We start from the raw sequence: 57,671 nt of genomic DNA, 5'->3' as shown, positions 1-57,671 counted from the left end.
TGGGGACAAATTACATGCAGATGCAGCGCTTTAAAGATGCGGAGAAGTACTTTGAAGAATCGATCGAAATTTCCAAAAAGATTGACGATTCATTTTTAGAGGCGATGCTTCACCACAATATCAGCATTCTATATTCCAATTCCGGCCGGTCTCAGGAATGCATTCTCGCCGTCCAGCATGCTTTAAGCAACGCCGAATGGTGCGAGTCAAGCTACTATATCAACTCGCTTTACATGCTGATCAGAGAGTTTTTCAAAATCGGCGAAACAGAAGCGGCCCTGTTCTATTATAAAAAAGGACAGGAGGAATTAGAGAAAAACGGGAATAAGCATTATGAAAAGAAAATAAATATTATGTATGAGCTGTATTGCCATGAAAACGTAAAAAGCATCAAAGACGACATCCATGCCTTGGACGAGATGAATGATTTAGACGGTGTTTGCGACCTTTCTCTGCTCATCTCAAGCTATTTCGAGAAAAAAGGAGATGACAAGAAAGCGCTGGAATTTGTTAAAATATTTATGAAAGCCGAAAACAAAATGAGATCATTAGGGAGTGAGGTATTATCATGAAAAAATTGATTCTTTGCTTATCGTTAACTGCTATGGTCTTAGGCGGAGCTGCTTTATCCCAAAGCCACAATCAGGCGTCAGGCGGCGTTCAAACAGCGGAGCTGCCGGTAGGGGGTTAATGTTCGCTGAAGTCCTTTTACAGGGCTTCTTTTTTAAAGCCATGAAATGGGGTGCGATTACAGTGAATCTGCAAGAGCATGAAATATAAAAACCTTCCATATTCGCGAGAGGCCCTCCAATCGTTTAAAACATATTTAAACAAAAAATTGGAGGGGAATATCATGAATGACAAAACATTTCTTTCATTTTTAAAACATGCAGACGAGCCTTTCAGCGGCTGGGATTTTTCTTTCATTGAAGATACAGGAAGAATGAAAAGCGACCTGCTTTCATGGTCATACGGAAGTATGGCTCTGTCTCTTATTCAAGATTCCAAATCCATGCTCGATATGGGGACAGGCGGCGGAGAGTTTTTATCGAAATTGGGGCCGTTTCCTTCGTCAGCATACGCTACTGAATGTTATTTGCCTAATGTGCCGGTCGCCAAGGAACGTTTGACGCCTTTAGGGGTTCAGGTCGTGCAAATTGATGATGATGAAGATCTTCCATTTGAATCCGGCCATTTTGACCTGGTCATCAATAAACACGAGTCATATTCAGCACAAGAGGTGAGGAGAATCCTTTCAAAAGGAGGACTGTTTCTCACTCAGCAAGTCGGCGGGCATGATTGCAAAGAAATCAATGAAAAACTCGGTGCGCCGCTAAATGAAGAATTTAAGGACTGGAACTTGAAAAAAGCGTTAAAAGAAATAGAAAAGCATGATTTTAAGATTTTAAAAAGCAGGGAAGAGTGTCCGACTCAAAGGTTTTATGATATTGGGGCTCTGGTCTATTACTTGAAAGCCATTCCCTGGCAGGTGCCCGGTTTTGAAGTGAATCAATACAAGGATGAATTGTACGAGATTCATAAAATGATTGAAGAAAAGGGTTATTTTGACGTCACACAGTACCGGTTTATCATTTTAGCGGAATCAGTTTAGAGTTTGATCAAAGATTGTGCCTAAGAAGGATGTCTCATATTATATGGTGACATCCTTTTTCATTTTCCTATATTTTTGTAAAACCAGTTATTTATCCATATGTTAATTTAGGATATAATTGTTACTACTTAATGTTATTACCAGTATCATGTTTTTTTCATACATCAGGAGGAAAAGCGATGGCACCCCAAACTGTAACCAAGTATTTTCGCGATAGTGTCGCTGCGAAACTAAAAATTAATTTTAAAAACAGTCGTTTTATGATTTCAGATTTGAATAGCCTTATACAAGGAAAGATAGACAGTAAGTACTACGCGGTACTTTCAGACCACAAAAATGTCTCCGGAAAACTCGAAGTTATCGTTGTGGCAAAGACGATCAAGACGAAATTCGACGCGCAGCAAAGGGTTGAGACAAATATTGAAGATATGACCGGAATTCTTTATATCCCGGCAGTTTTGACTGCCAATGGTATGTTGTTGCCATCAGAAGACAAATATCCATGGATTCCGAGAGAGCATCTTCATCCAATCATTGACGAAGAGCTTGCGATCGGCTATGTCAATGACTTTGATGAATATATGAGCAACAATTATCAGAGGTTGGAAAGCAACCTCACTTGGAAAAGCTATTTTGAGTTTGCAAAAGATATGTATGAGACCGTTACAGAAACCGAAATAACTTCAAATACAATTAAAGAAATAGAATTAGAGAAAAACGTTTATATCATTAAGGATGATTCCATCAATGCAACCAGAAATATATTAAAGTTATATGATCACCTCTTATCCAGCCAGCCGAATCATCTGCAGCTTTATCAAAATTTTATCAACCAAAAATTCACTTCTTTATCGCCGCTTATCCCAAACGGGATGTTAGAAATGCAGAAGCATGTCGGACAAATGGGCGGGGAATATCCTTTGTCGCCTTCGCAAAGGGAGTGTCTGAACCATTTTAATAATATGGAAGAGGGAGAAATTCTTGCGGTCAACGGTCCGCCGGGTACGGGGAAAACGACGTTATTGCAGTCGCTCGTTGCCAATCTTTATGTCGAACGAGCATTAAAAAAGGATGAGCCTCCTGTTATTGTCGCTTCATCAACAAACAATCAGGCAGTAACCAATATTATTGAATCATTCGGAAAGATTAAACCAAAATGGGAAAACAGTCATTTAGAGCAGCGATGGATCGAAGGAGTCGACAGCTTTGCTGTTTATTTTCCGTCTGGCAGTAAGGAGAAAGAGGCAAAAGAAAAAGGGTTTCAATATACGAACTCTCGGGGAGAAAACTTTTTTGATGAAGTTGAAAGTAACGAGAACATTGAGCGATCCACCGAAAAGATGCTCAAAGAATGCAGTCGATATTTTGCAACAAGCCATACTGATATTAAGCAATGTGAGCAAACGATTTCAAATCGGCTAACAGCGATTGAAGAAATTAGACAAAAGGTTTTATCCCTATTCTTTGAATATGATCAAATGGCTCCAAAGGGTGTTTCTTTAGATACATATATGACTCAACTGGCCAAGGAAAAAAGCGAGTGGGAAGGCACGTTTCAATCGATACAACAAAGAATAAAAGAGTGGCAGACGCACTTTTCAAACTTGCCGTTCTTTGTTCGCTTATTCAAGTTTCTGCCGTTCTTCAAGAGCAAATTAGTCAGTCATGTCAGATATTTTATTCAGCCGGATGAAGAATTTATTGATGAGTCAATGAATCTTGATAAAATTCTCTTTCTGTATAGCGAAAAAGCAAAAGAGACGAGAGAAAAAATAAAGCAGGTCGATGCGACATATCAACAAGTCAGCAAATTGAACACAAAATATAAGCAATTAATGGAGGAACTTATATCACTGAACATTGTTGAGAAATATCCTGGTTCATTTTCTTCTTTAGATAAGGCGAATGAATTTTTAGATACAACCATAAAATACGCCTCTTTTTGGCTAGCAGTTCATTACTATGAGTGCAGATGGCTTTTAGAGAAAAGACTGTCGGAAAAACAAAGAGGCACAAATTTCGATAATGTGTTAAATCAGTTTTATACAAACTTAAGCATGTTGACCCCTTGTTTTGTGATGACTTTTTATCAGCTTCCGCGGATGCTGCTGGCCTATAATAATGGGAAAGAGCATTTTCTCTACAATTATATTGATTTACTAATCGTAGATGAAGCTGGACAGGTGACTCCTGAGATTGCGGCATGTTCATTTTCGCTTGCGAAACGGGCAGTTGTTGTCGGAGATGTCTATCAGATTGAACCTGTGTGGAATATCAATGAAACATTGGATATGTCATTGGCGCTTTCAAATAATGTCATCACTTCGATCGAACAGTTTGAAAAGCTTCGCGAACTCGGCTTGAATACGTCAGAGTCTAGTGTGATGAGGGTAGCGTGCAAAAGCTGCAAATATGAAAAATATCAGCAACGCGGTTTGTTTTTGAGCGAACATAGACGCTGTTACAATGAAATTATCGAGTACTGCAACAGTCTGGTGTACAGAGGGAAACTTGAGCCAATGAGAGGTAAAGCGGCAAACGATAAGAAAAACCCGCTTGTTCAATTATCGATTCCACCTCTTGGTCATATACAGGTTGACTCATACCAGTCAAGCAAAAAAGCGGGCAGCCGATATAATGAAATAGAGGCAAGGGCGATCGCCGCGTGGATTAATGAGCATTTCTACAACATCCGAAATGCTTATCATGAAGATGATCCAAAAAGTCTCATTGGCATCATCACCCCTTTTAAAATGCAAGTCGGTATCATCAAGCGTGCGCTATCACCCGATGTTAAACCGTTTATCGACGTAGGAACCGTCCATACCTTTCAAGGCGGCGAAAGAAAGGTCATCATCATGTCGACGGTGTACGGGAAAAATGACGGCTGCTTTTTCATAGACGCCAATAAAAGCCTTCTAAACGTCGCGGTTTCAAGGGCAAAGGACAGCTTCCTTGTCATGGGTGATATGAATTGTTTATCAGACAGCGCGAATAAACCGAGCGGATTGTTGAAGAGGATGCTTTTAGAAAATGACGTTGTTCATTCTTAATGAAGGTAAGGAGCGCAGCCATGAATCTCTTTCAACTACACCATCAAGATATGAAAGAAATCCGGGAAATACCGTTTGAGAAAGAAAAAGACATACAGCACCTATGTGAAAAAAATTTAAAGCAATTATTAGGCCTCAAATTCATTGCCTCTGAGTTTCGAGTCGCCGGATTTCGGATTGATACGCTAGCATTTGATGACCAGACGCAATCTTTTGTTATTATTGAATATAAAAACAAGAAACATTCAAGTGTAATAGATCAAGGCTATGCTTATCTGTCCATCATGCTTAATAATAAAGCTGACTTTATTCTTGAACATAATGAAAATCAAGAGAAGCTTTTAAAAAGGAACAGTGTCGATTGGTCACAATCAAGGGTCATCTTTATTTCGCCTGAGTTTACTACACACCAAAAGGAATCCATTAATTTTAGAGATTTGCCGATGGAATTGTGGGAAATCAAAAGGTATGAAAATGACCTGATACAAATGAATCCTATTAGACCAAATGGGGTATCGGGGTCGATAAACACAATTTCGAATCAAAGTGAAGCAATTGAACAAGTGAACAGGGAAATCAAAGTTTTCACAGAAGAAGATCATCTAGTCTGCAAACCTGATGAGGTAATTGGTCTATATCAGCAGTTAAAAGAAGAGATTTTAAATGTAGGTGACAACATATCTGTCAAAGCAACAAAGCTGTATATCGCATTTACTGTTCATAAGCGTAACATGGTAGACGTTCTTCTCTTAAAAAAGGGCTTAAAAATTTGGATAAATGCCAAAATAGGCGAGCTAGATGATCCCATGGATTTATTTAGGGATGTCGCAAACACCGGCCACTGGGGGAACGGTGATTATGAAATTCAAATCAATGATGAAAAACATATCGAATATATCGTTGATTTGGTTAAACAAGTTTATGAGAAAAATAAAGTTTAAGAGCCTTTTCCATATAAAAAGGCTCTTTTCTAATGTGAAACCAATCTTTGCCTGACAACTGATCGATTAAAAGATGAAACGAGATTCCAGCATCCATTGGGAAATTTTCGTTTTCGCAAGCGACGCCCATTCCATTGAAAAAGGATGCCCCGAGTCCGGACATCCTTTCTAGTTTTTTGGGAGATAAGCAGAAATAAATTATTCGAGTTTGCAAATGGTATTTTTCGTTTTCCTGTATGTATAGAGTACGCCGCCTATCGTTATGATTCCCCCGGCCAGTGATAGAAAAGCGGGAACTTCGCCTATCCATACCCATGATATGAAAAGTGTTGCAGCTGGCGTTAAATAAAGCGAAACCGCAGCTTCTGAAGATCCTCTGTGTGAGGTGATATAAGCAAGCGCAAAATATGGGACAACTGTAGGGAGCAATCCTAAATAAACGACACTTGAAGTAGATTGAATGGAAGCATGACAAAGCTCTTCGAATAGCCCGGGTAAAAAGAACAGCATTGGGATGGTTCCTCCCCAAATCGCGTAAGAAACAAAAGGGATAAAACCGTATTTTTGAATGTAGCGCTCTTGAAAAACGAAATAGATGCTCTCACATATCGCGGCCAGTAAAATGAACAACATCCCAGCCGCCGTGTTTTCAAAGTTTCCGGCGCCGAGTGAAATAAGCATGACGCCTAAAAAGCTGATCCCTGATCCGATCCATTTCGCTGCACCAAATCGTTCTGCGAAAAACAGCCTCGCTAACAATGCTGAAAAAATAGGCGTTGTCGTGACCAGGAGACTTGCTACTCCGGCGCTGACCGTTTCCTCGCCTAAATTGAGCAATGTGTGGTAAGCGGAAAAACCTAAAATACCGAGCAGCAAAATGATAGGGATGTCCTTTGCTTCCGGCAGGCGCATCCGAACGGCAGCTGCCAGCAATATTAAAGCCGAAGAACCTGACAGCAGACGAAGCAGTGTGAGATGCTGAGGCGTATAGTCTTCCAGCCCCACTCGAATCCCCGGAAAAGCCGAAGCCCAAAAGCCGATCATCAGGCAGTATGACAACATGATGTACGTCCTCTTATCTTGCATAAATTTCTCAATCTCCTTTTTCAAAAAAACCAACCGGTTTAAATGTGTGTATCCATCTTAATAGACGTTTGGTAAAATGGCTTCAACCAGTTTTGAGAATATAAAGCCAACCACTTATCGATAAAAGGAGATCCATTTATGCCCCGCGTCCCAAAATACAAACAAATCATTCAATTTATAAAAGAGAAGATTGCAAATGGAGAATGGCCGATCGGCACCAAAATTCCGAGTCAGCGTTCATTGGCCAAACATTTCGGTGTGAATAGAAGCACGGTGATTACAGCCTTGGAAGAATTAATAGCAGATGGATTAATAGAAGGCAGAATGGGGAAAGGCACGATCGTTATAAACAATACATGGACATTGTTGGCCAAACATTCGACCCCTGATTGGGATAAATACGTAGCAGCCGGATTCCAGCAGCCCAGCCGGAAAACGGTTCAGGAGATTAATCAATCTGAATCGAATTCAACATTGATACAGCTCAGCAAAGGCGAGCTTTCAAATGAATTGTTTCCGCTGGACATTATGAAGGGGATGATGGAGAAGGTTGCTCATAACATGGATGCCTTTGGATATGAGGAGCCGAAAGGCTATCTTCCTTTAAGAGAGGCGTTGAGCAGCTATTTACAAACGGTCGGCATCCACGCTTCCCCGTCTTCCATCTTAATTGTTTCCGGCGCGCTGCAAGTATTGCAGTTAATCGCAATGGGGCTTTTGCAAAGCGGATCAACCGTTTTTCTTGATCAGCCGTCTTACCTTTATTCGCTGCATGTCTTTCAATCTGCGGGAATGAGGATGGCCGGATTGCAAATGGATGAAGAAGGCCTCATGCCAGAAAGCATCAAGATGACGCCAAACATGCGGACGAGAGCGATTTTGTACACCAATCCTTGTTTTCAAAATCCGACCGGAGTGTTAATGTCCAAAAAGCGGAGGGAAGAGATTCTGGCTTTCAGCGAACAACAGCACCTGCCTATCATTGAAGATGATATATACCGCGAATTATGGATTGATGCCCCGCCACCTGCTCCAATGAAAGCGATGGACAAAAACGGCCGCGTCTTATATATTGGCAGTTTTTCGAAAACGTTGAGCCCGGGATTAAGAATCGGCTGGATCGTCGGCCCGGAGCCGGTCATTGAACGTTTATCAGATATTAAAATGCAGACGGACTACGGCTCGAGTTCACTGTCCCAGAGAGTGGCAGCCGAATGGCTGACATCTGGGTATTATCAGAAACATTTGGAAAACGTCAGAGAACAGCTGAAAATAAGAAGAAACTTTGTGTTGCATGTGTTAGAAACAGAGTTGGAAGGACTCGCGGAATGGAGCGTTCCAGCAGGCGGCTTCTTTATTTGGCTGAAGATTATGCCGCCGGTATCGATGAAAACTCTTTATGCCAAAGCACTTTCAAAAGGAATTCTCTTTAATTCTGGGGCCATATACGGGCAGGAAAGGGGCAATTACATGAGACTGTCATATGCATTTGCTTCCTGTGAAGACCTGAAGAAAGGGATTACGCAATTAAGCGGACTGATTAAAATGCTGTCTGGTTGATGTGAATGTATTGAATGAAAAAATCATTCCAAAATAAATAAATTTTACCTTATTTTTGTTAAACTTAAAAAGGATTTTAAATACATCATAACAGGAGAAACCTCATGCGGAACCCAATTTCAGTTTATTTTTCTTTAGCTCTTGCCATGGCGATCGTCGGGAGTTCGGTTGTTGTCGGCAAGCTGATGGTGAAGACGATTCCGGTGTTTTTGTCGTCGGGCATTCGTTTTTTTATCGCGGCTGCCGTTTTAATGATCTTGCTTTTTTGGATTGAGAAAGGCTTTCCCGCTCTTTCGAAAAAGGATGTTTTTGTTCTTTTGCTGCAGTCTTTTACGGGTGTTTTTCTGTTCAGCGTCTGCATGCTTTACGGGGTTAAGCTGACGACGGGGATGGAGAGCGGCATTATTACGAGCACGACGCCGATGGCTGTCGGTGTTTTGGCTTTCTTCTTATTAAAAGAAAAAATAGAAAAGAGACTGGCCGCCGGCATCGTGCTGGCCGTTATCGGCGTGCTGGCGATCAACCTGTTCGGGGCCGGCGGCCAAGCGGGGAGCTCTTATGCATTGATGGGGAACCTGTTAATCGCGGCCGCGGTGATCGGCGAAGCGATGTTTACGCTGCTGGCAAAATTGTTGTCGCCTCATATTTCCGCATTGGCGATTTCGGCGTTTGTTTCGTTGTTCGGTTTTTTGTTTTTTCTGCCGTTTGCGGTCATTGAGGCTGTCTCGTTTGATTTTAGCGGGCCCGGGCTTCTTGATTGGTCATATGTCCTTTATTATGCGCTGATCGTGACGGTGCTTGCTTTTTACTTGTGGTACAACGGGCGTGACAAAAGTGCCGGCGGGCGTTTCCGGAATTTTCACTTCGGTTCTCCCCGTATCGGCCGTTGTGCTGTCAGGCGTCATTTTGAAGGAGCAATTCACATTCGTTCATTTGATCGGAATCGTGTTTGTGATTGCCGGAATCTTTGTCACAGTTGTGAAGAAGGAGCAGAAGAAAGGCAGCGGAAAACTCGCGTCTTAGGGCGGATTTCCAAAAAAATGTCGTAAATTCGATGCATCAATTTGATGAAATCGCCCGGCCCTGCGTTATAATAGATTTTGTGAATAAAAGATTCAATGTTGAAAGAGAGTGGTTACATCATGGGCCGTAAATGGAACAATATAAAAGAGAAGAAAGCGTCCAAGGATGCGAATACGAGTCGAATCTACGCCAAGTTCGGCCGCGAAATCTATGTGGCGGCAAAGCAGGGAGATCCCGATCCCGAACTGAACCAGAACCTGAAATTCGTGCTAGAGCGCGCCAAAACATACAATGTCCCGAAAGCGATTATTGAGCGGGCGATCGAAAAAGCGAAGGGCGGTTCTGAAGAAAATTACGACGAGCTCCGCTATGAAGGTTTCGGTCCGAACGGAGCGATGGTGATCGTTGATGCGTTGACAAACAACGTCAACCGCACGGCTGCTGATGTGCGCTCCACATTTGGCAAAAACGGCGGAAACATGGGTGTGAGCGGATCTGTCGCTTACATGTTTGATCCGACGGCCGTCATCGGCTTTGAAGGCAAAACGGCTGATGAAACGCTCGAATTATTGATGGAAGCGGATATCGATGTCCGTGATATTTTAGAAGAAGACGATGCAGTGATCGTCTATGCTGAGCCCGATCAGTTCCACGCCGTACAGGAGGCACTGCAAAACGCCGGCATCACTGAGTTCACGGTGGCCGAGCTGACGATGCTCGCGCAAAATGACGTCGCTCTTCCAGAGGATGCGCGCGCACAGTTTGAAAAGCTGATTGACGCGCTGGAAGATTTGGAAGACGTTCAGCAAGTTTACCATAATGTCGATTTAGGGGCGTAAAAAGAAGGCCCGGAAAAAATCGGGAAAGAATAGATAGATGAACAGGACGACAACCTGTTTTGTCTATCTTTTTTTATTGTAAAGTTAACTTGACATCTATTTTTTTGTTAAGTATACTTTACGTATTGTAAACTTTACATTCCCAATGGAGGAAAGATGAAAACGTTAATAAAGGAAAAGCGCACTTCGCTGAACATGACACAAGAAGAACTGGCTAAAAGGCTCAATGTGTCGAGGCAAACGGTGATTTCCCTTGAAAAGGGGAAGTATAAACCTTCACTCGTTCTGGCGCATAAACTGGCTCAAATTTTTGAATGTCTGATTGAAGATTTATTTATTTTTGAGGGGGATGAAAATATTGACTGAAACGATGACAAACACACTGATCGCTTTAGCAGGTTTAGGAATAGGCGTGCTCGGGATCGTCATTGTTTACAGCGTAAACAGACGAATTGGAAAAAAAGAGAGGCTGTTCGATGAACGTCAACAGAAGATTAGTGATCAGGCTAAGGCGCTCTCCTGGAACATTACAATGGCCGCCATTTTAATGGCCTGGGCATTGGTGATCATTTTCCAAGGGATATCCTTTTCATTTTTCCTAATAACAGGTTTATATATCCTGCAATGCTTATCAATGCTGATCACAACCGTTTACCTTGCGCAGAAAAACTAAGATGATGCTGTTCCCCTTGTATCCGGATTTTACCGATTTATCGGTAAAATCTTTTTTTATATCCAAAAGACCCATAAGATTGAATTTTCTTGAAAGACTGCCGATACATAAGATGTAGTCTAACTTTTCCCAAAACTGTTTGATAGGAGATGGACTGAATGATTCAAATAACTGACCTCAACCGTCAATACATAGGAGGGGAATGGAGAGACGGCCAAAGTGAAAGCGTGTTGGCCGACCTGAATCCTTTTACCCATAAAACGATTACCTCTTTTCGGAAAGCGACGCGAGAGGATGTCGATGCGGCGTACAAAGCTGCGCTTGAGGCGAAAAAGAAATGGGATGGCGTCAATCCCTATGAAAAAAGGGCAATTTTAGAAAAAGCCGCGGCTTATATTGAAGACAATAAAGAAGCGATTGTGTTCCTCATTATGGAGGAGCTTGGCGGAACACGGCTGAAAGCGGCTTTTGAAATCGATCTTGTCGTCAATTTGATCAAAGAAGCGGCAGGCTTCCCGCTCAAAATGGAAGGAAAAATTCTCCCTTCACCGGTTGATGGGAAAGAAAATCGGATATACCGGATTCCGGCGGGAGTGGTCGGTGTCATCAGTCCGTTCAACTTTCCGTTCTTTTTATCTGTAAAATCGGTTGCGCCCGCGCTTGGCGCCGGGAACGGCGTTGTTTTAAAGCCACATGAAAAAACACCGATTTGCGGCGGCACGCTGATTGCGAAGATTTTTGAAGAAGCCGGTCTGCCGGGGGGACTTCTGAATGTCGTCGTCACAGATATCGGGGAAATCGGCGACAGCTTCGTTGAGCACCCGATTCCGAGAATCATCTCGTTTACCGGGTCAACGAAGGTCGGCAGCTATATCGGGCAGCTGGCAATCAAACATTTCAAAAAACCGCTGCTTGAACTCGGCGGAAACAGCGCATTGATCGTTCTCGAGGATGCGGATTTGGAATACGCCGTCAATGCCGCGGCTTTCAGCCGCTTCACACATCAGGGGCAAATTTGCATGTCAGCCAACCGGATTCTTGTTCAAAAAGTAGTGTATTCGAAATTTTTAAAGCTGTTTAGTCAAAAAATCTCCGGGTTAAAAACGGGTGATCCGCTGGATCCTGAAACTGTTATCGGCCCTGTCATTAATGAACGCCAAGCTGAACATTTAAGAAAATCGATTGAAAAAGGCATCGAAGAAGGCGCCACACCGTTTCTAAAAGGCGATATTAAAGGCAATCTCGTCGAGCCGACGATTCTTGCGGATGTCACGCCTGACATGTCTGTCGCCAAGGAAGAGCTGTTCGGCCCGGTTGTATGCGTCATGCCGTTTGAGACCGAAGCAGAAGCGGTTGAGATCGCGAATGACACTTCGTTCGGACTGAGCGGAGCCGTACACACGGGAAATGTGGAGCGCGGCGTTGCCATCGCAAAGCAAATCGAGACGGGTATGATCCATGTCAATGACACGACGATCAACGATGAGCCGCATGTCGCTTTCGGCGGTGAAAAGCAATCGGGGATCGGAAGGTTGAACGGAGAGTGGAGCCTTGACGAATTTACGACATTAAAATGGATTTCCGTCCAGCACCAAAAAAGGATTTTTCCATATTAAGAGGAGGATTTGATACATGAATGAAGCAGTAAAAACGGACATCCACCCGCTGCTGGATGCTTTTGTGAAAGTGGCGCCGTTTCTGAATCAGCTGATCCAGGACGATGTGACAGTGGGGATTTATGATACTGAAAAGCTGATCGTCAACATCCCGGGAAAGACATTTTCCCTTGATGTCAAAGCGGGTGATCCTTTGCAGGAAGGCGATATTATTACAGACGCCATCCGCCAAAACAAAAAGAAAGTAAGCATGGTGCCTAAGGAGCTGTTCGGCTTCCCTCTTGCGGCAAGAGCGATCCCGCTCCACGACGAGAACGGAAGGGTTATCGGCGGAGTCGGGCTCGGCACGAGTCTTGAAAAATCAGATCAGCTTCACCGCGTCGCGGAAAGCCTGTCGGTCATCGTCGAGCAGACGGCCTCAGCCATTCAGGATATCGCCGAATCTGTCAGCGGATTTTCCGGACAAATGTCCGACATTTCCAAGCAGGCGAAAGAAGTCAGCGAAAGCGCCGGAGAAATCGAGAAAATTTCAGTCACCGTAAAAGGCATTTCAGATCAAAGCAACCTGCTCGGACTGAATGCGGCGATTGAAGCGGCGAGAGCCGGTGAATCAGGAAAAGGGTTCTCCGTTGTCGCCGACGAAATCCGCAAGCTTGCGACACACTCAAAAGAAAACGTCGGTCAGATTGACCAAATCACGAAGAAAATCCACGCGTTATTGAAAGACCTTGAGCATTCGATCGAAGTCATCAATGAACATACGAGCGACCAGGCCGCCGGCGTTGAACAAATTTCCGCCACCATGCAGGAAATCAGCAGCAACGCGCAAAATCTCGCCAAGATGGCGGAACATCATTTTGAAGACTAGAACATTCACAGGCCCGCCGGCAAAATCGGCGGGCTTTTCTCATATTTTCAATTATTAAAATTTTATTTTAAATTTTTTAGAGGAATTTTCCCCGGGCGAAGCGAAAGTGATGGATGGGAAATCGCTTTCAAAGGGGGAAGGGGTAAATGAGAGTATATACACCGACTAAACTGACCGGATTGTTATTGGGGCCGATCAGTTTTTTGCTGATTCTCGGCTTGATACCGGAAGCTGAGCTGGCTTACGCGCCGCGGATCATTCTTGCGGTTACAGCTTGGACGGCCGTCTGGTGGATTACAGAAGCCGTACCGATTCCGGCGGCATCGCTGTTGCCAATCATTTTGCTGCCGACATTAGGCGGTTTAGATATGGAAACGACGGCCAAAGCATACGGCGATCCGATTGTGTTTATGTATATGGGGGGATTTATCATTGCGATTGCCATCGAAAAATGGAACCTCCATAAACGGATGGCCTTGCATATTTTGAAGCGGATCGGAGCTGAAAGCCATCGGATCGTGCTCGGCGTGATGGCGGCGACGGCGTTTTTATCGATGTGGATTTCGAATGCAGCCACCGCTTTGATGATGCTTCCCGTAGCGCTTGCAGTTATTAAAGAAGTGCAGGAAAAAGAAATTTTAAAAGGCGAATCGCTGCAGAAGTTCAGCAAAAGCATTTTGCTGGCTGTCGCGTATGCGGCTTCGATCGGCGGACTTGCCACATTGGTCGGTTCCGTGCCGAATGCGGTCTTTGCCGCGATGTCGAAACAGATGCTCAATCATGAAATTATGTTTTTTGAGTGGTTTTTATTCGGGTTCCCGGTTTCCGTTCTGTTTCTTGCCATTTTATATGTTTATTTAACGAAAATTAAATTTAAAGTGAGCGCCTTTCAAGGGAAAAAACCTGATTTTATCGATCATGATTTAAAGGCGCTTGGCGCAATGACGAGGGAAGAAAAATCGGTTTTTACCGTTTTTTTGTTAACCGCATGTTTGTGGATGTTCAAATTCATCCTGCCATTTCAAATTTCAGATACGTCGATCGCGATTTTCGGAGCGGTTCTGCTGTTTTTAATGCCGAGTACAAAGGATGAACGGATCTTGGAATGGAAGGATATGCAGTCGTTGCCATGGGGGCTGCTTCTGTTGTTTGGAGGCGGCTTGTCGCTTGCGGCCGGTTTTTCGGCGACCAATCTGACGGCGTGGATCGGCGGCAAGCTCAAGCTGTTGGAAGGCCACCCTTACTTATTCGTGCTGATTATTTTGACGGCTGCGATTTTATTTATGACCGAAATCATGTCTAATACAGCTGTCGCCAATATGGTGATCCCGATGACGATCGGTCTTGGCGCCGCGCTTCAAGTCGAGCCGTACGGACTGATGGCGGCAGCTGCGCTTGCTTCATCGTGCGCCTTTATGCTTCCGATCTCCACCCCGCCGAATGCAGCCGTCTTCAGCTCCAATCTGTTGACGATCAAGGATATGGTCAGGGCGGGCTTTTGGCTCAATATCGCAGGTGTCGTTTTGATTGTAATCAGCGTTTATTTCTGGCTTCCGGCTGTCTTTCTATAATGTCTGCGAAAAAGCTCTCACTAGTTTTCTTGCATCATCTGCATTAAAATAAGGTTATGACATTACGTTAGGATTGGTAGACAGATGAGCATTTTTAAAGCGGAAGGTTTATATAAAACTTACGGAGATAAAACATTATTTGACCATATATCGTTCCATATCGAAGAAAACGAACGGATCGGCTTGATCGGACCGAACGGAACGGGAAAAAGCAGTTTGCTGAAAGTGATCGCCGGCCATGAATCGACCGAAGAAGGAGACATCACCAAGCCCGGCAGCCTCCATATCGAGTACTTGGATCAAGATCCTGATCTGGACGGCTCTGAAACTGTACTTGAGCACATTTATTCGGGAGATTCCGTGATGATGCGGACGATGAGGGCGTATGAGCAGGCGCTTCAGGAGCTGAATGCGTCGCCTGATGATCCGAAGAAGCAGGAAAACCTGCTGGCGGCACAGGGAAAAATGGACGAACATGGCGCCTGGGACGCGAATACGGCGGCAAAAACGATTTTGACGAAGCTTGGCGTCGCGGATGTGGCAAAAGAAGTGAGTTCCCTTTCCGGGGGGCAAAAAAAGCGGGTTGCGATCGCGAAAACATTGATTCAGCCTGCTGACCTCCTCATTTTGGATGAGCCGACAAACCACCTTGACAATGAAACGATCGAATGGCTTGAAGGCTATTTGAGCGGGTATCCGGGCTCTGTCGTCCTCGTCACCCATGACCGCTATTTTTTAAACCGGGTGACCAACAGGATCTATGAGCTGGATCGCGGGCACCTATACACATACAAAGGGAACTACGAAGTGTTTTTGGAAAAGCGGGCCGAAAGAGAAACGCTCGCCGAACAAAGCGAAACGAAACGGCAAAACCTTCTCAGAAGGGAGCTTGCTTGGCTGAGAAGGGGAGCCAAAGCCCGTTCGACAAAACAAAAAGCAAGAATTCAGCGAGTGGAGGAACTGAAAGAACAGGACGCGCCTGAAACCGGCTCTGCCCTTGATTTCGCCATCGGCTCCCACCGTCTCGGCAAGCAGGTAATTGAAGCGGAAGGTGTTGACATCAGCCGCGGCAGCAATCAGCTTGTCCGTTCATTCGATGAACTGATTGTGCCGGGGGACCGGATCGGCATCATCGGACCGAACGGGATCGGCAAAACAACGCTTTTAAACGCGCTTGCCGGGCGCGTCAAGCCTGACGGAGGGCAGATTACGATCGGTCAGACTGTAAGAATCGGCTACTATACACAGGATCACAGCGAAATGAACGATGCGCTGCAGGTCGTCGAATACATCAAGGAGACGGCTGAGGTCGTCAAAACGGCCGACGGACAAGTGGTTACAGCTGAGCAGATGCTGGAAAGGTTCCTCTTTCCGCGGAGCATGCAGCGCAACTTGATTCGCAAGCTGTCAGGCGGAGAAAAGAGGCGCCTTTATCTCTTGAAAGTGCTGATGGAGGAGCCGAACGTCCTGTTCCTCGATGAGCCGACAAACGATCTTGATACCGAGACGCTCGGAGTGCTGGAAGACTATTTGGAGCAGTTTCCCGGCGTTGTCGTGACCGTTTCCCATGACCGCTATTTCCTAGACCGTGTCGTCGACAGGCTGCTTGTATTTGAAGGAGGCGGAAACGTTTCGCGTTTTCAAGGTTCCTACAGCGAATATATGGAGAAGCAAAAGGAGTCCAGTCGTCAAAAGCCGTCGCCAGAAACCGCCGAACCTGTCAAACCTGAGAAAAAGAAAAGGAAGAAGCTGTCTTATAAAGATCAGCTGGAATGGGACGGCATCGAAGATAGAATCGCCGGTCTGGAAGAAAAGCATAAACGGCTTGAGGAAGAAATCGCCGCAGCCGGCAGCGACTTCGCCAAAATCCAGACATTGATGGAAGAGCAGGCGCAAACAGCCGCAGAGCTCGAAGCGGCAATGGAGCGCTGGACCGAGCTGTCGCTGTTGATCGAAGAGCTTGAACAATCGTAAGTGAGACTGCCGGGAAATCCCGGCGGTTTTGATGTGGAAAAAAGGAGCGCGAACAAATATGCCTTTTGAAGAATTGCTCAGCTGTCTGCTGATGGCCGCATGATGTGTTCTCTTGTTTGTAAAAGCAATGGGTTACCGCAAAGAAAACAGAAGAGGCTTAATGGCGTCCTTTATGATATTCAGCATCGTCTGCTTGATCACGCTCATCATTAAAATTCCTGTTCATTGATAAAAGCTCGGCCATTCTTTCGGCCGAGCTTTTTAACATTTGGAAAACGACAGCCGCGCCACGGCATCGTGCAAGTGAATCGATTCTTCGTTCCGGCATTCGATCTCAAAGGCGGAGATCCAGTCCATTTCGTATAAGTCAGCAGCTGTTAAGCGGATGACGTCTTCTACAAATCTTGGATTTTCATAAGCTTGTTCAGTCACTCTTTTTTCGTCGGGCCTTTTTAAGACGGGATGGAGCTTTGCGCTTGCGTTCGTTTCCGCTGCGGCAAGAAGCTCGCTTTTAAAATCTTCCGGCATCTCCGCCTGTGCATCGATATGCGCGGTGATCTTGATTATGCCGCGCTGGTTATGGGCGCTGTATTCGCTGATTTCTTTTGAACACGGGCAGAGCGTCGTCACATGGGCGGTGATGCCGGCGGTTTGCGAAAAGCCTTTGTTTTCATGATAAGAGACTGTCATATGGATATCGGCGTGCATCAGTCCGGACAATTTGGTTTCCGGGCTGAGGCGTTCGAAATACCATGGAAAACTGACGGAGACGGATGCGCTTTGCTGTTCCATATTGTCGGCTAAATCCTTTGCAAAATCTTTCAGTGTATGGAAGTCAACCGTCCAGTTTGCTTCGTAATAGCGCTGCAGCTGTTCTGTCAGGCGGCTCATATTGATTCCTTTGCGGTCGCGTGCAAGGCTCGTCGTAAAGGAAAAAGTGCCGATCGTCGTTTGTGTAAACGGCTTGAGCGAGGATGCAATCAAAATCGGATGCGAAACGTTTGAGACACCGACATGGTCAATGTCAAAAAAATAGTCGTTCGGTGTATTTTGAATATCCTTCATCTGTTCTTTATCGGTCGGTTTTATTCCTTTCACGGCTTCGACAGATCCGAAGCGGCGGTGGCGTTCGGGTTTTGCGGGCAAATGCAGTTTGCGTTCCATTGATGAGACCCCTTTCTGTAGTAAATCGAAATAGTTCCTATTTATTTTGAGGCAATGCTGTGATAAAATCAAGTGGTCATGTCTAAAGCATGTAATTTAAATCGAAATGATTTCGTTTAGGGAGTGGTTGTTTTGCAGCATAGCGAAATCGTCATTGTTGGTGCGGGACCCGCAGGTATTGGGATGGGGATCGTTCTGAAAAAACTCGGTTTTCAATCGTTTACGATTTTGGAAAAAGACCGTACAGGAGCTTCATTCCGAAGCTGGCCTGAAGAAATGAAACTGATAACACCGTCCTTTACCGGGCAGGGATTCGGAGCATTGGATTTAAATGCTGTTGCTCCGGGAACATCCCCTGCTTTTACTTTTCACCGCGAGCACTTGAGCGGGCGGGAGTATGGAGATTATTTGGCGCTTTTGGCCGATCATTTTCAGCTTCCAATTCAAGAAGGCACATCGGTTCGCAGCGTTCATAAAGACGACGGCGGTTTTTCAGTTGAAACTAATAAAGGCATGATGAAGGCCAAAGACGTCATTTGGGGAGCCGGTGAATTCCAATTCCCGAAATATTCGTTTCATGGTGCAGAGATTGGCATCCACAACAGCAAGGTCGTCAGGTGGAGCCAATTTGAAAAAGCCCATTATTACGTGGTAGGCGGCTATGAAAGCGCAATGGATGCGGCGGTTACACTGGCGTCCTATGGCAGCGATGTGACGGTTGTGATGCCGAATTCGCTCCGCGAAAACGCTGAAGCCGATCCAAGCCGGTCGCTTTCACCTTACACATGGGAGCGTTTAGAAGATGCGTATGAAAAAGGGAAGGTTCATTTTTTGGAAAAAGCCGTTGTTGAAAAACTGGCGAAAAACGGACCAGCATACGATTTATATTTGTCAGACGGGAGAAAAATCCGCTCGGAAACACGGCCGATTATCGCGACAGGCTTTCATTCCGGCGCAAAACAAATCGAGCATTTGTTTGAATGGGGAAAGAACGGCAAGCCGCTTTTAACGAATGAAGACATGTCGACCGTGACGGACGGTCTTTATTTAATCGGGCCGAGCGTTCAGCACCAAAACGCCGTCTTCTGTTTCATTTATAAATTCAGGCAGCGATTCGCCGTCATCGCTGAGCATTTGTTGAAAAAACGAAAGTTTTCGATCGATGAACAGGTGTTGACAGAATACAGGGAAAATCAAATGTTTCTCACGGATTTGAGCTGCTGTGAGGTGCAGTGTGAATGCTGAAAGAGCCAACGCGGCGGCAGCGCATGCTCTTCATCGGACTCGAATCGGTCGGAAAAACAACGCTTTTTTCGGCGATCACTGATCAGAAAGCAGGCGAAGCAGCCAATGTGAAAGGATCGACGATCTTTGCGGCTGAACGGGAGATCACAAGCCTTCCGGGCTGGCAAGCCATTGATACACCGGGCATTCGGGAGAATGACAGCGTGTCGAAAAGAGCGCTAACAAAAGAGATCGAAAAGGCCGATGAGGTGGTTGCCGTCTTGCGCGGCACCCATTTTTCTGAAGAGCTGAACGCGGTCTTGGAGCTGATTCCGCCGGATGCCCGGCGCGTCTGCTTTATCGTTACGTTTCAGGATAAAATGACGGACGCTATGCGCCGGACGCTTTCTGAGCAAGTGGCCAAGCACAGTCTCCCGGTCCTGCTGGTTGATACGAGAACCGTGACAGACGATAAAAAAGAGCGGATCATCGCTTTTTTAAGCAAAGAGGCTGAATTTCATCCGCTCAAACGGAGGCGGATGAAACAGATTGAACTTGAAAGTGTGGCTGTTCAGCAGTTTTTGTTTCATCGTCCCGTAGCGGGGCCTGTTGTGAGCACTGCACTTTTATGTTTGTTATTTATGGCGCCGATCGTATTGGCTTATCATACATCAGAGTGGATGCAGCAATACGCGGACAAATGGGTGGTTGAACCGCTCCAAAATGCGGTCGGAGGCTTGCCGTCATGGCTGAGCGCGGCATTGGCCGGGAATTATGGCCTGTTATCCCTCGGCATTTACTCGTTTGTTTGGGCGTTTCCTGTCGTTTTGTTTATGTCTGTAGCGAATGCGGCAGCAGATGATTCGGGTTTAAAGGACCGGATCGTCGATTCATTGGACCCGCTGATGCGGAAGATCGGTCTGAACGGCCGTGATTTAGTTCCGCTTTTGACCGGATTTGGCTGCAATGTCGTTGCCGTTCAGCAGACGCGGTCGTGCAGCATGTGTACGAGAAAGCGTTGTGTATCATTTATTTCTTTCGGATCAGCGTGCAGCTACCAAATCGGCGCGACGCTGTCGATTTTCCATGCTGCGGGAAGGGAGTGGCTGTTTATTCCTTACCTCGCTGTTCTTGTTGCAGCAGCGGCCGCTCATAACCGGATATGGTATCGCATCGATCAGAAATGGGCCGCTTACTTTGAGCACCGGCAAACGTTTTTGCAGATGCCGTCCTGGAAAGGAATCGTCTTTCGAGTAAAAGAAGTGCTTCAGCAATTTATCTTTCAGGCGATGCCGATCTTTCTCATCATTTGCCTGGCGGCGACAGTATTGAATGAACTCGGTGTCATCCGTCTTGTGACATTGCTTGTCTCGCCTGTTTTAAGCCTGTTCGGTGCTCCGGAAGATGCGGCGCCGGGCCTTGTTTTTTCTCTGATCAGGAAAGACGGCATTCTCTTGTTCAATGAAGGGAATGGAGCGCTTCTTGATGTGCTGCCGGGGGCAACGCTCTTTCTGCTCATTTACTTGGCATCAACCTTTACTCCATGCATGGTGACGGTTTGGACAATTGCCAAGGAACTGGGGATGAAAACGGCGGCAGCCATTATGGGAAAACAGATGGCCACTTCAGTCGTTTCGGTTTTGATCATCATGATCATCTGGAAGCTGACGCTTTGCATTTTTAAATAAATTGTGGTGAAATAAAATATAAATCGTAATAATTACGATTTGATAAGAGGAAGGAGAATGAAAAAATGAGTAAAAAGATTCCTGTAACAGTATTAAGCGGATACCTGGGGGCGGGTAAAACGACGCTGCTGAATCACATATTGCAAAACCGCCAAGGGCTGAAAGTCGCCGTTATCGTTAATGACATGAGCGAAGTCAACATTGACGCCGGGCTTGTCAAGCAAGGCGGCGGCCTGTCGAGGACGGATGAAAAGCTGGTTGAAATGTCAAACGGCTGCATTTGCTGCACACTCAGAGAGGATTTGCTTGTTGAAGTCGAAAAACTGGCGAAGCAAGGAAATATTGATTATATCGTGATCGAATCGACTGGTATCAGCGAACCGATCCCGGTCGCTCAGACGTTCTCTTATATCGACGAAGAATTGGGTATTGATTTGACCCGCTTCTGCCGCTTGGACACAATGGTCACGGTTGTCGACGCCAATCGTTTTTGGCACGATTTTCAGTCGGGGGACAGCCTGCTGGACCGGAAAGAGGCTGTCGGTGAAGAGGATGAACGCGACATCGCCGATCTGCTCATCGATCAAATCGAGTTTTGCGATGTGCTGATTTTGAATAAATGCGACCTTGTCTCCGAGGAAGATTTAGAAAAGCTTGAGAAAGTGCTGAAAACGTTGCAGCCTAAAGCAAACATCATCAGAGCGGTCAAAGGAGAGGTCGATCCGAAGGTCATCTTAAACACCGGTCTCTTCAATTTTGACGAAGCAAGCGGTTCAGCAGGATGGATCAGGGAATTAAACCAAGGACACCACCAGCATACGCCAGAGACTGAGGAATACGGAATATCTTCGTTTGTATACGAAGCGCGCCGTCCTTTTCATACAGAGCGGTTTTATAATTGGATTCATTCGCTGCCGGAAAACGTCGTCAGGGCGAAAGGAATCGCCTGGTGTGCGACGCGCAACAGCCTTGCCCTTTTGATGTCGCAGGCGGGTCCTTCCGTGTCGCTGGAACCGATCTCTTATTGGGTGGCTGCGCTGTCCAAGCCGGAACAGGAACAAATCCTCAGTCAGAACCCTGAGCTATTAAAAGAATGGAATGAAGAATTCGGAGACCGTCACACAAAGCTCGTCTTTATCGGACTGGATCTGTCGCCGTCTGAAATTACCGCCGAAGCGGATCGATGCCTTTTGACAGATTCGGAGATGGCGGACGACTGGTCGCTTTTATCTGACCCGTTCGATTGGCAGATTGAAAGAGCTAGATAAGCAAATTTATAAGACAAAAGAGAGAAATCTCTTTTGTCTTTTTTTATTTTTAACAAACCGGTGTTTTGTACACCGTGTTGACATATCAGGAAAGGAATACTAATATTTTATTGTAATGTTAACTTAAATTATTTTTGGGTTAACATATGAGTTCGGTGTTTGAAGGGGGGATGAAAGCATGAAGGGGGAAGCGTATTACAGTGTGAGAATGAGAGCCTCCGAGAACGGTCCCCATGAAGAGGGGGGAAAACACATATCCGGAGGAGAGCGGCTTGCGCCTTTCATCGGTTTAAAGGATGCCGTCAGCGATTTATTGGAAAAAGCATTGTCTCATTCGCGGGGCAAGCCGGACTTTATGCAAATTCGGTTCGATCTTGTAAACGAACCGATAAAGCTTGTTCAACCTTTGCGCATTAAAACGAATGAAACGGAATCAGCGGAAGAAGGACAAGCGCTTGCCCGTGAGCTGATCAGCCGCGCCGGCGTACCGGAAAACGCAGTTGACAAAGCGTTTCAAGGCATTGCCGAATACTCGGATGTAAGGGGCGCCGTTTTGTTTGACATTCATTCAGGCCGGCGGATTGACGAAAGAAAGCAAAAAGGAGTGCGCGTCTCACGGCTCGATTGGCCGGAAGCCGATTTTCAAAGATGGGCCGCTTCGTGCGGAATGCCGCCAAATCCGCGGTTAAAAGAGGCGCTTGCCATCGCTTCAAAGGTATGTGAGCACCCGACCGTCGTCGCCGAATTATGCTGGTCAGATGACCCTGATTACATAACGGGCTATGTCGCCGCTAAAAAGCTGGGTTACCAGCGGATTACAAAGATGAAAGAGCATGGAGACGAAAGCGGGTGCCGGATTTTTTTTGTTGATGGATTAGCAGATGTAAAGAGCTGTATAGACGATTTGGAAAAACAGCCTGTATTCATTCGGTCGGGAGGTAAATCATGAATCAATCATTCGTTGAAAAAAGCAAACAATTTCTTTGGCTGCCTTTTACCCAAATGAAAGACTATGACGAAAACCCGCTGATCATCGAAAGCGGGGAAGGCATCAAGCTGAAAGATATCGACGGCAGGGAGTACTACGACGGATTTTCTTCAGTATGGCTCAATGTCCATGGCCATCGCAAGAAGGAACTGGATGAGGCCATCAAAAAACAGCTTGGCAAAATCGCTCATTCAACATTGCTGGGGATGACAAATGTTCCGGCGACAGAGCTTGCCGAGGTGTTAATCAAGATCACGCCGGAAAATCTGACGCGTGCTTTTTATTCGGACAGCGGCGCTGCAGCAATGGAAATCGCGCTGAAGATGGCCTTTCAATATTGGAAAAACATCGGCAAGCCGGAGAAACAAAAATTCATTTCGATGAAAAACGGCTATCACGGCGATACGATCGGCGCTGTCAGCGTCGGTGCGATCGAGCTCTTCCACCATGTATACGGGCCGCTTATGTTTGAAAGCTTTAAGGTGAACGTTCCTTACGTATACCGCTCGAAAAGCGGCAACCCGGACGAGTGCCGCGATGAATGTCTCGCAGAACTTGAACAACTCCTGAGCGAGCGGCACGATGAGATCGCCGCGCTGTCGGTCGAATCGATGGTCCAAGGGGCATCAGGGATGATCGTGATGCCTGAAGGATATTTGGCAGGCGTTCGGGAGCTTTGTACGAAATATGACGTTTTAATGATTGTCGATGAAGTGGCAACAGGATTTGGCCGAACCGGGAAAATGTTTGCCTGTGAGCATGAACGTGTTCAGCCTGACTTGATGGCGGCTGGAAAGGCCATTACCGGAGGCTATTTGCCGATCGCCGTCACTTTTGCGACAGAGGAAATTTATCAGGCATTTTATGATGACTATGACAAACTCAAAACGTTTTTCCACGGCCATTCGTATACGGGGAACCAGCTGGGATGTGCCGTTGCTTTGGAAAATTTGCGCCTGTTCGAATCGGAAAAAATCGTCGCTCAAGTTGCCGAAAAGTCGAAAATACTGGAATCGCTCTTTCATGATCTGGCAGCGCTCCCTCATGTCGGCGACATCCGTCAGCTCGGTTTTATGAGCGGGATCGAGCTCGTTCAGTCGAAGGAAACGAGGCAGCCTTATCCGCCTGAAGAGCGAATCGGATACCGGGTGTCTTTGAAAATGAGAGAGCTTGGCATGCTGACGAGGCCGCTCGGGGATGTTGTCGCATTTCTTCCTCCGCTTGCCAGCACCGCCGATGACCTGCGCGCCATGGTGTCCATTATGAAAGAAGCGATTCAAGAGGTTACAGGCCGTGCACATTGACGTATGGCTCAGCAGCCGGCTCGCAAAGATGAAGGCAGCCGGGCTTTACCGCTCGCTTAAACTGCCTCAAGCTGAACGTACAAATTGGGCGTCAAACGATTATTTGGGCCTCGCGAACGACAAACGGCTGATTCACGCCGCAGAAACGGCGCTCCGCAGCTTTGGAGCCGGAAGCACAGGAGCAAGGCTGACGTCCGGCAATACCGCATGGCATGAAAAACTTGAGCGGAAAATCGCCGGTTTTAAGCAGACAGAAGCGGCTCTCTTGTTTTCAAGCGGATATTTGGCAAATGTCGGCGTGCTTTCATCTTTGCCTGAGATAGGAGACGTCATATTAAGCGATCAATTGAACCACGCCAGCATCATCGACGGCTGCCGTCTTTCAAAAGCTGATACGGTTGTTTACCGTCACACGGATATGAATGATCTTGAAGAAAAGCTCCGCGCCGCACAGAGGCGTACACGCCGCTTTATTGTGACAGACGGCGTGTTCAGCATGGACGGCACGATTGCGCCGCTTGACGAAATCATGCTGCTCGCCAAGCGGTACCGGGCCTTTGTCATCGTTGATGATGCCCACGCAACAGGGGTTTTGGGAGAGGCCGGCAGGGGAACGAGCGAGTTTTTCGGCGTCTCTCCCGATGTAGTCATCGGCACGTTAAGTAAAGCTGTAGGCGCAGAAGGCGGCTTTGTGGCGGGCTCTAAAACATTGATCGATTTTTTGCTGAATCATGCGAGAACGTTTATCTTTCAAACGGCTGTCCCGCCCGCAAGCTGTGCGGCGGCATGCAGGGCTTTTGACATCATCGAAGACAGCCGGGCTAAACGCCGGCTATTGCAATCATCGGTGAACATGATTAAACGGGGTCTGGAGGATATCGGGCTTACGGTCAACGGAGAAGGTACACCGATTATCCCTGTTATGATCGGAGAGCCTCAAAAAGCCGTTCTGATTGCAAACGGCCTGAAGGAAAAGGGAATTGATGCCCCGGCCATCCGCCCGCCGACTGTTGCAGAAGGAGAGAGCCGGATCAGGCTGACCGTCACCGCAGATCGCAGGTTGAGAGATATTGAAGATCTATTAGAGGGGTTTAAATTAATGGGAAGAGAGTTGAACTTGGTGAAATGAAGGGTTTTTTTGTAACGGGAACAGATACGGGAGTCGGGAAGACGTTTGTCGCTTGCGGTCTTGCCGCTTTGTTGAAAGAGCAGCATGTTGATGTCGGCGTGTTTAAGCCGTTTTTGAGCGGCGAGCTCACTAGCGTTCCGCAGAGTGATACAGCTCTTTTGAAGAACATGTCTGAAACGTCTCTTACTAATGAAGAGGTTACGCCTTTTGTATTTAAAGAGCCGCTTGCACCTTACACAGCTGCGAAGCTCGAAGGGAGGACCGTCGGGCTGGAAGATGCCGTGAACCATTGGAAAAAGATAAAGGATCGGCACGATTGCTTCATCGTTGAAGGGGCAGGCGGGATTGCGGTCCCGCTCGGAGAGGATTATTTCGTCAGCGACTTGATCAAAGCGCTCGATTTGCCCGCTGTCATTGTGGCGCGTCCCAATCTCGGAACGATCAACCATACGTATTTAACCGTCCAATACGCAAAACAAATGGGGATACGCGTGATCGGCATCGTGATCAACGGCATCAGCAGCCGGCCCGGACTTGACGAACAGACGAATCCGGACATGATTGAAAGGTTTTGCGGTGTGCCGCTCCTTGGCGTTACACCGAAGCTTGAAGACGCTTCACCAACACAAATTCAACACATGATCAAGGATCATGTCGATGTTTCCTTGATTATGAATCAAATGCAAATGGGGGCAGAAAAATGAATCAGTGGATGGAACTTGCAGAACGTGTGCTGGATGGCGGGGAAGTAACAGAAAAAGAGGCGCTTTCCATCTTGGAATGTCCGGATGACGAAGTTCTCCTGCTTATGCATGCCGCTTTTCAAATCAGAAAACGTTACTACGGAAAAAAAGTAAAGCTCAATATGATTATGAATGCAAAATCCGGCCTTTGTCCGGAAAACTGCGGCTACTGCTCGCAGTCTTCGATATCAAAAGCGCCGATCGACAGCTACCGGATGGTCGACAAAACGACCTTGCTTGAAGGTGCAAAGCGTGCACACGATTTAAATATCGGAACATACTGCATCGTGGCGAGCGGCAGAGGCCCGTCCAACAGAGAAGTCGATCAAGTGGTCGGCGCCGTTAAAGAAATTAAAGAAACGTACGGTTTAAAAGTCTGCGCATGCCTTGGACTGCTAAAGCCCGAGCAGGCCGAGCGGCTGAAGGAAGCCGGAGTGGACCGGTACAATCACAACATCAATACATCAAAAAGCAACCATTCAAACATTACAACGTCCCATACGTATGATGACAGGGTGAACACCGTGGAAACAGCCAAAAAATCCGGGATGTCCCCATGCTCGGGCGTCATCGTCGGGATGAAAGAGACGAAGCAGGATGTCGTCGATATGGCGAAAAGCTTAAAGGCGCTTGATGCCGACTCGATTCCGGTTAATTTTTTGCATGCGATCGACGGGACTCCGCTGGAAGGGGTCAATGAATTGAATCCGCTTTATTGTTTAAAGGTTTTGGCGTTGTTCCGCTTTATCAACCCGACAAAGGAAATCCGCATTTCAGGGGGGCGCGAAGTCAACCTCCGCTCCTTGCAGCCGTTGGGGCTGTATGCCGCCAATTCGATCTTTGTCGGAGACTATTTAACAACGGCAGGACAGAATGAAACAGAGGACCATAAGATGCTCCATGATTTAGGATTTGAAGTCGAATCGGTGGAAGAAATGAAAGCCAGTTTACAGCGGTAACACGGGGGAGATATAACATGACGACAGAGCTGCACGAGGCAGGGCCGAGCCTGAAATCGGATTCGGATTTTTGGAGAGATCCATATCTGTTTTACGATAAACTGCGGTCCGTTCATTCTGTATATAAAGGAACCGTTTTAAAGCATCCGGGCTGGTATGTCACCGGATATGAAGAAGCGGCAGCGATTTTAAAGGACGCGGCATTTAAAAACCGCGTTCCGCTCCCTGAAGCTTCTACTAAATATGAACAACTTCAGCGATTGCAGCGAAATATGATGCTGTTTCAAAATGAGTCCGGCCATAAGCGGATGCGGACGATTGTCGGCAAAGAATTCATGCCGCAGCAGGCGGCAACTTTCCGCTCTGTTATAGAAGAAACCGTCCATGAATTGCTCGATCAGCTTGAAAACAAGAAGACGGCGGACATGGTATCGGAATTCGCTTTTCCTTTGGCAAGCCTTATCATTGCCGGCATGCTCGGCGTCCCGGCAGAGGAAAGGTACCAATTCAGGCAATGGACGGCGGATCTCATTCAAACAATCGATTTGACCCGTACACGAAAGGAGCTGGCAAAAGGCGGTGATACCGTTGTCAAGCTGACGGCTTATTTTAAAGATTTAATTGAAAAGCGAAAAGCTCATCCTTCAGAAGACCTGATCAGCACATTCGCCGGTCATGATCAGCTTGCCGAAGAAGAAGTGCTTGCGACGTGCATCCTGCTTGTGATTGCCGGGCATGAGACGACGGTCAACCTTTTGACGAACGGGTTGTTTTTGCTCATGAACCATCCCGGCCAGCTCAGCGAGCTGAAAGAAAATCCGCTGCTGATTGAGTCGGCCGTCGAAGAATGTCTGCGCTATGAAAGCCCGACACAGCTGACAGCGCGCACCGCGTCAGAGGACTGTGAAATCAACGGGAAAGTCATCAAAAAAGGAGAGCACGTATACATCCTTTTAGGCGCCGCCAACCGCGATCCGAAGATATTTCAAAACCCGCATGTATTTGACATCATGAGAAAGCCGAATCCGCACCTTGCCTTTGGAGCCGGTGCACACGTATGTTTAGGATCGGCATTGGCGCGGCTCGAAGCGCAAATTGCCATTCCCGCCCTGCTGGAGCGGTTGCCTAAGTTAAAGCTTGCTTCAACAGACATTCCATTTCGCAGGCTAATCGGCTTTAGGTCGCTGGCCGAGCTGCCTGTTATCCTCAATTAAAGACGAAAAAAGGGGCTGGCTTACAGGTGCCGGCCCCTTTTAATCTTTCTTTTCATTTTGTGTGATATAGGTTTCCAGAAGCGCCTTTAATTCTTTGACTTCCGCCCGCAGCTCTTTGATTTCTTTTGTATCCTCTTTCAGTTCGCCTGTCTCATCTTCTATTTCCTGAGAAATTTTTTGCGCATTATTCACGATTTCCCCGACGATCAAGTTGATCATAATGAAAGTCGCAATGACGATAAATGAAACGAAATAGAGCCATGACCAGCCGCTCTCGGCAAAAATCGGCCTGAATATGCCGCTTGCCCACGATTCGAGCGTAAAGGTTTGAAACAGTGTCAGAAGGCTGAGCTGCAGATTGCCGAAGTATTCCGGCGCGATGGCGGAGAAGAACATCGTACCGATGACGGCGTACACGTAAAAAATGATGCTCATCAGGATAATGACGCTGCTGATGGTCGGAATCGCCATAAACAGCGCGTTGACGATCCGTCTTAATGAGGGGACCGAAGTGATCGTCCGCAGCACCCGCAGCACCCGGAAAATACGGAGAACGCTGACGAAATTCGTATTGTAAAGAATCAAACTGCCGACGACGATCACGAAGTCAAAAACGTTCCAGTTGTTTTTAAAAAAGTGCTGTTTTTGAACGAACAGTTTAAGAGAAAGTTCGATTACAAATATCGTTAAAAACAAGCAATCCACAATAAAAAATACTTTTTGATAAGGCTTAAAGAAAGCGTAAGTTTCCAAACCGATCGAGATGGCATTCAACACAATGACCGTCGTGATGAATGACTGAAACAGCCGGCAATTGATCAATGCCGAAACTTTGCTTTGAACTGAAAATCGATTTTGATGAGTGTTCACTCTGATTATTTGTCCTCCTGTTTTGATGTCATTTCTATGATACGTTACAGCAGCATGAGGATGTCAAGTCAGTTCTTTTATTTTTGTATCGAAAAACTTAACGTTTACGTAAAAGTTTAATAGTAGTATAATAGAAAAGAAGAAAAATCTCGGGGGGATATGGACGTGGAGTGGATGAAGATTGATCAAATGGCCAAGCGAAGCGGCCTGACGAAAAGAACGATCCGCTTTTACGAAGAAATCGGTCTGCTTTCTTCACCGAAGCGGACGGAAGGCGGTGTCCGTCTTTACTCTGAAGACGATCTTGAAGAACTTGAAAGAGTGATCAGTGCCAAGGAAGTGCTGGGATTCTCGCTGCAGGAGCTCCAGCAATTCATGGAAACGGACAAGCACCTGGAGATGAATAAAGAAGGATACCTATTGTCACTGGATAAACAGGAACGAAAAGAAAAGCTTGAAGACATTCAGAGAATGCTGAATGAACAGATGAGAATGATTGATGAAAAGATTGAAAAATTTCAATCTTTTAAGAAGCGCTTGGAGGGTATGCAGGCAAAAGCTGAGAATGCGCTTCAATCAATTGATTAAACAAGACAAACGCTATTTTCATAGCGTTTCAGCGTGTCGCCAAACCCTCGCATTCGTTGTCAGGCCTGCGCGTCGGTGCTCACGAATTCCAACATTCGCTGCGCTCCGATGCTCGGCCTTCCTAGACTGCAAGGGTTTTCAATCACGCTGAAAGGATGACAAAATCCCAAAACTAAAAGTCATTTTGGGATTTTGTCAACAATCTGAAACGCTATTTTCATAGCGTTTCTTTATTTGGAAAGAAAGGTTTGATAGATAATGAATGAACAACCACCTGAGAACTCAAGTATGTTTAAACAGCCAAAAGCGGTCTGGGCCGTAGCCTTTGCCTGCGTGATTTCGTTTATGGGGATCGGGCTCGTCGATCCGATTCTGCCGGCGATCGCACAGCAGCTGCATGCTTCCCCCAGCCAGGTTTCGCTTTTATTTACAAGCTATCTGCTTGTCACAGGTTTTGCCATGCTTTTATCAGGCGCCGTCTCGAGCCGGATTGGAGCAAAGCTGACGTTAATCAGCGGTTTGATCCTGATCATCGTCTTTGCAGGCCTGGGCGGGCTTTCGCATTCCATTTCTCAGCTCGTCGGCTTCCGCGGCGGCTGGGGACTCGGAAACGCCATGTTTATCTCCACTGCGCTTGCCGTTATTGTCAGCGTGGCTTCTGGCGGAAGTGCAAAAGCCATTATTTTGTATGAGGCGGCTTTGGGATTGGGCATTTCGGTTGGACCGCTTGCCGGCGGAGAGCTTGGCACAATATCGTGGAGAGCGCCGTTTTTCGGCGTATCGGTTTTAATGGCCGCTGCTCTTTTGGCCATCTTTTTTCTTTTGCCGCCTGTCCAAAAGCCGCAGAAGAAAATTTCCATCAGTGCGCCGCTCAAAGCGCTTCGTTATAAAGGGCTGTTGACGCTGTCAGGAGCCGCATTCTTATATAACTTCGGTTTCTTCACTCTGCTTGCATATTCGCCGTTTGTGCTTGACTTAAATGAACGGGGCCTCGGCTATGTCTTTTTCGGATGGGGGCTGTTTCTTGCGATCACTTCTGTTTTCATCGCTCCGGCCGTACAGCGGATCTTTGGAACCGTCCGTTCCCTGCTCCTTCTGTTTATGCTGTTTGCAGCTGATTTGCTCGCGATCGGGATTTGGACGGAGCACATGGCGCTCGTCATCGGGGCGATCATCATTGCCGGAGGTATTCTGGGCATGATCAATACGATTTTGACAACTGCGGTGATGGAAGCTGCGCCTGTCGAACGGTCTGTTGCTTCATCTGCCTACAGCTCCATCCGGTTCATCGGCGGGGCCATTGCGCCTTGGATCGCCGGTGTGTTAGCCGATCATTTTACTGCCCATACTCCCTATTTTGCAGGGTGCATCGCCGTGCTTGCCGGCATGGCCGTTTTGACTGGAGGCCGCCGTTATTTGGCAGGCATCAAAGCCGGTCATTAATGAAAAAAGCTTGTTTCCCTAAAAGGAAACAAGCTTCAGCGTGTCGAGAAACCCTCGCATTCGTTGTCAGGCCTGCGCGTCGGTGCTCACGAATTCCAACATTCGCTGCGCTCCGATGCTCGGCCTTCCTAGACTGCAAGGGTTTTCAATCACGCTGAAAGGATGACAAAATCCCAAAACTAAAAGTCGTTTTGGGATTTTGTCAACAATCTGAAAGCTTGTTTATAAAACTTTCGTTGTCCATGACTCGCAATTCCATGTTTCTGTCGCGATGTCCATATAGAATTCAGGTTCGTGAGAGATGAGCAGGACGGAGCCTTTGTATTCTTTCAAAGCTCGTTTTAATTCTTCTTTTGCTTCCACATCAAGGTGGTTTGTCGGTTCATCGAGTACAAGCAGGTTCGTTTCTGAATTGATAAGCTTGCATAGTCTGACTTTCGCTTTTTCCCCGCCGCTTAATACGGAAACCCTGCTTTCGATATGTTTTGTCGTCAATCCGCACTTCGCCAGGGCCGCGCGGATTTCGTACTGTGTAAAGGACGGAAAGTCGTTCCACACTTCTTCTATGCATGTGTTGTTGTTGGTCTCTTTGACTTCCTGCTCGAAATAGCCGATATGAAGGTGCTCGCCGCGTTCGACTTCTCCCGACAGCGGTGAAATTTCACCCAGGAGGCTTTTCAGCAATGTCGTTTTTCCGATGCCGTTGGCTCCGTACAGAGCGATTTTTTGGCCGCGCTCCATTCTCAAGTTCAGCGGGCGGGACAGCGGCTCATCATAGCCGATGACGAGCTCTTTCGTTTCAAAAATCAGCTTTCCGGATGTTCTAGCTTGTTTAAAGTGAAATTCAGGCTTCGGTTTTTCCGAAGGAAGCTCGATCATATCCATTTTATCGAGCTTTTTTTGCCGTGACATCGCCATATTTCTTGTGCTAACGCGTGCTTTGTTGCGGGCGACGAAGTCTTTCAGCTCTGAAATCTCCTGCTGCTGTTTTTTGTAGGCGGCTTCAAGCTGCTGTTTTTTCACTTCGTATACTTCGCGGAATTGGTTGTAGTCGCCGACATAGCGGGTCAGCTCCTGGTTTTCCACATGGTAGATCAGATTGATGACGCTGTTTAAAAACGGAATGTCGTGAGAAATCAAAATAAAGGCGTTCTCGTACTCCTGCAAATAGCGTTTCAGCCATTCGATATGCTGTTCGTCCAGATAGTTTGTCGGCTCATCGAGCAGCAGGATGTCGGGCTTTTCCAAGAGCAGTTTGGCAAGCAGCACCTTGGTCCGCTGACCGCCGCTCAAATCCGCGACATCCCTGTCAAGGCCGAGATCGTTGAGCCCGAGGCCGCGGGCGATTTCTTCAACTTTTGCGTCAATCGCGTAAAAATCGTTGTTGGTCAGGGCGTCCTGGATTGTTCCGACTTCTTCGAGAAGCTTTTCAAGCTCGTCGGGGTCGGCCTCGCCCATTTTTGTATAGATGGCATTCATTTCTTCTTCCATCGCAAACAAATAATGGAAAGCATTTCTCAACACGTCGCGGATCGTTTGTCCGCGCTCAAGTGATGTATGCTGGTCAAGATAGCCGACCCGAACCTTTTTGGACCATTCCACTTTTCCTTCGTCAGGCTCAAGTTTGCCTGTAATGATATTCATGAAGGTCGATTTTCCTTCGCCGTTTGCTCCGATGAGACCGACATGTTCGCCTTTCAGCAAGCGAAAGGATATATCATGAAAGATCGCCCGGTCGCCAAAACCGTGGCTCAGCTTTGTGACTGTAAGTAAACTCATGTTTTGCACCTCAAAATATAATCTGTATTCTATAAGATTATATCGAACTCAGAGGGAACAATAAAAGAAAAATTGCGCAGCCGCTTTTGTTTTGAGATACTAGGAGCAGAATCAACCTGATAAAAGGAGAAAAACATGACAGAAAGATGGCCATTTTTAAATAAAGCAAAACCGTTTATTCAAGAAAACTGGAAGGCATCGGGCTTTCAAGAGCCGACGAATGTCCAAAAAAATGCAGTCGAACTGATTTTGGACGGGCGTGACGTGATCGCCGAGTCGCCGACTGGAACGGGCAAAACGCTCGCTTACGTCCTGCCGATTCTGGAAAAGCTGGAGGCGGATCAAAAGAACGTGCAAGCTGTGATTCTGGCTCCGTCCCGCGAGCTTGTCATGCAGATTTTTGATGTGATCGTCGAATGGAAAAAAGGCTCGGATATCAGAGCCGCTACCCTGATCGGCGGCGCCAATGTCAAAAAGCAGCAGGAAAAGCTGAAAAAACACCCGCACATCATTGCGGGCACACCTGGACGCGTATTTGAGCTGATTAAAATGAAAAAGCTGAAAATGCATGAAGTGAAAACGATCGTCCTTGACGAAACCGATCACCTGCTTACACCGGAGCATCGCGGTACGATACAAGGCATCATCAAATCGACGCTCCGCGACAGGCAGCTCCTCTGTTTTTCAGCGACTTTAAAAGACGATGCCGAACGCGAGCTTCGTGAAATGACTAAGGATGCGGAAGTTCTCAGAATCAAGAGGTCGAAAGAAGAATCGGCAAAAGTCAAACATCAATTTCTCGTATGTGACCAGCGGGATAAGGTAAAAATCCTGCAGAAATTCTCGCGGCTTCCAGGCATGCAGGCACTCGTCTTTGTTAAAGACATCGGCAATTTAAACGTATATGCCGAAAAGCTCAAATTTCATCATGTAGATATCGGCGTCCTTCACAGCGAGGCAAAAAAAATCGAGCGCGCAAAAATATTGCAGGCATTTGAGGCAGGCGAGTTTACGCTGCTTCTCGCGACCGATATCGCAGCGCGCGGGATCGACATCGAAGATCTCCCTTATGTCATCCACGCCGATTTGCCAAACGTTGAAGGCTATATCCACCGGTCGGGAAGGACGGGAAGAGCGGGGAATGAAGGAACCGTGATCAGCCTTGTCAACCACATTGAAGAGGAAAGGCTGAAAAAGCTGGCGAAGAAGCTTGAAATCCCGCTTCAGCGGATCGTGTATGAAAGAGGACGGATTATTGAAAGGTAAAGAAAGAGGCCTGCCGCCAGCAGGCCTCCTTTTTATATGAATGCTCAGGCATTGTCGGAATCGGCGACTTTGATCAGCTGTTTGCCGAGATTTTTTCCTTCAAACAAGCCTAAAAATGCCTCAGGTATCCGCTCGAAACCTTCTGTTATCGTTTCCTCATATTGAAGCTGCCCGCTTTTTACCCATTCGGCGAGCTGTTTGATTCCTTCAGGAAAGCGGTCCCGGTAATCGTTAACGACAAACCCCTTCATCAAGGCGCTTGATTTAATCAAGGCCGTTTGTACGCGCGGCCCCATATCATCTTCTGTGCTTTTGACGTTATAAGAAGAAATCGCCCCGCAGACCGGAATTCGTGCAGACTTATTGATCATGGTGAAGACGGCATCTGAAATCGTGCCTCCGACGTTGTCAAAGTAAACATCGACACCGTCCGGACAAGCTTGTTCAAGCGCTGAAGCGATATTTTCCGTTGTTTTATAATTGATTGCTTCATCAAAACCGAGCTTTTCTTTTAAGTATGCCGTTTTTTCATCAGAGCCTGCAATACCGACGACTCTCGCCCCTTTGATTTTGGCGATTTGTCCGACGGCGGAGCCGACTGCTCCGGCGGCCCCGGAGACAACAACCGTTTCACCGGCTTTTGGCTGTCCGATGTCCAAAAGCCCGAAATAAGCCGTCAAACCGGTCATGCCGAGAATCCCAAGAAAAGCGGTAACAGGCGCGAGGGACGGATCGATTTTCTGCAGATCGTCTTCGCGAACCGCTGAATACTCCTGCCAGCCCAAGCGGCTCAAAACAATATCCCCTTTTTTGAGCTTGTCTCCTTTTGCAGATATCACTTCGCCGATCACGCCCCCGGTGATCACTTCATCAAGTGGAAAGGGCTCCACATAGGATTTCGTATCCTGCATTCTTCCCCTCATATAAGGGTCCACTGAGACATAGAGCGTTTTGACAAGCACTTCTCCGTTTTTTGCTTCCGGAATTTCCGTTTCTTTTATACGAAAATCGTCCATCACAGGTATGCCCTGTGGACGTCTTGCGAGTTCAATTTGTTTTTGCGGCATAATGATTCCTCCTTTTACTTATAACTTATCACGTAAAAAAGAGGTTTTGCAAAAGATCAGCGGATTGCACGAAAGGTTTTTTTCAGCACAGAATCGGGCAGAAAAAGATGAAAAACATCAGCATTTCTTTCATTTAAAAGATATTGATTGGCATTTTCTCTTGAAAATTGAAACATGTCTTTTGTGATAAAAGGAAGCAATGACAGAAGATAAGAAGAGAGGAGGTCTTCGGTGCTGCTTGCTGTTCTCCTTTCTTCCGGATCGCCGATATTCATGATGATTGAAAAGACGTAATCAATATTGATGCCGAATCGTCTGGCGGCAAATGATTCAAATCGATGAGTGTCAGCTTCTTGATGACCTTCTCTTGAAAAAATCTGCTTGACCAAATCGCTAATAATCCATGCGTTATATTGCTGTTCCGGTGAAAAATAATACACGCTTCAATCACCCCATCTAAAAGCCTTGTCTATTTGTTAATGTACCTGAAATGTCAATCCTTTCAAACGTTTTATCTGAAAATTTATAACAATTGTAACATTGAAATGAAAATGTCATGACAGAGCATTCATTCGTTTAGGTGCGTGAACAAAGGGTAAGTCTTAAATACAACATGAAAAAAGGGAGGAGATTCATATGAAACCAGTAGTAAGACAATATACTAATGATGAAAAACTGATGAAGGATGTTGAGGAACTCAGGGAAATCGGAGTTGCAAGAGAAGATATTTACGTTCTATCACATGATGACGACCGTACTGAAAGACTTGCGGACAACGCGGATGCCAATACGATCGGAGCCGAAGAGACAGGCATTAAAAATGCCGTCGGCAATATCTTCAACAAAAAAGGGGACGAACTCCGCAATAAAATTCATGAGATCGGCTTTTCAAAACAGGAAGCAGAACAATTCGAGAAGCAGCTTGATGAAGGAAACGTCCTCCTCTTCGTCACGGATCATGAAAAAGTGAAATCCTGGGTATAAATTGCAGACTGCCGACAAGATCGGCAGTTTTTTTAATAAAATAAAATTTGAATGATGGCTGGAAAGGAGTAGAATAATAAACGAAAACGATATGAATAGGAGGAAAAGGTTGTGGCTAAAGAAAAAGATGCAGAACAAAAATCGGCACTGAACATCATTCCTCTTGCGGTCACGATTTTAGTCGGAGCGGTGATTTGGTTTATTCCGTCGCCCGCCGGATTGGACCCGAAAGCATGGCACTTATTTGCAATCTTTGTGGCAACGATTATCGGCTTTATATCAAAACCGCTGCCGATGGGAGCAATCGCCGTATTCGCATTGGCGGTCACGGCGCTCACCGGAACGCTGTCAATTGAAGAAACGCTCAGCGGGTTTGGAAACAAGACGATTTGGCTGATCGTTATTGCCTTTTTTATTTCACGGGGATTCATCAAAACCGGTTTAGGTGCGCGAATCGCCTATTTGTTTGTGCGGATGTTCGGCAAGAAAACACTCGGACTCTCGTATTCACTTCTTGTCAGCGATTTGATTTTGTCGCCGGCAATCCCGAGTAACACCGCGCGGGCCGGGGGAATTATCTTTCCGATTATCCGTTCGTTATCCGAAACTTTTCAGTCGACGCCCAAGGACGGCACGGAACGGCGCATCGGCGCTTTCTTGCTGAAGGTGGGCTTTCAGGGGAACTTGATCACTTCAGCGATGTTCTTAACGGCTATGGCGGCGAACCCGCTGATTGCCAAACTTGCCCATGATGTGGCAGGTGTGAATCTGACCTGGACAAGCTGGGCTGTGGCGGCCATCGTCCCGGGACTTGTCAGCTTAATCATCACCCCGCTTGTCATTTATAAGCTGTATCCGCCTGAGGTGAAAGAAACGCCTGATGCGGCAAAAATCGCAACGGAGAAGCTGAAAGAGATGGGCCCGTTCAAAAAATCGGAACTCGCAATGGTCGGGGTCTTTCTGCTCGTCCTTTTTTTATGGATTTTCGGGGGCAACATGAATATCGACGCGACGACAACGGCATTAATCGGTTTAGCCGTCCTGCTTTTGACGCAGGTTCTGACGTGGGACGATATTAAGAAAGAACAAGGCGCATGGGATACGCTGACATGGTTTGCCGCGCTTGTCATGCTGGCAAGCTTCCTGAATGAACTCGGCATGGTCGGCTGGTTCAGCGATGCGATGAAATCGTATGTTTCAGGATTCTCCTGGGTCAGTGCATTTCTCATTTTAATTGTGGTTTACTATTATTCGCATTATTTCTTTGCGAGTGCAACCGCTCATATCAGTGCGATGTATTCGGCCTTTCTCGCAGTGATTATCGCTGCAGGCGCTCCGCCGTTGCTCGCAGCATTAAGCCTTGCGTTTTTCAGCAACCTTTTTGCTTCGACGACGCACTACGGAGCTGGAGCGGCTCCCGTCTTTTTCGGGGCTGGCTATATTCCACAAAGCAAATGGTGGTCAATCGGCTTCATCTTGTCGATTGTTCATATTGTGACATGGCTTGTTGTCGGAGGATTATGGTGGAAATTGTTGGGTATATGGTAAAATGAAGGGCGGGAGAGATCCTGTCCTTCTTTTTATGTTCATTTCGATGCTGTTGATTTGAAATTCCACAATTTATGGTCGTAAAAGGGTGCATTTAAGTCAGTTATAACCTTTATGCACTGAACGATGGTGACGTAAGGGGGTGAACTTCAATGTTTTGGTCAGTTGATTTCATGCTGCTCGGTTTCGTGTATGCAATCGTCTACTTTTTGTACGACATTGTGAAAAACCGAAAAAAGACAAGTTTTTTTAGAAAAATGGTGTTTGCCAGTTTTATTGTTTATTTGAGCGTCGTTTATCACTATACGATAGGCGGTATTAACATTCCGCCGCAGCCGGCATACGCTCAAATGAACATTCAGCTAATTCCGTTTTATTTTGTCGCTGAATGGGTGCAAATGTATCAGCAGAGCGGATTTGATTGGTTTTTTTTGAATTCCGTCAAGCTTACATTTTTTAATGTTTTATTGCTCATTCCTTTAGGTGTGTATCTTTCCGTTCTATGGAGAAAAACTTCGCTGAAAAAAGCGGCAGTTTTTGTTTTTTTGACGAGCTTTTTGATTGAGAGTCTCCAGCTTGTGCTATCTGTGACTGGGTTAATAATGGCGAGAACCTTTAATGTGGATGATTTAATTTTAAATACGGCCGGCGGTGTAATCGGTTTTTGGCTGACGTCTTTCATGTTTGGAGCTAAAGGATCAGGATCCCACAGGAAAGGTCTGCATTTTTGAAGAAAGCGAAAGATGGTTTCCCGCCAGGGCAATCATCTTTTTTAGTTAAAACTGAAAGATCAGGCTCTTAAATCTGTGCATGCCTGTGCCATGCTTTGCAAACCCATGCTTCTTCAAATGCTGGGCCGCATGCCCGGCTTCCTGTAAAATGTCGTGATCAAGGCCGAGCTGATGATGCCCGCCGAAAACCTTTTTCACGCGCCCGATAGCCGAAATTTTTTCAAGCGACTGAACCAATTGTGCCGGATCAGTCGTCGGATAGAATGCATAGATGGGAGCTCCGGTATACAGCAGATCGCCGGTAAACAAGTAGCCTGACGCTGGTTCAAAGATACAGATATGCCCCGGTGAGTGTCCGGGCGTGTGATAAATAACAAGCGGCCTTGAATCGCAGCCGACCGTATCGCCGTCTTGCAGCGTTCCTGACGGTTCGCCTCTGAACGGGGTGTATGTCTCAGCGGAAAAGCCGGCCGGAACAGGCTTGGTGATATCTCGCGAGACATCGCGGCGAATTTGTTCAATCGGAAGCCCTTTGATTCCGTCCGTCAACCATTCTTTCTCAGCTTCATGGACGTAAATGCGCTGATATTCACCGTGACTTCCGATGTGATCCCAATGGACATGGGTTGTGATGACGCTGACCGGCAGATCGGTCAGACCGTCCGTTACAGTCTTCATGCTGCCGATGCCAAGACCTGTATCAATTAAAACGGCTTCCTTCTCCCCAATAAGCAAATAAGAGTGCACATTTTCCCAATGCCCGTATTCGCTGATCGCATATGTAGATTCATCAAGCTCTGTCACAGTAAACCACTGACCATCTCCCATTGATTTATCCCTCCTTCATTTTTTAAAAGGTGCTCATCGATGCATATCCTCCAGTCAAATGTGCAAAGTAATAAAATATAGGATAAGTGAGTGTGGTGAACATAATGAGTGATCCTTACATGCCTTTGACGTCCATCAACAGCGGGGTACTGGAGGAGTATGCCGAAGGTGTATTCGGTTTGACGGTGCAAATCGTCAATGTGTATTTTATTTTCGATCCCGATTCGCGGGAAGCCGTTTTAATCGATGCCGGAATGCCCAAGTCCGCTCCATTTATTTTAAGAGAGGCGAAGGAGCGGTTCGGCGATTTCCGCCTAAAAGCAATCGTTTTGACGCACGGACATTTCGACCATATCGGCGCTTTGGAAGGTCTTCTCGAAACATGGCCGGTTCCAGTTTACGCCCATGAGAAAGAAATGCCTTATTTAACGGGAAAAGCCGATTATCCGCCTGCCAAACCGCAAGTGAAAAGCGGGCTGGTTGCAAAGATGTCTCCGTTATTTCCGAGGCACTCCATCAACATTTCGTCCCATGTAAAGCAGCTTAATGAAGATGGTTCGCTTCCATTTCTTGAAGGATGGAAATGGATGGAGACGCCGGGCCATACACCGGGTCATGTTTCGCTTTTCCGGCAGTCGGACAGAACCTTGATCGCAGGCGACGCCGTTACAACTGTTGAACAGGAGTCTCTATTTGAAGTGGCGATTCAAAAGCAGGAGCTGAACGGACCGCCGGCTTATTTCACTATGGACTGGACAAAAGCGGCGGACTCGGTTCGAAAGCTGGCGGAATTAAAACCGGCTGCATTGTTGACGGGACACGGTGTACCGATGAAAGGAAGCGATTTTTCCGAAGAGCTCCTTGATCTGTCAGACCGCTTGCCCGCCTCTGATTCGTAAAATGCCATATGCTGCCCTTAAAACATTCAGCTAGGCTGAATGTTTTTTTATAGGGAAAAACTAATCATTTACATGTAATGATGGCCATCCATTGTTCTATATTCCGGAAGTTGATGTGTACCAAAGGAATCATTTTCTGAAATTTTAGACAAAATAAGCTAATATTTCATTTATAATGCAGGTATGCCTGAAAGGAGCTGAGAAAAGATGAAAATTCAAAAAAGGGTCCAAGCTTTGCTGGCAGCTGCGGCAATGTTTGCAGGACTGATGCTGTCCGATACGGTACACGCTGCGGAAACCCCTTACTATGGAAAGAACTATACTCAGCCAGAGCAAGTGTCATCATTATATCCGGAGCCGGAAGAAACATTCTCAACCCCTGCTTTTGTGAAAGAAGGGGAAGCCTTTACGACACAAGAAGAAATGATGAAGTTTATAACCAGTCTGACAAAGAAAAGCCCGAATGTCAAAATCGGGAATATCGGTTTTTCAATTGAAAAAAGAAATATTCTCGTGCTCTACTTCACAAAGGACAAGCAAATACGTTCCATATCAAAAAAACCGACCGTCTGGCTGCAAGGACAGATACACGGAAATGAGCCGGCAGCGGGAGAATCGGCCCTGGCGATTGCTGAAAAACTGGCCGGACCGTATGGCGACAAAGTGTTGGACAAGATCAATGTCATCGTTGTTCCGCGGGTCAACCCTGACGGCTCGTATCAGTTTAACAGGCGGCTGGCGAGCGGAATCGACGGAAACAGGGATCATGTCAAGCTCGAGTCTCCAGAAGTACGCGCCATTCACAAAGAATTCAATAAATATTCGCCTGAAGTCATTATCGATGCCCATGAATACGGTGTCGGCCAAAACGAATTTCAAAGCATAGGCGAAAAAGGGGCATTAAAATACCATGATATTTTAATTTTATCAGGAAAAAATTTAAACATCCCCGAATCGATCAGGCATGCGTCTGACAGCCTTTATGTGAACGGCGTCAGAGCTAAACTTGATGAAAAAGGATTTTCTAATGATGCTTATTATACGACAGGAAAAAGCAAGGACGGAAAAATCGAAATCTATGAAGGCGGTACAGAAGCGAGAATCGGGCGTAATGCATTCGCCCTTCAGCCTGCTCTCTCCTTCCTGGTGGAAAGCAGGGGGATAGACATCGGACGCGAAAATTTTGCAAGAAGAGTCGCGGCTCAGGTTGCTACGCATGAGACGATCATCGACACGACAGTGAAGCATGCAGCCGAGATCAAGCGCCTTGTCGCCAAAGAAAAATTAAAGCTGATCCAAAACGGTGCAAAAGTGAGCGATAAAGATCAAGTAGTGATCAACAGTGAGTTCGCAGGGCCGTTTAAAGACACGCTGAAAGTCGCTGATATCGCTTCTGGACAAGCAGTTGACGTTCCTGTCCGGTATTACAGCGCCTCAGAGGCCGTTCCTGTGCTGTCAAGAACTCGGCCGACCGCTTACCTTGTCCTTCCGGGCCATCAAGATATCGAACAGAAGCTGAAGGATCAGGGATTAAAAAGCGTGACACTGCCTTTCAAGCAAAGGCTCACAGCTGAAGCGTATGAGGTTTTATCGAAAGAAACAGCGGGAGAATCTGAGGGGCGGCCTGTGATCAAGGTGGAAACGAAGCTCAAAAAACAGAAAAAAGAGTTTCCAAAAGGAACAAAAATCTATTTTACAGCTCAGCCGCAAAGTAATCTGCTGTCGATTGCACTTGAGCCGGAATCGGTTGACAGTTATGTGAGCACGGGTTACATCCCTTCTCAAACAGGCAAAGAGCTGCCGGTTTACCGCTTTATGCTGAACACCAAAACGCTTAAGATTAAGGAATAATCATCAGGCATCCGTCTATGGCGGATGCTTTTTAGCGGTTTTTTGTCTTTTCATACATAATGGTTTTAAACTGAGTTCGAAACCTATACAATAAATATCAGTCTGAAATCTGGAAGGAGAGAATCCGGTTGGAATCACGTGAAGAATTATGGAGGGAAGCCAAGACCTTCATCGAACTCTGCTACGGGGAACTGTCGAAGTCCGAAGATGAAATAAGGATGCGCTTACATAAAATAGACGAAGAAATCAGAGAAACCGGAAGCTATACACATACATTAGAAGAAATCGAACATGGAGCCAGAATGGCGTGGAGAAACAGCAGCCGCTGCATCGGCAGGCTGTTTTGGCACTCTCTTACTATCATCGATCAAAGAGACGTTCAAACCGAGGCAGAGGTAAGGGATGCGCTTTTTCGCCATATTCAGCTTGCAACAAACGCAGGGAAAATCAGACCGTTCATTACGGTTTTCCCCCCGGAACAAAACGGGCAAAAAAAAGTGTCCATTTGGAACCATCAGCTGGTCAGGTATGCGGGGTATGAAACTGAGCAAGGCGTCATCGGCGATCCGGCATCATTAGAACTGACAAAAGCGTGTGAAGCGCTCGGTTGGAAAGGCGAAGGTACACCTTTTGACGTTTTGCCGCTTGTTTTTCAAATAGATGGCCGTCCCCCTGTGTGGTATGAGCTTCCTCGTGAAATCATCAAAGAGGTCCGGATTGAACATCCGGAGATCGAGGGCTTCAAAAGTTTGGGGCTGAAGTGGTACGCTGTGCCGATTATAGCCGATATGAAGCTCGAGGTCGGAGGGATTCATTATAATGCCGCCCCGTTTAACGGCTGGTATATGGGAACGGAAATCGGAGCGCGCAACCTCGCGGATACAGACCGCTATAATGTACTCGAAAAAGTGGCAACCATTATGGGACTTGATACGGAGCGGAATACTTCGCTGTGGAAAGACAAGGCGCTTGTTGAATTAAATACTGCGGTGCTTCACTCCTATAAAAAAGCCGGCGTCAGCATCGTTGACCACCATACCGCGGCAAGCCAATTCAAGCGGTTCGAGGAGCAGGAGGCTGAAGCGGGAAGGGAGCTTTCAGCAAGCTGGACGTGGCTGATTCCGCCGTTATCGCCGGCAGCGACCCATATCTTTCACAGCTATTATGAAAATAAAACGCTTAAACCGAATTACTTTTATCAGGAAAAGCCTTACCTTTACAAATGAAATCCTCAGGAAAAGCGGTTACCCAACAATGCCGCCTCTTCTGAGGAGAAGCAAAAAGGCTCCAAATTGGAGCCTTTTTGAATCGTCTCAGCTTTTCATATTGATTTCTTTCCGGTACAAGACATAAGAATAAATATAGGGCGCGAAAACCGCTGCCAAAATAACCGGAAGCATGATTTCTGGGCTGATTGATAACAACCCGTCCGCAGCTATTAGAAGTCCTGCCAAAGTAAATACTTTTGCCGCAAATCTGTGGGTTTTTTTCCAGATTGTATCGCTGCTCAATGTCCAAGGGTTTTTGATCCCGAAAAAAAAGTTGGAGCGGATTCTCGGGAGGTAATTGCCTATGACAATGAATAGTGCGCCTACAAGAACCGGCACGATGCTGCCCGCCGGCAGGTCATACCCGAGCCCGGTCATGATCACAAGCAGGTTGATCAGGGAAAATAGAAGCAGCATGGCATTGATGAGAATGTAATAAGTTTTCGAAAAAAGCTGATAGTTTTTTCTGCGCGGATCGATTTTTGGCGTTAAGAACATCAACACATACAGAAAAACAAGCAGCCCGGTCATGGCAAGCATCGCTTCCATTTTTGAAGCATACCTGTCGACTTCTCCCGAAAATGACCAATGAATTGGAACTTGACTGGAAATATGCGGATAAGCGATGGCCCACATGATTAGATTTATTGCAATGATAGCGAGCGAAAAGATGTGTTTTCTCATTTGGCATCCCCTTTATCTTTGCCGGCTTGCTCAGTAAAACTGAAAGCCCAGCCGATGATTTCTTGAAACATTGTAGTGTTCAGCGAGTAAATGATGTATTGGCCTTTTTTTTCATCTTGAATTAATTCTGCCTGTTTTAAAATTTTTAAATGCTGAGAAATACTTGGTTTAGACATTTGAAACTGGTCCGAAATTTCACCGGCGGTCATATCCCGGTCCTTCAGCAGGTTCAAAATCTTTCTTCTCGTCGGATCAGCTAGAGCTTTAAAGGTTTGATTCATATTCAGCATCCTTAAAAAATCAGTATTTAGTTATTTAACTAAATACTAAAATAAAAGGGGGATTTAGTCAAGATCTACAAAAAAATCCGCCATCTCCGGCGGATTTCTCAATAGCTGATATTAAACTTTTGAAATCCGTTCATCTCTTTGGTTTCTTCCACATTCACGTCCGTTACTTTTGAGAAGGGACTTCCTTTTTGAATCGCTTTTAAAAATTGCTTCAGGCTTTCCTCAGGTCCCTCGGCGCGAATTTCAACTGTGCCGTTGTCGCGGTTCCGGACCCAGCCGGTCAATTTGTGTTTATCTGCTTCCATTTGAACAAAATAGCGAAATCCCACGCCCTGAACGCGTCCGTCTACAATAATTCTGTATTGAAGCATCGAGAACACCCCTTTTCTTTTATGCTACCATATTTCCCATTTTGAGATCATGGGATAGACATGCTTCGAATGAATCGTTAAAATATGAAAATAAAGGAAGGACGTGAGGTTTTGGAAAATCATGAGTATGAAATTTTATCTATTCATGTAGGCCGTCCGCGTACATACGAATTCGACGGAAAACAGGTGGAAACAGCAATCGTAAAGGAGCCTGTCGGCGGACCTGTATATTTGAGCCGTACGAATTTTGAAGGGGACGGGCAGGCAGATTTGATTCACCACGGGGGAGAGGATAAAGCGGTTTGCGTCTATCCGGCGGATCACTATATGTATTGGGAAAGCGTCTTGAAGCGGAAGCTGCCAGAGGCGGCATTTGGAGAAAACGTGACGGTTAAAGGGCTGACCGAAAAGGATGTATGCATCGGTGATATCTTCAAGCTGGGGGAAGCTCTTGTTCAAGTCAGCCAGCCGCGCCAGCCTTGTTTCAAGCTTGCCAAACGGCTGAATCAAAAAGATATGGTGTTAAAGGTGAGGGACACCGGGTACAGCGGATTTTATTTCAGGGTTCTCGAAGAAGGAATCGTTGCGCCCGATTCCAGGCTGCAGCTCGTTTCAAGAGATGCGCATGAAGCCACGGTCTCGTACGCCAATCATTTGATGTACCATGACAGGGGCAATCACCCGGCCATTCGGAAGATCCTTGAGGTTGAAGCGCTGTCGGAAAGCTGGAGAAGTTCATTTTTAAAGCAATTGAGTGCATAAAAACAAGCCGTGTCCGAAAGGAGCACGGCTTTCAGCGTGTCGACAAACCCTCGCATTCGTTGTCAGGCCTGCGCGTCGGTGCTCACGAATAGGAGAAGGATCGGCGGCTAATGCCCCAGGCGTCCTGCCTGAACGCCGCCGTCATCACATCCTGTGAAAGTCCGCTCCGATGCTCGGCCTTCCTAGACTGCAAGGGTTTTCAATCACGCTGAGCTTAAAGGATGACAAAATCCTAAAACTAAAAATCGTTTTAGGATTTTGTCAACAATCTAAAAGCCGTGTCCGAAAAGGAGCACGGCTTTAACATGTTTATTTTTTGACGCTTTCAAGCAGGTTGGCCAAAAAGTGTTTTTTATAGCTTTGAAGCTTTCTTCCTTCATACTTCGTCATTCCGAGCTTTTTCAGTTCTTCTACATACCAGCCTTTGCTTCCGTAATGCATGGTAGAAAACTCCCTTCTATAATTCGATGCAATTGGCATTCTAACATCTATAGAAAAACGCTGAAAAGGGATAGGCGGCAATTTTTAAAAAACTGAGTCTTTCGTCGTAGTTTGGAAGTTTGAGGGCAGGCGTCAGCCGTGTGTCAAACTGGTGACGATCATCACAATGATCGAGATGCTGAGGACGATTCCGATATATTTCAGGAAGCCGTTCTTTTTTTTATGAGCATATACGATTAACAGGAGGCTCTCGATGAAAAAGATCAGCCCGATGATGGCAAACAGCATGCGGTAAAGCTCCTTTCGGCACAGTTTGTCTTTTATTTTAGCATAAAAGCCCGCGCTTCTATGAGGCGGGCTTTTTCACGCGTAATCAGTCAAGCTGTGTTAAAATGATCGGTTCGTTTTTCGTGATGACGATTGTATGCTCGATCTGTGCCACAAAGCTGCCGTCAGGCGTTTTGAATGTCCAGCCGTCTCCGGCTTCGATGGTATGCTCGGCTTTTGTGGAAACAAACGGCTCAAGGGCGATGACGGTTCCGTTTTTAAAGAGCGCATTATCAAACGGGTCATAGTAATTTAAGATATGGTTGGGCGCTTCATGGAGGTTCTTTCCAATCCCGTGTCCTGTCAGGTTTTTAATGACGGTAAATCCGTTTGCTTTTGCCTCATTGTATACGGCTCTGCCGATTTGGTTTTGTTTCTTGCCTGCGCGCGCCTGCAAAAGCCCCTTTTGAAATGCGCTTTCCGCACTTTGGCAAAGCTTGTGCAGCGTTTCATCGCCTTTTCCGAGTACAAATGAAATGCCCGTATCAGAATAGTAGCCGCCAAATTCAGCGGAGATGTCGATGTTGATCAAATCCCCTTCTTTTAAAATCGTGGATTCGCTTGGGATGCCGTGGGCGACTTCATCGTTCACACTGATGCACGTCGTTCCCGGAAAATCGTATTCTTTTTCCGGAGCCGATGCGGCGCCATGGGCTTCAAGCACTTCTTTTCCGATAAGGTCCAGCTCTTTTGTGCTCATGCCGGGTGCTGCTTTTGCTTTCATTTCCTCCCTGGCTAAAGCGACGATTCTGCCGATTTTCTTGAGCCCTTCCAGCTCTTGGTCATTCGTTACAATCACAATTCATTCCCGCTTTCTTTTTTTATATTCCATTTCAAGCTTACCATATCTGCTTGCGAAAAAGGAACAGAGCGGCTTCAAGACATAAAAAGCACCCGCTTATTGATAAGCGGGTGCTGTCTGTTTACTGTCCGGAATCTGATTTCGTTGTTTGCGCCGCATCAGATTCTGATGTCTTCGGATTGTGGTTGGTATAGTCGTAGTCGCTCGGATTGATCGCTTTGAAGCCTTTCGGTTTATAGAAGCGCAGCAAATCTCCGTCGACGATTTTATCCGACATGTCGAGTTCTTTTTTCACGGACTCTTCGATGTTCGGATCGATGTCTTTTTCGTTCAAAAGCTCTCCTGTTTTCGTGTCGTAGTAGTTTCCGTTCGTTTTCGTATATTCCGGAGAAACGAAATCGCCGTTGCGGAACGGAACGATTTCACGGTGTTCCGGAGACAGAAGGTCTGAACCGCTCATCAGGTAATCTTTCGTGTTCACGCCCATTAAATGAAGCAGGGTAGGGGCTACATCGACTGCTCCGCCGTATTTATGGGATTTGATTCCCTTGACCCCAGGCGCGTGGATGAACAGCGGCACCCTTTGCAATTGGGCGTTTTCATATGGTGTGATATCTTTGCCCAACACTTTAGACATCGCTTTGTTGTGATTTTCCGAAATGCCGTAGTGGTCCCCGTACATGACGACTATTGTATTATCATACAGTCCGGTTTTTTTCAGGTCGTTGAAGAATTGTTCAAGCGCCTGATCCATGTAGTTGGCCGATTGGAAATAATGGTCAACGACGCTGTCGCCGGTATTGCCGGCAGGGAAGTCTGTATCGCCTTCATCCATCTCAAACGGGAAATGGTTCGAGAGCGAAATAAACTTCGTATAGAACGGCTGTTTCAGGCTTTTCAACAGCGGCATTGATTCTTCAAAGAACGGCTTATCTTTCAACCCGTAGTTTTTCGTTTTATCTTCGCTCATATCGTAATACGTAGCGTCAAAGAACTTGTCATAACCGATGGCTTTATACATTTCATTGCGGTTCCAGAACGTTTTGTAGTTGCCGTGGAACGCCGCTGAAGTATAGCCCTGAGACTTCAAAATGGCCGGAGCCGATTGCAGCGTGTTTTGCGCTTTGTTAATGAACACGGACCCTTGTGATAAAGGATACAGTGAGTTGTCCATCATAAATTCCGCGTCGGACGTTTTACCTTGTCCTGTTTGGTGGAAATAGTTATCAAAATAAAACGTTTCATCATCGTGTGCCAGCGAATTTAAGAACGGCGTGACTTCTTTTCCGTCGAGTTTATAGTCGATCAGGAACGTCTGCAGTGATTCCATTGAAATGTAAACGACGTTCATGCCTTTCGCTTTTCCGAAGTATTCGGCATTCGGCTTATCATGATTGGCTTTAATATAGTTCTCTACTTCCGTCACGTCGCTGGAGCTTGCCAGTGCGCGCTGGCTGTTTGACTTGATATTCTGAACCGCATCATAGATTGTGAAATTGTAGGTTCCCAAATATTTCACAAGGTAGTTGCGGTCAAAAGAACGGGTCAGAAGCTCCGGACGATCGACCTCGGCAACGGCCAGGTTGACGAGGAAGACAAGGATGCTTGTTCCCATCACAATTTTAAACGGACGCTTCGTTGTTGTTTCAGAAGGTCTGTTATAGAAGACGGCCAGTCCGATTAAAATAAAGGTGTCGATGAAATACAGAACATCAAGCGGGTGCATGAGCGAGAAGATGCTGTCCCCGAGCTGCCCCCCGTTTGTTTTGGCCTGCATGATCGTAGGCAGCGTGATAAAGTCGCTGAAAAATCTGTAGTATACGACGTTCGCATACAGCAAAAAAGACATTAAAAAATGAATCACTATAATTGCTGTCTGCTGTATTTTTTTCTTGAACAAGAGTCCCAATCCAAGAAAGAACAAGCTTGAGCTAATCGGATTCACAAAAAGCAAGATCTGTTGTACTGTGTTGGTTATTCCTAAATTGAATTCAATTACATACGCAGCATAAGTTTTCAGCCATAGCAATATGGCGGCTATCAGGAAGAAGGCAAGACCTCTTTCCTTAATAAATCTTTTCAATTGTTACACTCCTTTTTTCCGGATCAGTATAAAACCATCGGAACGAAAGAAAAAAACGAATGTATAAAATATACCATGAAATACCGATTTAGAAAAGCGGAAACCGGCCTTGTGAAAAAAAACGCAAAGCCCCTGTCAAATCAGGGTTTTACAGCTTTGAAAAAGATGTTTGGGAATATTTTACGCTTCTCGTACATTGGCGGGAACGGATCTTTATGGCAGACTGTTGTTAGTATATGAACGAAAAGGGAGGATGTAGACCATGGATTTTTCGAGCATTGTTTCCGAAGACAAGATTAAGCGGGCTATTAAGGACGGCGAATTCGAAGGGCTTCCGGGAATGGGAAAACCTTTGAAAAAAGACGATGCCGCCCATGTTCCAGAGCATCTCCGCATGGCTTACCGGGTGATGAAAAATGCCGGAATGGCAGAGGATGAAGGCGCTTTAAAGAAAGAGCTGATGACGATTGACGACTTAATCGCAAAGTGCGCGGACGAAGACGAGCGCGAGCGTTTAATTGAGAGAAAAACAGAAACCCGGCTCAGGCTTGACAGGCTTGCCGACAAAAAAGGCATGTTTTCCAAGCCTGCTTCAGCGTTTTATAAAGAAAAAGTGTACCGGAGGCTAGAGCGGAAATAAAAAGCGCTAAAAGGAGGTTTATTTCTCCCCTGTAGTGGTATTGACCCATAAACGAACAAAAGGGTGATAGGATGGAACGATTATTGAATTGGGTTGAATACATATCAGATTGGCTGTGGGGGCCTCCGCTCATCATACTGCTGACGGGGACAGGAATCTACTTAACGATCCTGCTGAAATTTTTTCAATTTCGCTATCCTCTCTATATCTTTAAGCAGACGATCGGAAGCGTCGGCAAAAAGCCGAAAGGAGAAGGGACGGTTACACCGCTGCAGGCTTTGACATCGGCTCTCAGCTCAACGGTCGGCGCCGCCAATATCGTCGGTGTGCCAGCGGCCATCATGTTTGGCGGTCCGGGCGCCGTTTTTTGGATGTGGCTGGTCGCGCTGTTTGCCATGGCGATTAAGTTTTCGGAAAGCGTCCTCGCCGTCCACTACAGAGAAAAAAATGAAGAAGGCGAATATGTCGGGGGACCGATGTACTACATTACAAAAGGGCTCTCCATGAAATGGCTCGGCGTCTTTTTTTCGGTAGCGCTGATGATCGAGCTCGTTCCGAGCATCATGGTGCAGGGAAATTCGGTTTCCGCATCATTGGCTGAGACGTTCTCGTTCAATCGTCTATACACCGGAATCGGAATTGCTTTTTTGATCGGTTTAGTGGTAATCGGAGGGATTAAACGAATTGGAAAAGTGACAGAACTGGCGGTTCCGCTTATGGCAGGGGCGTACATCGGGGCCGGTTTCCTGATTGTCGTCACGAACCTTTCTTCTGTACCCGCTTTTTTCTCTCTCATCTTTTCGAATGCGTTTACATCTTCTTCGGCATTCGGCGGCTTTGCAGGTGCGGCAGTTGCCGAAACCGTTCGCTGGGGCTTTGCCCGAGGCCTTTATTCCAACGAAGCCGGGATGGGGACGGCGCCGATTGCCCACGCGGCGGCGATGACCGACCACCCTGTGAGACAGGGGTTCTGGGCGGTGATCGGCATCGTGGTCGATACGCTGCTGATATGCACGACAACCGCCTTCGTCGTGCTCGCATCAGGCGTCTGGACCGCTGAAAATGCGGCGAGCAATCCGGGAGCACTGGCGGCAGCCGCATTCCGCAGCTATTTCGGCCCTATGGGCGGATACTTCGTCTCTGTCGCGCTCGTTTTCTTTGTCTTATCAACGATTACAGTGGTCATTTTTTACGGAGTAAAACAAGCTGAATTTCTGTTCGGAAGGCTCGCCGGGCATATGATTAAATTCGTCTATCTGGCCGCCGTCATCATCGGGGCTGCCGGAGGAGCAAAGGCGATATGGGGATTCCTTGATCTTGCGCTCGCTTTCATTCTTCTTCCGAATATTTTGGCGGTGCTGCTCTTAAGCAGAAAAGTAAGGTCTTTATATGATGAGTTTTTTACATCAGAAAAGTATTATTTGAAAGACATCGGTCAGCAGGACGGCGCTTATGAACGTGATGAAAAAGTGAACAATTTATGATCACAGCCGGTTAGTTCCCGGCTCATAAATCGGAGGAAGCCTTGCTATCCTTCGTTTTATGAAGGGAACGGCCGGGTTTTTTTATTTTTGAAAGCGCTACAAAAATATGTTGACTACTTGTATATACAGGAATACAATATATTTATAACATGTATATACAAGTTATAAGAGGAGAAGGAGGGATTGGAATGACTGATTTAAATCAATCAGCGCGACGGATTGTCGATGCTGTCGGCGGTGCAGACAACATTGCAGCGGTAACCCATTGTGTGACGCGTCTGCGATTTGCATTGCTCGATGAAAGCAAAGTCAATCAAGAGGTGCTGGAGCAAATAGATGTTGTCAAAGGATCGTTTTCAACTAACGGCCAATTTCAAGTGGTGATCGGCCAAGGAACGGTCAACAATGTATACGCGGAGCTGGTGAAGGCCACAGGAATCGGGGAATCGTCAAAAGATGATGTTAAGAAAGCCTCTGAGAAAAATATGAATCCTTTACAGCGTGCCGTGAAAACGCTTGCAGATATTTTTATTCCAATATTGCCGGCTATTGTCACTGCCGGACTGCTGATGGGAATCAACAATATCCTGACGGCTCAAGATATTTTCTTCAGCGGAAAATCGATCGTTGAAGTCTATCCGCAATGGGCGGATCTCGCCAATATGATTAACTTGATCGCGGGGACGGCTTTCGCGTTTCTCCCTGCGCTAATCGGCTGGTCGGCCGTCAAGCGGTTTGGCGGAAATCCGCTGCTCGGCATCGTGCTGGGCGTTATGCTTGTGCACCCTGATTTGTTAAATGCCTGGGGATACGGGGCTGCGGAGCAAAGCGGAGACATTCCTGTCTGGAATTTATTCGGTTTGGAAGTGCAGAAGGTCGGCTACCAAGGTCAGGTGCTTCCTATTTTGCTCGCTTCTTATTTGCTGGCAAAAATTGAGCGCTTTTTGACAAAGCGGACGCCTGAGAGCATTCAGCTCCTTGTTGTGGCACCGATTACGCTGCTTGTCACAGGTTTTGCTTCATTTATTGTCATCGGACCGATTACATTTGCAATCGGAAATGTTTTAACATCAGGCCTTATTGCTGTCTTTGAACAATTTGCCGTGCTGGGCGGACTGTTATACGGCGGACTTTACGCCGCTCTCGTCATTACCGGAATGCATCATACATTCCTTGCCGTTGACCTTCAGCTGATCGGCTCAAAGCTCGGCGGAACATTTTTATGGCCGATGCTCGCGCTGTCCAATATTGCACAAGGTTCAGCCGCACTTGCGATGATGTTTATTGTCAAAGATGAGAAGCAGAAAGGTTTGTCCCTGACATCCGGAATTTCAGCTTATCTCGGTATTACCGAACCGGCATTGTTCGGGGTGAATCTCAGGTACAGATTTCCGTTCGTGATCGCGATGATCAGCTCAGGGGTTGCCGGGATGTTCATTTCCTCGCAAGGGGTCTTGGCAAGCTCAGTCGGCGTCGGCGGTGTACCCGGAATTTTCTCTATTATGAGCCAATACTGGGGAGCGTTTGCGATCGGGATGGCGATCGTGCTGATCGCGCCGTTCGCCGGAACATACCTCTATGCAAAATTAAAAATGAAATAAGAGAGGGAGAGGGGCGCGCATATTTGTCAGCCCTTTTCCCATTTCATAAAGAAGAAAACGGTGGTGTTGAAAAGTGGAAACGAAAGAAAATCCATGGTGGAAAAAAGCAGTCGTCTATCAGATTTATCCGAAAAGTTTTAAAGATACAACAGGAAACGGTGTCGGCGACATTCGCGGCATCATCGAAAAGCTCGACTACATCAAGGAGCTCGCCTGTGATGTCATTTGGCTGACGCCGATTTATCAATCGCCGCAAAACGACAACGGCTATGACATCAGCGATTATTACAGCATCCATGAAGAATATGGAACAATGGCCGACTTTGAAGAGCTTCTAGAAGAGGCTCACAAGCGCGGCATAAAGGTGATCATGGATCTTGTCGTCAACCATACATCAACAGAGCACAAATGGTTTAAAGAAGCGTCGTCTGGAAAAGAAAACCCGTATCGCGACTTTTATATTTGGAAGGACATGGAGCCGGACGGCGCTCCGCCGACAAACTGGGAATCGAAGTTCGGCGGCTCGGCGTGGGAGTTTCAAGAAGAGACCGGACAGTATTATCTCCATCTCTATGATGTGACACAGGCGGATTTGAATTGGGAGAACGATGAAGTCAGAAAAAAAGTGTACGAGATGATGCATTTCTGGTTTGAAAAAGGAATCGACGGCTTCAGACTTGATGTCATCAATGTCATCTCAAAAGACCAGCGTTTCCCTGATGATGACGAGGGGGACGGACGCAGATTTTATACGGACGGGCCGAGGGTTCACGAGTTTTTGAATGAAATGAACAGGGAGGTCTTTTCAAAATACGACAGCATGACGGTCGGGGAAATGTCATCGACCACAATCGCAGATTGCATCAGGTATACAAACCCCGAAAGCCGGGAGCTCGATATGGTGTTTAACTTTCACCATTTAAAGGCCGACTATCCGAACGGGGAAAAATGGGTGCTTGCGGATTTTGATTTTCTAAAGCTGAAGAAGATTCTTTCTGAATGGCAGACTGAAATGAATAAAGGAGGCGGGTGGAACGCGTTGTTCTGGTGCAACCACGACCAGCCGAGGATCGTCTCACGCTACGGCGACGACGGAAAATACCGCAAAAAGTCTGCGAAAATGCTGGCAACCGCGATTCATATGCTTCAAGGAACGCCATACATTTACCAGGGAGAAGAGCTCGGAATGACCAACCCGAAATTCGATGACATCTCTCTTTACCGGGATGTCGAATCTCTCAATATGTACCGTCTGCTGAAAGAAGCAGGAAAGCCGGAAGCTGAAATCATCGAAATCTTGAAAGCGAAGTCCCGCGATAATTCGCGGACGCCGGTGCAGTGGAACGGAGAGGGAAATGCCGGGTTTACGACGGGGACACCGTGGATTCCGGTGCCTGACAACTGCAAAGAAATCAATGCAGAAGAAGCGCTCAGCGATCCTGACTCGATTTTCTACCATTATAAAAAGCTGAATGAGCTCCGCAAGGAATTCGATATCATTACAACCGGCGATTATCAGCTGATTCTGGAAGACGATCAAGAGCTTTATGCGTATTTGAGAAACGGAGCGGATGAAAAACTGCTGGTGATCAATAATTTTTACGGGAAAGAGACCGAGTTTCAGCTGCCTGATGATATTAATATTGAAGGCTATGATGCCAAGGTTCTCATTTCCAATGACACCGATCTTCCCGAGTCATTTAAACGCTTCAAAGTGAAACCATATCAATCGATTGTTTATCATCTTGCCAAACCATGCTAAACTAAGCGTGGTGGTAAAAAAATGAAGATCAACAAGTATATGATGATTTACAAACAAATCGCAGAACAAATCGATCAAAGCATACTGAATGCCGGAGATATCCTGCCGTCTGAAAACGACCTTGCCGAACAGCACGACACCTCGAGGGAAACCGTTCGTAAAGCGCTGAATGTACTTGCACAGAACGGGTATATTCAAAAGATTAAAGGAAAGGGATCAGTCGTGCTGCACAGGGAGAAAATGCAGTTCCCGGTTTCCGGTTTGGTCAGCTTTAAGGAGCTTTCAGAAACGCTTGGCAAAGAGACAAGCACGACGGTCCACGAGTTCGGCTTGACGCATCCGGATGCATATATTCAAAAGCAGCTCCGTACTTCCGGAGATGAAGAGGTATGGCGGGTCGTCAGGTCGCGGAACATCAACGGAGAGCGCATCATCCTGGATAAAGACTATTTTATCCGCAAGCATGTTCCGCTCTTAACGAAAGAAATATGCGAGGACTCGATCTATCAATACCTTGAAGATGAATGCGGGCTCGTCATCAGCTATGCCCATAAGGAAATTGTTGTCGAGCCATGTACGGCAGAGGATCAAGAATATTTGGATTTGAACGGATACGAACACATTGTGGTTGTGAAAAATTTTGTTTTCCTTGATGATACGACCTTGTTTCAATATACGGAAAGCAGACACCGCCTTGATAAATTCCGGTTTGTCGATTTTGCAAGAAGAGAAAAGTAGCACGGTGCGCCTGACGGCGGCCGTGTTTTTTTATGAAGCCGTTTCTCATTACGTCGGCATTGAATATGCTACAGCAGGTGTAAATGAGAAATGGAGGATGTAAGCAATGATTCATGAAACCGTAAAGATCGGAAAAAACGTGGTATTGGGAGAGCACGCTGTCATTGAAGAAAATGTGGTCATCGGGGACAACGTAACAATCGGTCATCATGCCATTATTAAAAAGGATACTCAGATCGGCAGCGGGGTAAAAATCGGCGATTTGGCCGTCCTTGGCAAAGCGGCTTCTTCAAATAAAAAAATGGCCCGGCAGCCGAAGCGGACAGGAGCGCCTTTACGGATAGAAGATGGTGCCGTAGTCGGAGCGAGCGCTGTGATTTACCGGGACGTGCTGTTGGAACAAGGCGTCTTCGTCGGGGACATGGCGAGCATTCGCGAAAATGTCGCGATCGGCAGAGAAAGCATTATAGGACGCAATGCAATGGTTGAAAACAATACGAGAATTGGAAAGAGAGTGACGATTCAAACGGGCTGCTATATCACCGCTGATATGACGATCGAAGATGAAGTGTTTATCGGTCCCTGCTGTTCCACATCAAATGATAAATATATGGGAATGGGAAACTACCCGTATCAAGGTCCAATCATTAAAAAAGGAGCGAAAATCGGGAACAACGCAACATTGCTGCCTGCGGTCGTCATCGGGGAGCATGCGGTCATCGGAGCAGGCGCCGTCGTCACAAAAGATGTTCCCGCAGGCAAAACGGCTGTGGGCAATCCAGGCCGGTTGCTGAAATGACGGTTTTTCAAACTTAGCCGTGTTAAATCATGTGACTGCTGGAGGAACAGCCACTTCATATATTGCTCAATTTGTTCCGGCCAGAGCGGGTGGAGGGAAAGATTTTATAGAAACGGAACTTGATTTCAAACTAGAGTATTCAATAGAAGTCTCGCAGCTGCTGGTACACAAATATGTCCATTAGTTAGTGAAATTGTTGATACCGTTCCAATCACTGCAACAGTTAACTATTCAGTTAGAGTTGCGGTAACCTCGGCTACGTATGTTAGTTCCGCAGCAGCATTTAATAGAGATTTAAATCTCATTCGGTTCCCTTAAAGGGAGGGGGAAAGCTAAATGGAGCTTTCCCCTTTTGAAGTTTCATATTAAGAAAGGACGTTGTTGTTACAATTCATATATTTTGATTCTCTCAGATTTAGCTGCTATAAATGTGTTTTAATCATATGGAAAATAACGTGACCGAGCTCAGCAAGGAGACATAGTATATGTTAGCTTCATTCTTGAAAAGGGAATTGAAGCTAATCTAATGAAAGGGAGGTAAAATCCTAGATGTCGATCCAAAATTTGGTTGTCAATGGCGGCTTTGAAAACGGGGCACTTCCACCCTGGGTAGGCCAAAATGCAACCGTCACAACTCAGTTTTCTCATTCTGGTTTTTGGTCGGCAAGATTACTGGGCGGGGCTGCTACTTCTTTTATTGCACAATTTGTTCCGGTAGATGCAGGAGAAGGTTTGGAATTTTTAGTTTCTCTTGCTAAAGAAGGTTTTCCTGCTCCATCGCCTCAGGTGCAAATTCAAGTGTCTTATTTTGATAGTTCGTTTAATTTTCTAGGCCAAGGTCTCTTTTTAAATATCCCGTTTAACAGGCTACCAATTGTTCAAAATAATACATGGCTTGAAGTCTATCAAACGACGACCCCGGCTCCAGCTGGTTCTACTATGGCTTTCATCTTGATTAATACTTTGCCGCAGGCAGGTACAGCGAATGTCATAGTAGATGATGTAGCACTGTTAGATGTAGAAGGCGGAGGAACAGGTCCAACAGGTCCGACAGGTCCGACAGGTCCGACAGGTCCAACAGGCGCGACAGGTCCGACAGGAGCGACAGGTCCGACAGGAGCAACAGGCGCGACAGGAGCAACGGGCGCGACAGGTCCGACAGGAGCGACAGGTCCAACCGGAGCAACGGGAGCGACAGGTCCGACAGGAGCGACAGGTCCAACCGGAGCAACGGGAGCGACAGGCGCGACAGGAGCGACAGGAGCAAC

53 protein-coding genes and 1 pseudogene (1 of these 54 running past the window's edge) are annotated in these 57,671 nt (G+C 46.4%); 40 read left to right on the top strand and 14 right to left on the bottom strand.

Translation table 11 applies throughout. From position 1 onward, the window contains the following. The 5 genes from BTA31_RS06240 to BTA31_RS06220 all read left to right on the top strand — a co-directional run. On the top strand, nt 1-572 hold the 3' portion of the coding sequence (locus BTA31_RS06240) for a Rap family tetratricopeptide repeat protein (RefSeq protein WP_076789874.1). The gene continues 541 nt to the left of window position 1, outside the view; 572 of the gene's 1,113 nt are visible here — the last part of the coding sequence; its start codon lies beyond the left edge, outside the window; it ends in the stop codon at nt 570-572. After that, nucleotides 569-691 (top strand): PhrK family phosphatase-inhibitory pheromone, encoded by a 123-nt coding sequence (locus tag BTA31_RS06235; protein ID WP_011197633.1) that lies wholly within the window; start codon nt 569-571, stop codon nt 689-691. Before BTA31_RS06240 ends, BTA31_RS06235 begins: the two co-directional genes overlap by 4 nt. 159 nt (nt 692-850) lie before the next feature. Beyond that, the gene (locus BTA31_RS06230) at nt 851-1,612 is read left to right on the top strand and encodes a class I SAM-dependent methyltransferase (RefSeq protein ID WP_422109651.1); all 762 of its coding nucleotides are present in this window, start codon (nt 851-853) and stop codon (nt 1,610-1,612) included. Nucleotides 1,613-1,791: 179 nt separating this feature from the next. Then, a complete protein-coding gene (locus BTA31_RS06225) occupies nt 1,792-4,665 on the top strand; it encodes an AAA domain-containing protein (protein WP_076789868.1) in 2,874 nt (957 codons plus the stop codon). A gap of 20 nt (nt 4,666-4,685) precedes the next feature. Beyond that, nucleotides 4,686-5,606, top strand: a complete 921-nt coding sequence (locus BTA31_RS06220) for a DUF5655 domain-containing protein (RefSeq protein WP_076790234.1) — start codon at nt 4,686-4,688, stop codon at nt 5,604-5,606. A gap of 198 nt (nt 5,607-5,804) precedes the next feature. Here BTA31_RS06220 and BTA31_RS06215 read toward each other — a convergent pair whose 3' ends face one another. Further along, nucleotides 5,805-6,692: a DMT family transporter gene (locus tag BTA31_RS06215; RefSeq protein WP_076789865.1), complete on the bottom strand. Its 888-nt coding sequence runs from the start codon at nt 6,690-6,692 to the stop codon at nt 5,805-5,807. A 138-nt stretch (nt 6,693-6,830) separates the two neighbouring features. Here BTA31_RS06215 and pdxR point away from each other — a divergent pair, with 138 nt between their 5' ends. The 9 genes and pseudogenes from pdxR to BTA31_RS06160 all read left to right on the top strand — a co-directional run bounded on the left by pdxR (nt 6,831) and on the right by BTA31_RS06160 (nt 16,816). Further along, nucleotides 6,831-8,252 (top strand): MocR-like pyridoxine biosynthesis transcription factor PdxR, encoded by a 1,422-nt coding sequence (pdxR, locus tag BTA31_RS06210; protein ID WP_076789861.1) that lies wholly within the window; start codon nt 6,831-6,833, stop codon nt 8,250-8,252. Between the two features lie 104 nt (nt 8,253-8,356). Beyond that, a pseudogene (locus BTA31_RS23240) lies at nt 8,357-9,275 on the top strand (DMT family transporter). Between the two features lie 119 nt (nt 9,276-9,394). Further along, nucleotides 9,395-10,114 carry a YebC/PmpR family DNA-binding transcriptional regulator gene (locus tag BTA31_RS06190; RefSeq protein WP_043925723.1) on the top strand — a complete coding sequence of 240 codons (720 nt, stop codon included), beginning with the start codon at nt 9,395-9,397 and terminating at the stop codon, nt 10,112-10,114. 156 nt (nt 10,115-10,270) lie between these two features. Further along, nucleotides 10,271-10,480: a helix-turn-helix transcriptional regulator gene (locus tag BTA31_RS06185; protein WP_003179660.1), complete on the top strand. Its 210-nt coding sequence runs from the start codon at nt 10,271-10,273 to the stop codon at nt 10,478-10,480. Beyond that, complete coding sequence (locus BTA31_RS06180) at nt 10,473-10,787, top strand: DUF2178 domain-containing protein (RefSeq protein ID WP_076789859.1); 315 nt, start codon at nt 10,473-10,475, stop codon at nt 10,785-10,787. The genes BTA31_RS06185 and BTA31_RS06180 overlap by 8 nt, the downstream gene beginning before the upstream one ends. Nucleotides 10,788-10,945: 158 nt before the next feature. After that, on the top strand, nt 10,946-12,403 hold the full coding sequence (gene yfmT / locus BTA31_RS06175) for a benzaldehyde dehydrogenase (protein WP_076789855.1): 1,458 nt from the start codon (nt 10,946-10,948) through the stop codon (nt 12,401-12,403). A gap of 16 nt (nt 12,404-12,419) precedes the next feature. Further along, entirely contained in the window at nt 12,420-13,271 is an 852-nt protein-coding gene (locus BTA31_RS06170) for a methyl-accepting chemotaxis protein (protein WP_076789852.1), read from the top strand. A gap of 146 nt (nt 13,272-13,417) precedes the next feature. Continuing rightward, nucleotides 13,418-14,842 carry an SLC13 family permease gene (locus BTA31_RS06165; RefSeq protein WP_076789849.1) on the top strand — a complete coding sequence of 475 codons (1,425 nt, stop codon included), beginning with the start codon at nt 13,418-13,420 and terminating at the stop codon, nt 14,840-14,842. Between the two features lie 84 nt (nt 14,843-14,926). Continuing rightward, nucleotides 14,927-16,816, top strand: a complete 1,890-nt coding sequence (locus tag BTA31_RS06160) for an ABC-F family ATP-binding cassette domain-containing protein (protein ID WP_076789846.1) — start codon at nt 14,927-14,929, stop codon at nt 16,814-16,816. 261 nt (nt 16,817-17,077) lie between these two features. On the opposite strand, the gene folE2 is transcribed toward BTA31_RS06160, so the two are convergent. After that, nucleotides 17,078-17,980: a GTP cyclohydrolase FolE2 gene (gene folE2 / locus BTA31_RS06155; protein ID WP_076789842.1), complete on the bottom strand. Its 903-nt coding sequence runs from the start codon at nt 17,978-17,980 to the stop codon at nt 17,078-17,080. Between the two features lie 132 nt (nt 17,981-18,112). Between folE2 and BTA31_RS06150 the strand changes: the two genes are divergently transcribed. The 9 genes from BTA31_RS06150 (at nt 18,113) to BTA31_RS06110 (ending at nt 28,497) form a co-directional block, all read left to right on the top strand. Beyond that, nucleotides 18,113-19,225, top strand: coding sequence for an NAD(P)/FAD-dependent oxidoreductase (locus BTA31_RS06150; protein ID WP_076789839.1), 1,113 nt, complete (start codon nt 18,113-18,115; stop codon nt 19,223-19,225). Then, entirely contained in the window at nt 19,219-20,892 is a 1,674-nt protein-coding gene (locus BTA31_RS06145; protein WP_076789835.1) for a nucleoside recognition domain-containing protein, read from the top strand. Before BTA31_RS06150 ends, BTA31_RS06145 begins: the two co-directional genes overlap by 7 nt. A 65-nt stretch (nt 20,893-20,957) precedes the next feature. Then, nucleotides 20,958-22,160, top strand: a complete 1,203-nt coding sequence (locus BTA31_RS06140; protein ID WP_076789832.1) for a GTP-binding protein — start codon at nt 20,958-20,960, stop codon at nt 22,158-22,160. 178 nt (nt 22,161-22,338) lie between these two features. Beyond that, nucleotides 22,339-23,109, top strand: a complete 771-nt coding sequence (bioW, locus tag BTA31_RS06135; RefSeq protein ID WP_142243745.1) for a 6-carboxyhexanoate--CoA ligase — start codon at nt 22,339-22,341, stop codon at nt 23,107-23,109. After that, entirely contained in the window at nt 23,106-24,452 is a 1,347-nt protein-coding gene (gene bioA, locus BTA31_RS06130; protein ID WP_076789828.1) for an adenosylmethionine--8-amino-7-oxononanoate transaminase, read from the top strand. Before bioW ends, bioA begins: the two co-directional genes overlap by 4 nt. Continuing rightward, nucleotides 24,442-25,581, top strand: a complete 1,140-nt coding sequence (gene bioF / locus BTA31_RS06125) for an 8-amino-7-oxononanoate synthase (protein ID WP_076789825.1) — start codon at nt 24,442-24,444, stop codon at nt 25,579-25,581. Before bioA ends, bioF begins: the two co-directional genes overlap by 11 nt. Further along, on the top strand, nt 25,578-26,285 hold the full coding sequence (bioD, locus tag BTA31_RS06120) for a dethiobiotin synthase (RefSeq protein WP_076789822.1): 708 nt from the start codon (nt 25,578-25,580) through the stop codon (nt 26,283-26,285). The genes bioF and bioD overlap by 4 nt, the downstream gene beginning before the upstream one ends. After that, nucleotides 26,282-27,283: a biotin synthase BioB gene (gene bioB, locus BTA31_RS06115; RefSeq protein ID WP_076789818.1), complete on the top strand. Its 1,002-nt coding sequence runs from the start codon at nt 26,282-26,284 to the stop codon at nt 27,281-27,283. Before bioD ends, bioB begins: the two co-directional genes overlap by 4 nt. A 17-nt stretch (nt 27,284-27,300) precedes the next feature. Continuing rightward, nucleotides 27,301-28,497 (top strand): cytochrome P450, encoded by a 1,197-nt coding sequence (locus BTA31_RS06110; RefSeq protein ID WP_076789814.1) that lies wholly within the window; start codon nt 27,301-27,303, stop codon nt 28,495-28,497. A gap of 39 nt (nt 28,498-28,536) precedes the next feature. Here the strand turns inward: BTA31_RS06110 and BTA31_RS06105 are convergent, their stop codons facing one another. Next, entirely contained in the window at nt 28,537-29,367 is an 831-nt protein-coding gene (locus BTA31_RS06105; protein ID WP_076789811.1) for an ion transporter, read from the bottom strand. A 165-nt stretch (nt 29,368-29,532) separates the two neighbouring features. Here BTA31_RS06105 and BTA31_RS06100 point away from each other — a divergent pair, with 165 nt between their 5' ends. Together BTA31_RS06100 and BTA31_RS06095 are read left to right on the top strand one after the other, a co-directional pair. Continuing rightward, complete coding sequence (locus BTA31_RS06100) at nt 29,533-29,955, top strand: MerR family transcriptional regulator (protein ID WP_076789809.1); 423 nt, start codon at nt 29,533-29,535, stop codon at nt 29,953-29,955. A 258-nt stretch (nt 29,956-30,213) separates the two neighbouring features. After that, nucleotides 30,214-31,398, top strand: a complete 1,185-nt coding sequence (locus tag BTA31_RS06095; RefSeq protein ID WP_076789806.1) for an MFS transporter — start codon at nt 30,214-30,216, stop codon at nt 31,396-31,398. A 222-nt stretch (nt 31,399-31,620) separates the two neighbouring features. Here BTA31_RS06095 and BTA31_RS06090 read toward each other — a convergent pair whose 3' ends face one another. Beyond that, the gene (locus BTA31_RS06090; RefSeq protein ID WP_020450520.1) at nt 31,621-33,177 is read right to left on the bottom strand and encodes an ABC-F family ATP-binding cassette domain-containing protein; all 1,557 of its coding nucleotides are present in this window, start codon (nt 33,175-33,177) and stop codon (nt 31,621-31,623) included. A gap of 135 nt (nt 33,178-33,312) precedes the next feature. On the opposite strand from BTA31_RS06090, the gene BTA31_RS06085 reads away from it, so the two are divergent. Beyond that, complete coding sequence (locus tag BTA31_RS06085) at nt 33,313-34,443, top strand: DEAD/DEAH box helicase (RefSeq protein ID WP_076789803.1); 1,131 nt, start codon at nt 33,313-33,315, stop codon at nt 34,441-34,443. 44 nt (nt 34,444-34,487) lie between these two features. On the opposite strand, the gene BTA31_RS06080 is transcribed toward BTA31_RS06085, so the two are convergent. Next, entirely contained in the window at nt 34,488-35,510 is a 1,023-nt protein-coding gene (locus BTA31_RS06080) for an NADP-dependent oxidoreductase (protein WP_076789800.1), read from the bottom strand. A gap of 56 nt (nt 35,511-35,566) precedes the next feature. After that, the gene (locus tag BTA31_RS06075) at nt 35,567-35,950 is read right to left on the bottom strand and encodes a YfmB family protein (RefSeq protein WP_043925702.1); all 384 of its coding nucleotides are present in this window, start codon (nt 35,948-35,950) and stop codon (nt 35,567-35,569) included. Between the two features lie 196 nt (nt 35,951-36,146). Here BTA31_RS06075 and BTA31_RS06070 point away from each other — a divergent pair, with 196 nt between their 5' ends. From BTA31_RS06070 to BTA31_RS06060, 3 genes are all read left to right on the top strand, one after another. Then, a complete protein-coding gene (locus tag BTA31_RS06070; protein WP_076789797.1) occupies nt 36,147-36,494 on the top strand; it encodes a YflT domain-containing protein in 348 nt (115 codons plus the stop codon). A gap of 111 nt (nt 36,495-36,605) precedes the next feature. After that, nucleotides 36,606-38,042, top strand: a complete 1,437-nt coding sequence (locus BTA31_RS06065) for an anion permease (protein WP_076789792.1) — start codon at nt 36,606-36,608, stop codon at nt 38,040-38,042. Nucleotides 38,043-38,194: 152 nt separating this feature from the next. Further along, a complete protein-coding gene (locus BTA31_RS06060; protein ID WP_076789788.1) occupies nt 38,195-38,773 on the top strand; it encodes a VanZ family protein in 579 nt (192 codons plus the stop codon). Nucleotides 38,774-38,818: 45 nt separating this feature from the next. Here BTA31_RS06060 and BTA31_RS06055 read toward each other — a convergent pair whose 3' ends face one another. Further along, the gene (locus tag BTA31_RS06055; RefSeq protein WP_076789784.1) at nt 38,819-39,601 is read right to left on the bottom strand and encodes an MBL fold metallo-hydrolase; all 783 of its coding nucleotides are present in this window, start codon (nt 39,599-39,601) and stop codon (nt 38,819-38,821) included. 104 nt (nt 39,602-39,705) lie between these two features. Here BTA31_RS06055 and BTA31_RS06050 point away from each other — a divergent pair, with 104 nt between their 5' ends. From BTA31_RS06050 to BTA31_RS06040, 3 genes are all read left to right on the top strand, one after another. Beyond that, nucleotides 39,706-40,500 (top strand): MBL fold metallo-hydrolase, encoded by a 795-nt coding sequence (locus BTA31_RS06050; protein WP_076790229.1) that lies wholly within the window; start codon nt 39,706-39,708, stop codon nt 40,498-40,500. 207 nt (nt 40,501-40,707) lie between these two features. Beyond that, entirely contained in the window at nt 40,708-42,351 is a 1,644-nt protein-coding gene (locus tag BTA31_RS06045) for a M14 family metallopeptidase (RefSeq protein ID WP_076789780.1), read from the top strand. Between the two features lie 128 nt (nt 42,352-42,479). Next, a complete protein-coding gene (locus BTA31_RS06040; RefSeq protein WP_076789777.1) occupies nt 42,480-43,577 on the top strand; it encodes a nitric oxide synthase oxygenase in 1,098 nt (365 codons plus the stop codon). 87 nt (nt 43,578-43,664) lie between these two features. Here the strand turns inward: BTA31_RS06040 and BTA31_RS06035 are convergent, their stop codons facing one another. The 3 genes from BTA31_RS06035 to BTA31_RS06025 form a co-directional block, all read right to left on the bottom strand. Then, nucleotides 43,665-44,303 carry an SdpI family protein gene (locus BTA31_RS06035; protein WP_076789774.1) on the bottom strand — a complete coding sequence of 213 codons (639 nt, stop codon included), beginning with the start codon at nt 44,301-44,303 and terminating at the stop codon, nt 43,665-43,667. Beyond that, nucleotides 44,300-44,584, bottom strand: coding sequence for an autorepressor SdpR family transcription factor (locus tag BTA31_RS06030; RefSeq protein ID WP_009329070.1), 285 nt, complete (start codon nt 44,582-44,584; stop codon nt 44,300-44,302). Before BTA31_RS06030 ends, BTA31_RS06035 begins: the two co-directional genes overlap by 4 nt. A 107-nt stretch (nt 44,585-44,691) precedes the next feature. Further along, nucleotides 44,692-44,964 (bottom strand): acylphosphatase, encoded by a 273-nt coding sequence (locus BTA31_RS06025; RefSeq protein ID WP_043928976.1) that lies wholly within the window; start codon nt 44,962-44,964, stop codon nt 44,692-44,694. A 111-nt stretch (nt 44,965-45,075) separates the two neighbouring features. Between BTA31_RS06025 and BTA31_RS06020 the strand changes: the two genes are divergently transcribed. Continuing rightward, on the top strand, nt 45,076-45,726 hold the full coding sequence (locus BTA31_RS06020) for an MOSC domain-containing protein (protein WP_076789771.1): 651 nt from the start codon (nt 45,076-45,078) through the stop codon (nt 45,724-45,726). 309 nt (nt 45,727-46,035) lie between these two features. Here BTA31_RS06020 and BTA31_RS06015 read toward each other — a convergent pair whose 3' ends face one another. The 4 genes from BTA31_RS06015 to ltaS all read right to left on the bottom strand — a co-directional run bounded on the left by BTA31_RS06015 (nt 46,036) and on the right by ltaS (nt 49,379). Continuing rightward, nucleotides 46,036-46,167 (bottom strand): DUF2639 domain-containing protein, encoded by a 132-nt coding sequence (locus BTA31_RS06015; protein WP_003179731.1) that lies wholly within the window; start codon nt 46,165-46,167, stop codon nt 46,036-46,038. A 132-nt stretch (nt 46,168-46,299) separates the two neighbouring features. Further along, nucleotides 46,300-46,455 carry a hypothetical protein gene (locus BTA31_RS22965; RefSeq protein WP_094777410.1) on the bottom strand — a complete coding sequence of 52 codons (156 nt, stop codon included), beginning with the start codon at nt 46,453-46,455 and terminating at the stop codon, nt 46,300-46,302. An 85-nt stretch (nt 46,456-46,540) separates the two neighbouring features. Further along, nucleotides 46,541-47,293, bottom strand: coding sequence for a type I methionyl aminopeptidase (gene map, locus BTA31_RS06010; RefSeq protein WP_020450540.1), 753 nt, complete (start codon nt 47,291-47,293; stop codon nt 46,541-46,543). Between the two features lie 124 nt (nt 47,294-47,417). Further along, nucleotides 47,418-49,379, bottom strand: a complete 1,962-nt coding sequence (gene ltaS / locus BTA31_RS06005) for a lipoteichoic acid synthase (RefSeq protein WP_076789768.1) — start codon at nt 49,377-49,379, stop codon at nt 47,418-47,420. 262 nt (nt 49,380-49,641) lie between these two features. Between ltaS and BTA31_RS05995 the strand changes: the two genes are divergently transcribed. From BTA31_RS05995 to BTA31_RS05965, 7 genes are all read left to right on the top strand, one after another. After that, nucleotides 49,642-50,019: a DnaJ family domain-containing protein gene (locus BTA31_RS05995; RefSeq protein WP_043928982.1), complete on the top strand. Its 378-nt coding sequence runs from the start codon at nt 49,642-49,644 to the stop codon at nt 50,017-50,019. A gap of 71 nt (nt 50,020-50,090) precedes the next feature. After that, on the top strand, nt 50,091-51,503 hold the full coding sequence (locus tag BTA31_RS05990) for an alanine/glycine:cation symporter family protein (protein WP_076789761.1): 1,413 nt from the start codon (nt 50,091-50,093) through the stop codon (nt 51,501-51,503). A 188-nt stretch (nt 51,504-51,691) separates the two neighbouring features. Beyond that, nucleotides 51,692-53,104, top strand: a complete 1,413-nt coding sequence (gene treP, locus BTA31_RS05985) for a PTS system trehalose-specific EIIBC component (RefSeq protein ID WP_076789758.1) — start codon at nt 51,692-51,694, stop codon at nt 53,102-53,104. Nucleotides 53,105-53,177: 73 nt separating this feature from the next. Beyond that, entirely contained in the window at nt 53,178-54,866 is a 1,689-nt protein-coding gene (gene treC / locus BTA31_RS05980) for an alpha,alpha-phosphotrehalase (protein WP_076789755.1), read from the top strand. Between the two features lie 21 nt (nt 54,867-54,887). After that, on the top strand, nt 54,888-55,604 hold the full coding sequence (treR, locus tag BTA31_RS05975) for a trehalose operon repressor (protein WP_009329065.1): 717 nt from the start codon (nt 54,888-54,890) through the stop codon (nt 55,602-55,604). Between the two features lie 106 nt (nt 55,605-55,710). After that, nucleotides 55,711-56,403, top strand: a complete 693-nt coding sequence (locus BTA31_RS05970; RefSeq protein ID WP_076789752.1) for an N-acetyltransferase — start codon at nt 55,711-55,713, stop codon at nt 56,401-56,403. 549 nt (nt 56,404-56,952) lie between these two features. After that, a partial coding sequence (locus BTA31_RS05965; RefSeq protein WP_142243744.1) for an NTTRR-F1 domain occupies nt 56,953-57,671 on the top strand: 719 nt, incomplete at its 3' end.

Source organism: Bacillus haynesii (assembly GCF_001969855.1).
GTDB lineage: Bacteria > Bacillota > Bacilli > Bacillales > Bacillaceae > Bacillus > Bacillus haynesii.
Note: the sequence above shows the minus strand (reverse complement) of the source record. Positions and strands in the feature narration are given on the sequence as shown.

Bases quoted from the DNA above. Each gene is read 5' to 3' on its own strand.
- BTA31_RS06235 (WP_011197633.1), top strand. From the start codon at position 569: ATGAAAAAATTGATTCTTTGCTTATCGTTAACTGCTATGGTCTTAGGC.
- BTA31_RS06225 (WP_076789868.1), top strand. From the start codon at position 1,792: ATGGCACCCCAAACTGTAACCAAGTATTTTCGCGATAGTGTCGCTGCG.
- BTA31_RS06220 (WP_076790234.1), top strand. From the start codon at position 4,686: ATGAATCTCTTTCAACTACACCATCAAGATATGAAAGAAATCCGGGAA.
- BTA31_RS06215 (WP_076789865.1), bottom strand. From the start codon at position 6,692: ATGCAAGATAAGAGGACGTACATCATGTTGTCATACTGCCTGATGATC.
- pdxR (WP_076789861.1), top strand. From the start codon at position 6,831: ATGCCCCGCGTCCCAAAATACAAACAAATCATTCAATTTATAAAAGAG.
- BTA31_RS06190 (WP_043925723.1), top strand. From the start codon at position 9,395: ATGGGCCGTAAATGGAACAATATAAAAGAGAAGAAAGCGTCCAAGGAT.
- BTA31_RS06185 (WP_003179660.1), top strand. From the start codon at position 10,271: ATGAAAACGTTAATAAAGGAAAAGCGCACTTCGCTGAACATGACACAA.
- yfmT (WP_076789855.1), top strand. From the start codon at position 10,946: ATGATTCAAATAACTGACCTCAACCGTCAATACATAGGAGGGGAATGG.
- BTA31_RS06170 (WP_076789852.1), top strand. From the start codon at position 12,420: ATGAATGAAGCAGTAAAAACGGACATCCACCCGCTGCTGGATGCTTTT.
- BTA31_RS06165 (WP_076789849.1), top strand. From the start codon at position 13,418: ATGAGAGTATATACACCGACTAAACTGACCGGATTGTTATTGGGGCCG.
- BTA31_RS06160 (WP_076789846.1), top strand. From the start codon at position 14,927: ATGAGCATTTTTAAAGCGGAAGGTTTATATAAAACTTACGGAGATAAA.
- folE2 (WP_076789842.1), bottom strand. From the start codon at position 17,980: ATGGAACGCAAACTGCATTTGCCCGCAAAACCCGAACGCCACCGCCGC.
- BTA31_RS06145 (WP_076789835.1), top strand. From the start codon at position 19,219: ATGCTGAAAGAGCCAACGCGGCGGCAGCGCATGCTCTTCATCGGACTC.
- BTA31_RS06140 (WP_076789832.1), top strand. From the start codon at position 20,958: ATGAGTAAAAAGATTCCTGTAACAGTATTAAGCGGATACCTGGGGGCG.
- bioW (WP_142243745.1), top strand. From the start codon at position 22,339: ATGAAGGGGGAAGCGTATTACAGTGTGAGAATGAGAGCCTCCGAGAAC.
- bioA (WP_076789828.1), top strand. From the start codon at position 23,106: ATGAATCAATCATTCGTTGAAAAAAGCAAACAATTTCTTTGGCTGCCT.
- bioD (WP_076789822.1), top strand. From the start codon at position 25,578: ATGAAGGGTTTTTTTGTAACGGGAACAGATACGGGAGTCGGGAAGACG.
- bioB (WP_076789818.1), top strand. From the start codon at position 26,282: ATGAATCAGTGGATGGAACTTGCAGAACGTGTGCTGGATGGCGGGGAA.
- BTA31_RS06110 (WP_076789814.1), top strand. From the start codon at position 27,301: ATGACGACAGAGCTGCACGAGGCAGGGCCGAGCCTGAAATCGGATTCG.
- BTA31_RS06095 (WP_076789806.1), top strand. From the start codon at position 30,214: ATGAATGAACAACCACCTGAGAACTCAAGTATGTTTAAACAGCCAAAA.
- BTA31_RS06090 (WP_020450520.1), bottom strand. From the start codon at position 33,177: ATGAGTTTACTTACAGTCACAAAGCTGAGCCACGGTTTTGGCGACCGG.
- BTA31_RS06085 (WP_076789803.1), top strand. From the start codon at position 33,313: ATGACAGAAAGATGGCCATTTTTAAATAAAGCAAAACCGTTTATTCAA.
- BTA31_RS06080 (WP_076789800.1), bottom strand. From the start codon at position 35,510: ATGCCGCAAAAACAAATTGAACTCGCAAGACGTCCACAGGGCATACCT.
- BTA31_RS06070 (WP_076789797.1), top strand. From the start codon at position 36,147: ATGAAACCAGTAGTAAGACAATATACTAATGATGAAAAACTGATGAAG.
- BTA31_RS06060 (WP_076789788.1), top strand. From the start codon at position 38,195: ATGTTTTGGTCAGTTGATTTCATGCTGCTCGGTTTCGTGTATGCAATC.
- BTA31_RS06055 (WP_076789784.1), bottom strand. From the start codon at position 39,601: ATGGGAGATGGTCAGTGGTTTACTGTGACAGAGCTTGATGAATCTACA.
- BTA31_RS06050 (WP_076790229.1), top strand. From the start codon at position 39,706: ATGAGTGATCCTTACATGCCTTTGACGTCCATCAACAGCGGGGTACTG.
- BTA31_RS06045 (WP_076789780.1), top strand. From the start codon at position 40,708: ATGAAAATTCAAAAAAGGGTCCAAGCTTTGCTGGCAGCTGCGGCAATG.
- BTA31_RS06035 (WP_076789774.1), bottom strand. From the start codon at position 44,303: ATGAGAAAACACATCTTTTCGCTCGCTATCATTGCAATAAATCTAATC.
- BTA31_RS06030 (WP_009329070.1), bottom strand. From the start codon at position 44,584: ATGAATCAAACCTTTAAAGCTCTAGCTGATCCGACGAGAAGAAAGATT.
- BTA31_RS06025 (WP_043928976.1), bottom strand. From the start codon at position 44,964: ATGCTTCAATACAGAATTATTGTAGACGGACGCGTTCAGGGCGTGGGA.
- BTA31_RS06015 (WP_003179731.1), bottom strand. From the start codon at position 46,167: ATGCATTACGGAAGCAAAGGCTGGTATGTAGAAGAACTGAAAAAGCTC.
- BTA31_RS22965 (WP_094777410.1), bottom strand. From the start codon at position 46,455: ATGCTGTTTGCCATCATCGGGCTGATCTTTTTCATCGAGAGCCTCCTG.
- BTA31_RS05995 (WP_043928982.1), top strand. From the start codon at position 49,642: ATGGATTTTTCGAGCATTGTTTCCGAAGACAAGATTAAGCGGGCTATT.
- BTA31_RS05990 (WP_076789761.1), top strand. From the start codon at position 50,091: ATGGAACGATTATTGAATTGGGTTGAATACATATCAGATTGGCTGTGG.
- treP (WP_076789758.1), top strand. From the start codon at position 51,692: ATGACTGATTTAAATCAATCAGCGCGACGGATTGTCGATGCTGTCGGC.
- treR (WP_009329065.1), top strand. From the start codon at position 54,888: ATGAAGATCAACAAGTATATGATGATTTACAAACAAATCGCAGAACAA.
- BTA31_RS05970 (WP_076789752.1), top strand. From the start codon at position 55,711: ATGATTCATGAAACCGTAAAGATCGGAAAAAACGTGGTATTGGGAGAG.